A 54226-nucleotide genomic window follows, 5' to 3' on the forward strand; every position below is an offset into this window, starting at 1 on the left:
CCGCAGATCACCATCAATGGTGATCACGTCGGACCTGATTCCGGACAACAGAGCACGGGCGTGGACCAGCACGATCGGATCGTTATCGACGTACGCCACGCGCGCATCCGGGTCGATCTGCTGCGCCACCTCGTGCACGTTCGGCGAGGTCGGGACGCCGGTACCCAGATCGACGAACTGCCGGATGCCCGCCTGGGCCATGGCTTCCGTCGCACGAACCAGGAAACTTCGATTCGCCCGCGCCGTGGTCCGCGCGTTCGGAGCCACCTGCAGAACCTGCTCGGCCAGTTCCCGATCGGCCGCGAAATTGTCCCTGCCTCCCAGGAAGTAGTCGTACACCCGGGCGATGCTGGGCGTGCTCGGGTCCACCCCCGACGGGGGTGATGTGGTGCGGTCATCGGTCATCGGGGGCCTCGCGCAGCTTGTGCCGGCTTCGCAGTCGGTTGCGAACGTGTCGTCCTTCTTCTCGTCGAGACAGGCACCGAGCGTTCGGCGAACCGCGGGTAGGTCGGAACGCGGCCGTCGCTGGCCAGCAGTGCGTGGCCGTGGGAGGCGACCTGCGGCTCAAAGTCCACGTACACGACCCGGGCGTCAGGGTTGACGCTCTGGGCGATCTCGTCCACATTGCGCGTCGTGGGAAGTCCAGAACCCAGGTCGGCAAACTGCGTGATGCCGTTCTCCTCCGCCAGCTTTCGCGCAGCGCGGCCGAGGAAACTCCGGTTGGCGATGACCGCGGTACGCCCCTCCGGCAGCGTCTTCTCCACCTCATCGCCCAAGGCCCGGTCGGCGGCGAAGCTGTCCTTGCCGCTGAGGAAGTAGTTGTGCATGCGCGCAACGTTGGGGACGGTCGGATCGACACCAGCGGGCGCGATCTCCCGTTCGACGGCCACGACACTCAGAGCTGTCTTCTGCGACTGCGGTGTCACCGCAGGGGTGCCGGCGTTCATCGCTTCCCCGGCTCGAGTATGGAGCGGCGCAGCGAGCGTGCGCGTCCGCCAGCCGGCTGGACGATGGGGTCCTCGCCGAGGAGGCTGTCTGGGCGCGGGTCGGTGGCCGCAGCCGCGTCAGGGCGCAGGTGTCTCGCGTCTATGCGCCACTGCAGTCCGGGCGGCTGGCGCGGCAACCCCTTGAGCGCCAGGAGGAGGTCCAGCGTGGCCGTCTCCGTGTGCCCGGTCGGGAGAAGGAGCTCGCCACTGTAGGACCACGTCTGCCCGTGGTCGATCGACCAATGCACGCGCGCGATGGACGACTCACGCGGCGCCCGTGGCCGACGGGCAAGGCGGAACCCGCCATAGCCGCTGGTCAACGGGGCGTTGGCCTTCGAGGTTGCGGAATCGGGCGGGGCGGTCACGGTGCTGGCGCATGGCAACGTAGATGGCACCGTCGCGGAAGATGTTGCTGGTCTATTGTGCGTCATTGCCGGATCTCCGATATCCGATGGGCTGGGTCATGCCGCTGCGGTGGCGTGCCCCAGTCGTTCACGTTCCAGGGCGCCGCATGGCCGGGGCCTGGTTGCGCAGGCGGCTCCGGACGAAGAAGAGCTCGCTGCCGGCGTCGTGGATCAGCTGTGTTCGTGCGGCTGCGAGCTTCGCCGGTCCGAGATGCGTCGGCGATGGCATGATTACGCCGACGACCTCGCGGATGGCGATGATGTCCAGCAGCGCGGTGAACGCGACCGCTCTGCCGCACGTGGGCCGCACGCGTTCGGTGCACACCGCTGCCAGGAGCAGCCCGTGCCGTAGGCAGTAGTCGTCCAGCGCCAGGCGAAGACCTGCTGCCTTTCTGGCCGGCATCCCCATCAGTCGCAAGTAGCCGCATACGACGCCGCTGGGGGCGCGCTGTTCGCTGACGTGAGTCATGATGCGTCCCAAGGTGTCGTCGGCGTTTTACCTGGTGAGGGGTGCGTTCATCGATGATGTAATCCCGCCTCCCGGCTGAGGAGAGGAGCGGTGCTGCAAGTGCGTTGCAGGTTGCTGCAGCAGATCGCCGGAAGGCGGGAGATGAAGGTGCTGGTGCAGTTCCGTTGCAGGTCTCTGCTTTTCGGCTTCGCAGCGTGCTTCCATGTGGGTGTGGCGACGGTCGTGGAGTGGACAGGCGCGGAAGCCGCCGCGCTGCGCAAGGCGTTGCGGCTGAGCGTGCGCGCCTTCGCCGACTTCGTGGGCGTAGCCGTACGTACGGTGGCCTATTGGGAAGAGCTCGGGGCGCTCACGCGACCGAAGCAGGACACTCAGGCTCTCCTTGACGTGGCACTGCGTCGGGCTGACGAAGACGCGCACCGCCGACTTGAATCGCTTCTGACCGCCATGGGCCGGTCGGAGTCACTGTCCGCCCCCGGCAACGTGCGCCAGGCGGTGCCAGGCCGCGATGGTTCACCAGGCGGCAGCGCCTCCGCTCGCGGCGGGCTGGACTTTCTCACCTCGCGATCCGACACGCTCACCGCGGCCCAGACGCTGTGGGTGAACGACCTGGACCAGGCGGACTGGCTGCACGCCGACGCAGTGCCTGCGACGGTGCTGCTGGCGCCGATGGGCAGGTGGCTCGTCGCTCTGCCACCCTCGCCAGCAGGGCAGACGAATCGCACCCGTCACGTCACCGCCGGCGACGTGGAAGCAGTACGCGCCACCGTACGCCGCTTCGAGAACCTCGATCATCGCTACGGGGGCGGGCATGCCCGCAAGGCCGCGGTGCTGTTCCTGCAGGGCGAGGCCGCGTCGCTGCTGCACGGGTCGTACACCGACCGGGTCGGCCAGGATCTGTTCGCCGTGGCTGCCCAACTCACGTACAAGACCGGCGCTATGGCGTACGACCTGACCTTGCACGCGACGGCCCGGCGGTACTTTCTGCAGGCGCTCAATCTCGCGCACGCGGCGGGAGATCGGCCGCTGGGCGGCAAGGTGCTCGCTCTGGCATCTCACCAAGCTAACTTCCTCGGCGAGTACCGGGAGGCAGTCGATCTGGCCCGGGCCGCCAAGTACGGTGCCGCCAGCTGGGCGACGCCGAGCGTGCACGCGATGTACTGCGCGATGGAGGCACGCGCGCTGGCCAGCCTCGGCGACCGGCGAAACTGCTACGCCGCACTGAAAGAAGCCGAGCAGGCATTCTCCCGGCGGTGCCAGGGAGAAGACCCCGATTGGATCGCCTATTTCGACGAGGCGGAATTCCATGACGAGCTCGGCCATTGTTTCGCGGCTCTGCGGGACACACGCGAGGCCCTGGTCCACACCGGGCTCGCGTTGAGCGAGTCGAACGCCACGTACCGCCGGTCGCGGACGTTCTGCCGGCTGATTCGCGCCGGTGCTCATGTCAGCTCGCCCAAGCCCGGCAGGCGCGACGTGAAACAGGCGTGCGCGACCGCCGCCGAGGCGCTCACCATGGTCGGCGAGCTGAAGTCGCAGCGGGTGCAGACGTACGCCGATCGGTTCAACGCACAATTGGCCCCCTACGCGCGCTTGCCGATCGTCGCTGACTTCCGCGAACAGTGGCACGACGCCCTCGCTCCCGTGTCATGCCCGTGACGTTCACTGGGCGCGGGCCGCCGTCATCGTGAGGGCCCGTCAGGTTCCGGGCGTCCATGGACGGTGCGAAGAAGTAGGGACGCGCAGCGTCGCGATGCGATTGAGCGCCTCGGGGATCAGCCGCGGCTCCCGGCCGGTACGGCCGGCCAGCCACGTCGTCATCCGCAACTGCCGCACCCGCGCCAGCGTCGAGAAGCCTTCCCACTGCATGATGTCGGAGCCGTACGCCTCGACGAAAGCGGCGTAGTCCGCGTCGCCGTACCAGCCGACCAGGTGGTAGACCGCCGGTACGACCTGGTCCCACTCGATCGGCCCGAGGGCGAACCTTTCGAGGTCGAGCATGACGACGCGGCCGGCGGCGTCGCGGACGAGGTTCTTGCGATGCGGGTCACCGTGGATGGCGCGCGCCGGATGGGCGAACGGCAGATTGGCGTACTCGGCCCGCAACCCTTCCAGGAGATCCAGGAGGAAGCGCCGGTCGTGCTCGTGGAGACCGGTGGCGTCGCGGACGTGGGAGTCCTGCCGATAGAACGGGTCGAACACAGGCAGCATGCCTTCGGGCGGGGGAGGGAGCGCATGCAGGCGACGCAGCAGCGCTCCGATGTCCGCCGGCCGTCCCAGCTGTGGAGCCGGGATCTCCTCCCAGAACGTGACCACCCGGCCGTCCGACAGGACCGGCTGCTCCGCCACCGCAGCCGACGGCCGGACCGCAGGCAGATCCTGCTCAGCGAGCCACGCGGCTACGCGAAGTTCCCGCTCGACCATGGCCAGCGCCGGCATACCCCACGCCACCCTGGCGACGATGCCTTCGAGGGGCAGCCTGAAGACGCCGTTGTCGCCGACGGGGCCGAGCAGCGTGGCACCTGACCAGCTCAGTCCCCTCTGGTCACACGCGAGCTGGAGAGCACGGAGTGCGGCGGCCGCGGTGAACGACGCGGCATGGCCATCGGCGGTCATGGCCTGGGCCGGGGGATCCTGGAGGTCATCATCGCGTTCAGGATACGAGCGAGCGCTTCGCTGGCCCGAGAGTGGTCCCCGGCTGTCCTGCGGGGTAGGGGCACGCGCGCTGGAGCATGCAGCTTCGAACCGTTACGCGGCCGGTCAGGCCCTCCGGCAGGATGGCTCATTTGCCCGCAGACCCCCGGTCGTGGCGTCGTTCAGGTCGGCACGACCGCCATGGTTACGTGTTGCTTGCTAGATCAAGCTGATCTGGGGGATTGACCGCCACAGCAAGTTGATGTCTTCTCATGGAGAAACTTCCCGAAAGCTTCTCGAAGGAGCAGACGCGATGAGGGTCCAGTATCTGGGATCAGGATCCGGGGAAGGCGGTTCTCCCACGCTCTTCGCCACCGATCGAGACACCATCCTCGTCCAGGGCTACGTCGTCACCGATCCCCAGGCGCTCTCTGATATCGGTGAGGTCCCGGACGGCGAGACGGTGGTCGAGATCACGCGAGAGATCCTCCGGTTCGCGGACGAGCCGTTGACGGTCGACCCTCGGAACAACCGTCAGCGTGCCACCTCCACGGAAGGCCAGGAGGCGCTTTGACGCTGATCAGCGGGCCGGCGTTCGTGGACCTCTTCCGTACGTTCGCTCACACCGCCCGCAGGCTGGAGACCCGCGAGCGGTACGACTCGCCCAGCGAACACGAGCCGTTGCGCCGCTTCTTGGAGGGTGAGCCAGAGGACCTCGCCTGGTTCCAGAACTGGCTCGGCATCATCGGTAAGGCGACCGAGGAAGGCAAGATCTTCCAGCGGGTCCGGGTTGTCTCGTTCCCGCTCAGTGACTACAGCAGGTTCGGCCTGACTCTTTCGCGCCACAATGTGGCGGCCGGCGAGGACATCCGTTATCTGGACCGTGGTCAGGCCGCCGGTCTTCCGGAGCAGGACTTCTGGGTGTTCGACTCCTCGCGGGTCGCGCTGCTGCACTTCACCGACGACGACCAGCTCCTCGGCGCCGAACTCATCACCGATCCGGCTGCGGTCGTGGAGTGCGCTGCCGCGCTGGACGACGCTGTTCACCGTTCCGCCTCACGGGAAGAGTTCGTGGCACGACTGCCGGATGACTACAAGATCAGGTAAGAATCGGGGCGTGACCAGCGTCCATCAGGCCCGGCAAGCGCTTGGCGCCAGGCTCCGCGAGCTGCGACGGGCAGCCGGCTTGACCGGTCGTCAGCTCGCGGAGCTACTCGCGTGGCCGCACTCGAAGGTGTCGAAGCTGGAGACCGGCAGGCAGACGCCCAGCGACGCCGACATCACCTCGTGGGCCGCGGCGACGGACGCCAGCGTCGACGAACGACTCGCGCTGCTGGCGTCGCTTCATACCCTCGAATCGCGTCACGCCGAGTGGGAGCGCGTCCTTCGGGGCGGCATGAGCCACCACCAGAGCGAGTGGGGCGATGCCGAACGCCGCGCCACCCTTCTCCGTGTCTTCGAGCCGGTCTACATCCCCGGGCTGCTCCAGACCGCGCAGTACGCCCGTGCGCGGATGGCCGAAGCGATCGCCATGCACAACCTGCCGAACGACATCGACGAAGCCATGCAGGCGCGCATGGCACGCCAGCAGATCCTGTACGACCCGGGCAAACGCTTCCAATTCGTGGTCACCGAGGCCGCTCTCAGGTATCGGCTGTGCGCGCCGGAAGTGATGGTCCCGCAGCTCGACCGCCTGGTGGCCGCTTCGACGCTCCCCAACGTCCGGCTCGGCGTCATCGGGTTCGACACCGCGTACGTGACCGCACCCAAGCATGGGTTCTGGGTCTTCGACAACGACCTTGTCATGGTCGAGACGTTCACCGCTGAACTGCATCTCGCCCAGCAGCCCGAGATCGAACAGTACGCCCGGGTGTTCCGTTCCCTGGCCGGGATGGCGTCATATGGGCAAGCCGCGCGGGCTCTGATCACGAATGTCATGGAGGACCTGGCGCGGTTGTTGCCGGCAGACGACACCGGCCCGGAGGAGTAGCGCCAGATTTCTCCGCCTCGTCGATTTCCAGCGAGTTGCTGAAACTCCGAGAAACTTGCTAGGCACCTCCGGCAGCCTCGTGCCACGCTCACGGCGACACCTCAGCCCGTATCCGTGGGAGGCAGCTCATGAGCGCACGCCACGTCCCTCTGCTGTCCGCCGACGCGGTGGCGGCACTGCCTGAGCGTGCCCGTGACGTCGTCGAATACCGCAAGTCCGGCTTGTCCCTCAATCACATCCAGGGTTGCCCGCTCGACTGCGCTTACTGCATCCGGCACACCTACGGGCTCTGGGACGCGCGCCGGCCGCGGGCCTTGATGAGCGATGCCGAGGCCGTTGAGCGGCTCGTCCGCCACCGGTACTTCCGGCCTCACGCCACCCCGCTGCAGGTCTTCAACCGGGCTACCGATCCGTTCCTGCCGGACGTCCGCGAGCACCTGTTCGCCGTGTTGAGCGATCTCGACGGGCGCGAGCTCACCAATCACGTGCTCGTGATCACGCGTGCTCACTTGAACGTCAGCGATTGTGAGCGGCTGAACGCCCTGCGGCACCTGAAGATGACGCTGCTGTTCACGTACTCGGGGATCGACGACAAACGGATCGAACCGCACCCCTCGCAGGCCGTCGTGAAGTCCATGCGGCTGACCACGGCCCACGCCTCGCGCCGGTATCGGACGATCTTCTACTGGCGGCCCCTGGTACCCGGGCTGAACGACACCGCCGCTCATCTGGCGCGAGCCGCGGTGCTCTCCAGGTGGGCCGACGCCACGGTGTTCACCGGCCTGTTCTACCGGGATGAAATCGCGGACTACTACCGCGCCAGCGGCCTGCCGGAGCCGTATGAAGAGACCGCCCGCCGCAAGATCGTCCCTGAGACGTTGGAAGGACGCATCCTCGCGCGGTTCGCGCGCCGGCCGCCCGATGCGTCGCCGCTGTTCAGGAAGACCTCGTGCGCCGTGTCGTACGTCCACGGCCTGCCCGACTACAACGGTCACTACGGCATCCGCGAGCTCTGCGACATCTGCCCAGCCGCCCAGCTCGGCAGGTGCGCCCAAGCGCACCAGGTTCCCACCGTGCGTCAACTCCATGAAGCCGCCGCCGACCTGCCCGAAGCGGCCGCTATGCGCGTCACCGAGATCACAGAACGGGCGGCGCAGATCGATGGATTTCCGTCCGAGCAACCGCGCTACTTCCTCCAGCACCGGCTCGCCTTCCAGATCCATGACGCCGCGCACCCACATCGCCAACGACGGCACGGTCGGGCCGAGGTCGGATGGGAGAACGCGAATGACTGACCAGGACGCCCCGTGGACAGAGTTCCGCTACGCGGTCGCGGACGTCGAAGGTAACGGACAGCGCCCTGCCGACCTGGTCGAGCTGGCCATCGTCCTGATTGATCACGGCGTGATCGGAGACCCATTGACGTGGCTGGTCAAGCCGCCGAGGCCGATCACCCCGCTGGTTGGCCGCATCCACGGCATCTCCAACGAGCAGGTGGCCTTCGCGCCTTCGCTCGCCGACCACGCCTTGGACATCAAAGCGATCTTCGACAGCACCATTTTCGTGGCGCACAACGCGCACGTGGACCTCAGTCTGCTGACCCGAGAATTGCCCGGCTTCCGGCCTGCTGTGGTCATCGACACCCTGAAGCTGGCCCGGCGGCTTCTTCCCGGCCGCTCCTCGTACAAGCTGACCACGCTCGCCGAGGAGCTCAAGCTCGCCACCGATATGCCCGCCGGCCTGAAACCCCACCGAGCGGCCTTCGACGCCCTCGTCTGTGCCCGCCTTCTCACGCATCTCGCTGACGGCGCGGACCTGGCCGCCCTGCTGATCGACGCGAAGACGACCTCTTGCGAAGGATCGACCGATGACGCAGCTCAGACCCTTTTCTGACCACCGACGCGGCCTGTTCGTCAGCATCGACGGCCCGTCCGGAGCTGGAAAGTCGACCATCGTCGCGCACCTCTCCCAACTCCTGGTGGCCGAAGGCGAGCATGTCTACACCACCGCCGAACCGTCCAACGGGGTACTCGGCAAGATCGCCCGCGAGATGACCGAGACCGTCACCGGCGCCGCGCTCGCCTGCCTGTACAGCGCAGATCGCTACCACCACCTTGAGACCGAGATACAACCGCACCTGGACGCCGGGGAAGTGGTCCTCTGCGACAGGTACGTGCCGTCAGCCCTGGTCATGCAGCGGTTCGACGGCGTGGACCCGGTATTCCTGTGGAGCCTGAACGCCCTTGCCGACCGGCCGGACTTAGCGGTGGTCCTCGAAGGCGCACCGGAGTTGATCGCCGCCCGGCTGGCGGAGCGAGGAGCGCACAACCGGTTCCAGCTCACTCCCAGATCCAGCCACGCCGAAGCCCACTTCTACCGGCAGGCGTGCGACCGGCTCATCCAGGCCGGATACGACGTCCTGCGCATCGACGTCGGTACGGGCAACGCCCATCAGATCGCGGTCACGATCAAGAACCGGCTCATGGAGTTCTTCGCCGTGTCCAACGAGCTACCACCGAAGGCGGCCGCATGGTGACCTACGCCCGCGACGACCTCCTTAACCCGGAGGCCAGGGTGCACTTCGTCGCTGCGGTGGTCCGTTTCGGTACGTACGACGCCGTTCCTTGCGAGGAGCCAGCGTGCGTCAGAACCTGATCGTTGACCCGAAGCTGGGCCGCTGGTGGGCCAGCAGGCTGGAGGAAGAGGTCGGCCACTGGTGGGTGATCATGTGGTCGCTCCATCGCCAGCAATTCGCCGCCTTCTACCGTAGTCACTGGAAGGAAGGCGGCATCTGCCGCACCGGTGGGACGCCCCACGAGCTGTGGGCCCACATGCGCGAAATCCAGCACGAGGGACGGCGGCAGGCGATGGCCGCGCACGCCGCCGTGCCGCCCCTGCTCGTGGAGCAGCTCCCCGACGCCCTGTGGAGGGCGGCCGGGTGACCAGACGAGACGCTGACCATCTCGCCGCTGGGACCGAAGGCGGCGTCTTCTTCGTGCTGCGCCGCATCCGCGACGGTCGTTATGAGGAAACCGCCAGAGGCCGCCACCGCAAGGCCCTCGGCATCTACACCGCTCTCGCCGAGGCACACCAGGCCGAGCATCGGCGCCACAGGGAAGTGCCGGAGCCCGATTCCTTCCCCACGCGGACCCGATAACCGGCGCGGCTAGCTCGCACCACGACCACCCGACAGCCACCATCAACCAGTTGCCATCACACAAACCACGAAGAGGAACTACCCGTGACCGACGTGAGCACCGACAACGATGTTGAGGAAGCCGCCGCGCTGCGCGCCGCCATGGTCGAGCAGATCGCAGCCCGGCATCAGGCGCTGGGACTGACGTTGCCGGCCGTGGTCGAGCGGGCGCTACGGACAGTGCCCCGTCATCTGTTCACGGGCGACGCGGACCTGAACACCGCCTACCAAAATGCCGCGCACGTCACCAAGCGCAACGAGCTCGGCAAGTCGATGAGCTCGGTCTCGGCGCCCTGGCTTCAGGCGATGATGCTGGGCCAGGCCAGGCTCAAGCCCGGTGAGCGGGTTCTCGAAATAGGGTCGGGCGGTTACAACGCGGCCTTGATCCAAGAGGTCGTCGAGCCGGCGGGTTCGGTGACCACGATCGACATCGACCCGGAGATCACCGACCGCGCCCAACGGTGCCTCATGGACGCCGGGTACGACGGCGTCGAAGTGATCTGCGCGGATGCCGAGGACGTGATCGAGCCGGGCCGCACGTTCGACGCGATCATCGTGACGGTTGGCTCGTGGGACGTGCCCCCTGCCTGGCTCGCCCAGCTCGCCGAGGGTGGCCGGCTGGTCGTTCCGCTGCGCACCTGGGGGCTGACCAGGTCCTGGGTCCTGGAACGTCAGGACGGCGCCCTGACGGGCCGACATCACGAGACGTGTGGACGAGGCGATCGCCCTGGCCCGCGTGTTCGGCATCCCCCTGGAAGAGCTTCCCCTGCCGCCTGAGGCGGCCGAAGGACGGGACCTGCACGAGCTCAGCCGGACCGTCACCGACGAAGGGCGAAAGGCCAAAGCCCAGCACGCACAATTCCTGCTGGCCTGGGCTCGCCTGCGCTACCGCCTCAGTCAGGAAGAGAACCGTGCTTTGTACGAGGCATTCCTCACCCAGCGGAGAACCGGCGCGGATGAGGCGAGCAGAGCGGTCAAGGTATGGCGTGACAGATCGTCGTGGCGCGAGGTGAGCGTCGCCTACCACAAGCTCGAACGGACGTTGCAGACGCTCGGAACCGGCCTGGACCTGACGCCGCCCACGCCCGACGTCCGCCGACACAACAGCGTGGTAGCCGACCTCCTGCGCGCGCGGGAGTTGTTCGCCGAACGGATCCCGGGCAGCCCGGTGCGGGTGGTGCCGGACCTGGTCTACCACTTCGCCCAAGCGCTGGTCCGCGCCGATCTGCTGGAGGCGGCCATGCCCGTCGTCGACTCCTACGCGCGCGGCACGGCGCATCCCGTCGATGAGGTGGTGGCGGAGATCGACAGACGCCTGCAGGAGGTCATCGACCGCGAACCCAACGATCGGCTCGATCACCTCGAAAGCCTCGCGGCCCGCATCGGGCTGCGCTGGGAAGCCCACGAACCCCCCGAGCAGCAGGCGCAATCCGCTGCCGAATTGGGCGTGAGCCTGGAGGATTATCGGGACGCGAAGAACATTGGCGACATGTATCGCGAATCGGGGATGAGGTGAATTATTGATGGCGGGCAACGGGTTCAAGCGGTGTAAATGCCGCGAGGATGGACGTGAGCTCGGCGCGAAGTGTCCCAAACTGCGCCGCAAGGACGGATCCTGGAACCCCAACCACGGGACTTGGTGCGGCAAGGAAGAAGTCCCCGCCGGCCCAGACGGCAAGCGCATCTACCTGCGATGCAGCGGTTTCGTCACCGAGACGGACCTCATCGCCTGGTATCAGGCCGCCGGCCGCCTGCTCGACATCCCAGACGCCGGCCCAGAAGGACATGAAGCTCGCATGGAGATCCTCGACATGATCCGAGCGGCGCACAAGAAACAGGCTCCACTCCCGGCGCATGAGGAGCTCTACCGCAAGTACAGGGCCGGGCAGCCGCTTCAGTCGATCACGTTCGGCGAGTACTGGGACACCTGGGTGGAGCGTCGCCGCCGGCTCAAGGACATCCGGGAAAGCACGCTGATCGGCTACATCTCGCACTGGGAGAAGCATATTCGCGAGGTTCTCGCCGGGGTGCGCATGGACCGGCTGTTCGTGCCCGTGGTCGAGCAGGTCTTCACCGAGATCGATCGCAAGAACGAGGAGTTGCTCGCCGCCCGCGCGTCCGACGACCCCGAGGTCCGGATGTCGGTGCGGGGGAAGCGGCCCACGGGGCCGGTGACCAAGCAGCGGATCCGGGCGACGCTCCGTACGGTGCTGGCTTCGGCGAAACGGGAGCACGTCGTCACCTTCAATGCCGCCGAGCTGGTGAAGCTGGACGCCGGGAAGAAGGCCAAGGGCGTGGTCTGGACGAAAACGCGCGTGGAGGCTTTCGAGGTCGGCTATGGCAAGCGGCTTGCCGCCGAGCGGTCGGCTGAGATTCGGCCGAAGAAGCCGTTGGAGAGGTTCAAGGTGTGGCTGGCGACGCCGCGGCCGTCGCCGGTCATGGTGTGGACGCCGGTCCAGCTCGGGGTGTTCCTCGATCATGCGGCGGCTGACAGGCTGTACGCCCTCTACCACCTGATCGCCTTCCGAGGGCTGCGTCGGGGCGAGGCGTGCGGCGCGCGCTGGGTCGACAGCGAACTGGACGAGGGTCTGCTGGCCACGGCCAGACAGCTCAACAACGTCGGACGGGAGGTGAGGGAGGGCTCGCCGAAGACGGAGTCGTCAGACGCGGTGGTCGCGCTGGACCAGGGGACGATCGCCGTCCTTCGGGCGCACAAGGCGCGGCAGAACGAGGAGCGGCTGGCGTGCGGATCGGCGTGGATAGACAGCGGCCGGATCTTCATCAAGCAGGACGGTAGCGAGTTGACGCCCGACTGGGTCAGCGAGCATTTCGAGCGGCTGACGTTCGCCGCTGGTTTGCCGCCGATCCGGCTGCACGACCTTCGTCATGGCGCGGCCACACTGTCCCTGGCGGCCGGCAACGACATGAAGACGACGTCGGCGATGCTGCGGCACTCCAGTATTTCGATCACGGCCGATCTCTACACGACGGTGCTGCCAGAAGTAGCGCGGGCAGCGGCGGAAGCGAGTGCCGTTCTGGTGCCTCGCGCCGTCGTGGTGGGGGAGGCGTCCGAAACTGACGGTCTCCCTTCGGTCTCCCAACTAGGAGACCGCAGACCTGCGGACTCAACGGGATCAAGGGGACCGCAGGTAGAACCCGGGATAGAGGAGTAGGGCGGGTGGGACTTGAACCCACGACCCACGGATTATGAGTCCGATGCTCTGACCGGCTGAGCTACCGCCCCTGGATTGAGTTGTGTGACGTGCGCCAGGACAACGAAAGGATCATGCCGGAGCCCCGCGCAAGGCTAAGGCTAGAGCATCGGATCCGGTCGTGGTGCCCGGCCGAGCGGGAGACGAGTCTCCGCCGACATCATTCCATGCCTGCCGGTGTTGTTGGAGCCCAAGTCGATCATAATCTCCCCCGGTGTGCGGCGAGTGGGGAGGGAGGCCGCACTCGCCGCTGACCAGTTGGGGGGTTATGGGCGGTTCAGGCCCAGTGTGTACGAACCCGAGCCGCTGTACGCATGTACGCGATACCGGTAATACCCGGCCGTGCCGTTGTAGCTGATGGTTTCGTCAGGGTTGGGGCTGTCGCCGGTCGCCACCACGGCCCAGGTTGAGCCGTTCCACTTCTGAAGGTACACGTCGAAGTCCATCCCGCTGGGGCCGTCGAGGCAGGCGGCGTGGGTGCCTGAGACGGTGGCCTGGTAGTAGGAGTTGTTCGGCTGGTACGCGCTCTGGTTCGAGGTCAGCGAGCCGCTGTAGGTCTCCTCGTACGCCGAGCAGCCCGTCGGCGGTGGGTCGGTGCCGCCGGAGGTGACGAGGGTCAGGCTGCCCGCCGAGAGGATCTCGCCGATGGGCTGGAAGTACGTGGTGCCGCCCGACGTGCAGTTGCCCGAGCCGCCGGAGGTCATGCCCTGGGCCTGGTCGCCCGAGATGAACGAGCCGCCCGAGTCGCCGCCCTCCGCGCACACCGTGGTGCGGGTCAGGCCCGACACCGTGCCCTCGGGGTAGTTGACGGTGGAGTTCAGGGCGGTGACGGTGCCGCAGTGCCACTGGGTGGTGGAGCCGGAGCGGCAGACCGAGCCCTGGGGCTGGGTGACGGCCGAGCCGCGTACGGGCAGGATGCCGGCGCTGTAGCCGTTCACCACGCCGGGCGCGGTCCAGTTGGTGTTGGTGGCCACCCACGCGTAGTCGTTGCCGGGGAAGGAGGAGATCTGGAACGTCCCTTGGGCCACCCGGTTGTAGCCGGTGGTCGTGATGCCGGTGGTGCCGCAGTGGCCGGCGGTGGTGAAGCCGAGTTGGGTGCCGCGCCTGGCGGCGAAGCCGACCGAGCAGCGGAAACCGTCGGAGGTGTAGTACGCGTCCCCGCCACGGATGTCGTAGAGGAGGCGGGGGCGTTCGGCCGCCTGCTCGTAGGTGACGGCGGCGGCGTCCGTGCCGCTGGTGTCGATCCAGGCACGGGCGGCCTGCTCGTCGTTCGTCAGCACGACGACGGAGTTGTCCTTGGGGGAGACGGCCCAGCTGTGTACAGAGGCGGGCGGGGCGGACCGGTCCAGGCCCTCCTTGACCGTGGTGAGCTGGGCGATCGAGCGAGACACGATGCGGGCCTTGGCGCCGGAGCGGGTGATCGCGGCCGTGTCCGCGGGGTCGACGCTGGCTACGACCAGGGCGCTTTCTGAGCCTTCGTACCAGATTCCGGCATAGCGATCGCCGAGCCTCTTGCTCAGGCCGGGTGCGGCGGCGTTGCCGCGGGCCTCGTTCACCAGCCGGTTGAGTGCCTGCTCCTTGGTGATGCCGAGGTCGCGCTGCAGGGCGTCGACCACGCCGGAAGGCGGTTTCGCGTTGGCGACGGCGGGAGTCGCCGTCATGACTAACGCGCCGATCGCGATCAGCGCCAGGGTCCGGAGCATCCGGATCTCCTCGCTGCTGGGGGTGCCGTCACGGTAACGGCGGGCCCTGGCAGGGAGGAGTATTACTTTGCCCCTATCACCGTGTTATGGAGCGGTGCCATAACCCGGGTTTCGTACCAGCCAGTCGTAGTAGACCTGGCTTCGGCGTACGGCGTCCATGTGGGCCTGTTTGGCCTGGGCGACCACCCAGGCGGCTTCGGGTGCGGTGGGGTGGCGGCCGAGGAGTTGCCGCCAGCGCAGCGGCGCGCCGGCGAGCGGCACCATGGCCAGGCCCTGGGCGGACTGGTGGGTGGCTTGGCAGAGCACGACGGCGCGGCCGACCTGGGCTAGGTGGGTGCAGGTCGGTACGTCGGTCTCGTAGATCGTGCCGGGCGTGAACCCGGCCCGCGCGCACGCCATCGCGAAGCAGTCCGCGAAACAGCCGTCGCCCGGCGTCACCGCCCACTGTTCCCCTGCGAGGTCGGCCAGCTCCACCTCCTTCTCCCTGGCGAATGGATGGTCCTCTCCGACCAGGCAGAAGACGGGGTCGAGGCTGATGGTCTCCCAGAGCAGCGTGCCGGTGGGGGTTCCGGAGTCGCCGCAGGCGCCGGTCAGCACGTAGTCGAGGCGGCCGAGCTCGACCATGGTTGTGAGCTCGTGGGTCGACCAGGACGTGTACGTGCTGACCGTGCGCTCCGCGGCGAGCCGGTCGACCAGGCCGCCGAGTATCGGCCCGTTGGTGGAGCCGATGCGGAAGCCGGGGGTGGGGGTATGAGCGAAACGTACGGCTTCGTCCTGCAGTTCTTTTGCTGCGGGAAGAAGGACGCGTGCCCTCGCGAGCACGAGTTCACCGAGGCGGGTAGGCCTGGCGCCGTGGCGGTCACGCTCGAACAGGGCGCCTCCGAGCACCCTCTCGATACGCTTGAGCTGCGCGGTCAGGGCCGGTTGTGCCAGCCCGAGCAGGGACGCGGCCTTGCTCACACTTCCCGCGTCCGCGACCGCGCGGACGATCCTGAGGTGCCTGAGCTCGAGGTCCATAACGGGAAGGTAAGGCGGCGATCTCTTCCAAACAATGCCTATATGTCAGGAATTGTGACACATGTTGGTTGGGGGTTCCTTGGGTAGAGGAAGTCCATGACAACGATGGGAATAGATCCTGCCCAGCTCAGCGACGATGACGTGGTACGCGAGCTGCGCCAGCTGCACACCACCCGGAGCGATACCTTTTTCCACGGGTCCGACGACGCTCTGGCGCGGCACACGTCACGTACCAATGAGCTCGAAGCCGAATACCTCCGCCGCTGCCCGGATCGCGAGGTCGATCCCCTCCGGCTGAGGGAAGGGGCGAGGCAACGCTCATGACCGAGGGACACGATGTACAGGCCCTGTCGGACGTGGACATCCACGTGTACGAAGCCGTGGCCGCCCAGACCGTCGAATCCGGGAGCGCCCTGATCGAGGGGCTGGTGCGGGCGTCGGGACTGACGGAGGAGGAGGTGCGCGAGAGCCTCACCACGTTGATCGAGTACGGGTACGTGGTGCCGCACGGCGAGGGGTACGGGCTGGGACCGCACACTTTCGAGGTCGAGTACTGAGACGGTCGAGTGCTGGGACGGTCGGGTGCTGGGACGGTCGGGTGCTGGGACGGTCGGGTACTGCTACCAGGAAAGCTCACATCTCCAGCACGAGTTTGCCGACGAAGTCGCCGCTCTCGAACAGCGTGTGCGCCTTGGCGGCCTCGGCCAGCGGAAACACGCGGTCCACGTGGGCGGTCAGTTTCCCCTCCGCCACGAGTTCGGCCAGGGAGGCCAGCCCCGCGTGGTCGGGCTCCACGCTGAACTTGCCGTGCCGCAGACCGGCCTTGGCGTAGGCCTCCAGGTCGACGGCCGAGATCCCCGCGACGGCGATGAACGCGCCCCCGGGCCGGAGCAGGGGCAGCGACCTGGCCGGGTAGTCCCCGCCCACGATGTCCACCACGAGGTCCACGCCGGACACGGCCTCGGGGAAGTCCACGCTGGTGTAGTCGATAATCTCGTCCGCCCCGAGCCCTCGTACGAAGTCGTGCTTGGCGGCGCGGGTCGTGCCGATCACGTATGCCCCGCGCAGCTTGGCGAGTTGCACGGCCAGGTGTCCCACCCCACCGGCGGCGGCGTGGACCAGCACCCGCTGCCCCGGCGAGACATCGGCGATGTCGGAGAACGCCTGCCACGCCGTCAGCCCGGCCATGGGCAGCGCGGCGGCCCGCACGTGGTCGATCCCGGTGGGCTTGAACGCGAACTGCCGCGGCCTGGCCACCACGTACTCGGCGTAGGCCGCGCCGTAGAGCGGGAAATTGAGCATGCCGAAGACCTCATCGCCGGGCTTGAAGTGGCCGACGTAGTTGCCGACCTCCTCGACGACGCCGGACACGTCGAAGCCGGGGATCAGCGGCGGCTCGGTGTAGTCCGGCGGGTACGGGGTGCGCCGCAGCTTCCAGTCGGGCGGGTTGACGCCCGCCGCCTTCACCCGTACCAGCACCTCGTGCGGCCTGGGCTCAGGCCGCGGGACCTCGGCGAGCTCCAGCACCTCGGGGCCGCCGAAAGAGCGATAAACGATCGCGCGCATGTTCTCTGTCATAGGGAACATGCTGGTCGGCATGGGTATCTCTTGTGAAGTAGGCACCTGAATGGTTTCAGGTACCTCATGGGTACCTACTTTCCCGACCTCCGCGGCTACGGCGGCGCCGACGCGTTCCTGCGGGCGTGCAAGCCCCGCAGCGTGCTCGGCATGTTCTCCAACAAGTGGACGGGGCTGGCCATGGGAGCCCTGCTCGACGGGCCCAGGCGGTTCAACGAACTGCGCAGGATGCTCGACGGCATCACCCAGAAGATGCTCTCGCAGACCCTGCGCACGCTGGAGCGCGACGGCCTGGTCACCCGGACCGTCTACCCGACGATCCCGCCGCGCGTGGACTACGAGCTCACCGACCTCGGCCGCAGTGCCATCGGAGCGCTGCGCGCGATGGGCGAGTGGGCGGGGGAGCACGCCGACCAGGTGATCGCCGCCAGGAAGGTGTACGACGAACGCGCCGCCCAGCCGGTCAAGGCCGTCTGAAGCGGGCCGCTCAAGAACCAGGGCCGTTTGAAGCGGGCCGCTCAGTCTGAAGCGGGCCGCCTCAAGGGTCAGGGCCGTTTGAAGCGGGCCCACGCCAGGAAGGCGCCGCCGAACACGGCCATGGCCAGGCCCGTCCACAGATTGACGGCGCTGCCCACGACTCCCGCGACGACGAGAATCACCCCGTACAGCAGGAACAGGCCGCCGATCACCAACCGGATGTCACTCACAGGATCACCCCGTACGCCAGGATCGCCAGGACGAGCGCGCCCACGCCGAGCAGCATGGGCGAGCGGTACCATCGCGCGTCACCGGCCAGCGCGTCGTCCTCCAGGGTCACGTCGCTGAGCCCGTACACGAGCCCGCGCAGCTCCTCGACGGGTTTGCTGGTGGTGAACAGCGTGACCACCACCGAGACCACCACGTCCACGCCGAAGGCCAGGCCCGCGCCCCAGAAGCTGGCGTTCAGCTCGGTGCCGAAGTTCACCAGCCCCGCCTTGTACGACAGGTACGACGCGAAGGCGGCCACCGTACCGGACAGCAGCCCCCAGAACCCGGCCCACGGCGTCATCCGCCGCCAGAACAACCCCACGAGGAACGTCGCGAACAGCGGCGCGTTGAAGAACGAGAACAACGTCTGCAGGTAGTTCATGATGTTGGAGTAACCCGCCGCGATGAACGCCGTGCCGACCCCCAGCGCCACCCCTGCCACGGTCGCGATCCGGCCCACCAGCAGGTAGTAGCCGTCCTCGCGGTCGCGCACCACGTGCGCCTGCCAGATGTCGTTGGTGAACACCGTGTTGAACCCGCTGATGTTGGCCGCCATCCCCGCCATGAACGAGGCCAGCAGCCCGGTCACCGCGACCCCCAGCACCCCGTTCGGCAGCAGGTCGCGCATCAGCAGCGGGATCGCGTTGTTGTAGTCCTGCTCCTGCCCCCACCCGCTGAACAGCACGAGCGCGATGAGTCCCGGCAGCACCGTCACCAGCGGGATGAAGATCTTCGGGTACGCGGCGATGATCGGCGTCAGCCGGGCCGCGTTGGTGTTCCTGGCCGACAGGGCCCGCTGCACCTCGGCGAAGTTCGTGGTCCAGTAGCCGAAGGACAACACGAACCCCAGCCCGAAGATGATCCCGACCCAGTGCGCCTGCATCGGGTTGTCGCCCGTCGCCGTGTTTGCCCAGGTGTGCAGGCCGCCGTCGCCGAGCGCGCTCTGCCGTACCTTCTCGAACAGGCCGGAGATGCCGCCCACCTTCATCAGCCCGAGCACGGTGAGCGGGATCAGCCCGGCGAGGATCACGAAGAACTGCAGGACCTCGTTGTAGATGGCCGACGACAGCCCGCCGAGCGTGATGTAGGCCAGCACGATCACCGCCGACACCACCACCGAGACCACCAGCGGCCAGCCCAGCAGGGCCTCGATGACCAGGGCCAGCGCGTACAGGTTGACCCCGGCGATGAGCACCTGCGCGACCGCGAACGTGATCGCGTTCAGCAGCTGGGTGGCGCCGTTGAAGCGCCTGCGCAGGAACTCCGGCACGCTGCGCACCTTCGAGCGGTAGTAGAACGGCATCATCACGATGCCGAGGAACACCATCGCCGGAACCGCGCCGATCCAGTAGTAGTGCAGCGTCATCGCGCCGTACTCCACGCCCTGGGCCGCCATGCCGAGGATCTCGATCGCGCCCAGGTTCGCCGACACGAACGCCAGCCCCGTGATCCATGCTGGCAGCCCGCGCCCGGCGAGGAAGAAGTCCAGGCTGGAGGTGATCCGGCTGCGTGCGGCGAACCCGATGGCGAGCACGGTGGCGAAGTAGATCGCGATGAGGACGTAGTCGAGGAGGTTCACATCGAGACGCACGGCGCCACCGCTACCCGGATGGTGGACCGGCGAACGTCGCACTCCTAATGTCAGAGGAGTGGATGTCGCCGATCTGAGCCCCGCGCAGGCGCGGGAGCGCTTCCGCGCCGGCGAGCGGGTGCCCACCGCCGGCTGGTGCCGGGGCTGGGCGCAGGCCAACCTCATCGCGGTGCCCAAACGGCTGCGGTACGAGCTGCTGCTGTTCGCCCACCGCAACCCCCAGGCGTGCCCGCTGCTCGACGTGGGCGAGCCCGGGGCCTGGTCCACGAAGCTGTTCTCCGGCGATCTGCGTACCGATCTGCCCGGTTACCGCCTCTACCGCGACGGCGAGGCGGTGGCCGACCTCGGTGAGGTGACGGGGGAGTGGCGCGAGGACCTGGTGCCGTTCCTCATCGGCTGCAGCTTCACCTTCGAGAGGGCGCTGCTGGCGGCCGGGGTGCCGGTGCGGCATCTGGAGGCGAGGACGAACGTGCCGATGTACGTCACCGGCGTGCCCTGCCGCTCCACCGGCAGCCTGTCTGGGCCGCTGGTCGTGTCGATGCGGCCGGTCCCCGGCGAGCTGGTGGAGACCGCCGTCGAGGTGAGCGGCAGGTATCCGATGGTGCACGGCGCGCCCGTGCACGTGGGCGACCCTTCCGCGATCGGGATCGGGGACCTGGCGCGGCCTGACTACGGCGATCCGGTGGAGGTGCGGGCGGGGGAGGTGCCGGTGTTCTGGGCGTGCGGGGTGACGCCGCAGGCGGCGGTGCTGGCCAGCGGCGTCGAGTACGCGATCGGCCACCTGCCGGGCCACATGGCGATCATGGACGCGCGGGACGACGACTATCGGGTCGGGTGATTGTCCTCATCGGCCTGCGGGGAAGACTTCTGGCGGAGAAACCGCAGGTCGTACCCCTAAAAGTCTTCCCCGCGAGGATCCTGGAGGGTCAGCAGCCGATGCGGACTTTGGAGCTCGTCCGCCGGATCTCCGTGCCGTCGCCGCTGTTGTTCGGATGGTAGAGAACATACAGGTGTTGCTGGTAGTCGCCGGTTTTGCAGCCTCCGACGACGGTCGCGCTCACCGAGCACGCGGCAGCGGCATAGGCGGGCGTGGCCGCGATGAGTGCGGTCGCCACTGTGCTAAGTGGTCACCGCACCAGTGACTCAACGAGGAAGGGCGCTTCGCCCGGCTGCCGGCGGTATGCCCGCCGCCGTGAGCTGATCGCCGAGCGGCGCCGCGCCGGGCCGGTTGTCGATCTCCACGTGCGGTACGACGGGCGGCTCGTCCACCCGGATGTTCCTCAGGTAGTCGCCGAACGCCGCCAGCTTGCCGGCGTCCCGCGCGTATCCCCTGGCCAGCAGGCGTTCGCGCAGGGCCGGGCCGTCGGCGCGCACCCACAGCAGCCGCACCGGCGGCCCGCCCAGCTCCGCCGCCCACTCCGCCCACCGGGCCGCGTCGTGCACCTGCGTGGTGAACGGCCCGTCCAGCAGCACCGGGCAACCGTGCTCCCGGATCTGGCGGGCTATCCTCGTCAGCCCGCCGTACTCGTGCCGTTTGACATGCTCGTCGTACCAGGGGCCCTCGCGCTCGCCGTCCGGCCGGCCGTGGGCGCGCAGCACCTCCGCCACGAGGCCGCCGTACACGGTGTCCTTGTCGAGCAGGGCGGGGACGGGGGACAGGCGGGCGAGCAGCTCGGCCGCGACGGTGGACTTGCCCGCTCCCGGCGGCCCGCTGACGACCCAGACAGTGCTCATGGGATCAAGGTAGTACGCGGATTTGCGTACCCCGGTGCCTCGCCTCAGCGGACGACCCCGCGCCCCGCGCCGCGCAGACTTCATGTCCATGCTGACCGTTTTGACCAGGGCGTTCCGGGTGCCGGAGCTGCGGGGGAAGTTGTTGTTCACGCTCGGGCTCATCGGGCTGTTCCGGCTGGGGCAGCTCATGCCCGCGCCGGGGGTGGACGTGGTGGCCGTGCGGGAGTGCGTGGGCTCGGCCAAGGGCGGGGTGTTCGACATGGTGCAGATGCTCAGCGGGGGCGCCATGCTGCAGCTGTCGGTGTTCGCGCTCGGCGTGATGCCGTACATCACTGCCAGCATCGTCATGCAGCTCTTCGCCGTGCTGGTGCCCCGCCTGGACGCGCTCAGGAAGGAGGGCAAACAGAACAAGATCACGCAGTACACCCGGTACCTGACCGTCGGCCTCGCCATCATGAACGCGGGCACTATCGTCGCCCTGGCCCGCGCCGGGCAACTACTGCCCGGCTGCAGCCGTCCGCTGCTGCGCGACACCGGGCTGCTCAGCGTGACCGTGATCGTGCTGACCATGGTGGCGGGGGCGTGCGCGGTCATGTGGTTCGGCGAGCTGATCACCGATCGGGGGATCGGGAACGGGATGTCGCTGCTGATGTTCACGCAGGTCGTGGCCGTGTTTCCGGCGTACATGTCGAAGATCTTCGTGCTGAGCCCGTTCAGCTTCTTCGTGATGATCGTGGCCGGGCTCTTCCTGGTGGCGGCCGTGGTGTTCGTGGAGCAGGCGCAGCGGCGGGTGCCGGTGCAGTACGCCAAGCGGATGGTGGGGCGGCGGATGTACGGGGGCAGCAGCACGTACATCCCGCTCAAGGTGAACCAGGCGGGGATCGTCCCGGTCATCTTCACCACGTCCCTGCTGTACCTGCCCACGATGGCCGCCCCTCTCCTGGGGGCCGAGGCGCGGGCCTGGGTGGAGCTCAACCTGACCTCGGGGACGCATCCGCTCTACATGACGGCGTACGTGCTGCTCATCGCCGGGTTCGCCTACTTCTACGTGTCGATCACGTTCAACCCGGTGGAGGTGGCGGACAACATGCGGCGCTTCGGGGGCTTCGTCCCCGGCATCCGGCCCGGGCGGCCTACGGCCGACTACCTCGCGTACGTGTTGTCCAGGCTGACCGCCTCCGGCGCGGTCTACCTGGGGGTGCTGGCGCTGCTGCCGCTGGTGGCGTTCGCGATCCTCCGGGATCCGGGGACGCAGCAGAACTTCCCGTTCGGCGGGACCAGCCTGCTGATCATGGTCGGGGTCGGCCTGGACACCGTGAAGCAGATCGAGGCCCAGCTCCAGCAGCGCAACTACGAGGGCTTCCTCAGGTGACCAGCGCCTGACTCAGGCGGGGAGCGCCCGCGACGGTCTAGCGCCCGCGACGGTCTAGCGCCCGCGCCGGGCTCAGGCGGGGAGCGTGCCCAGCTCCGCGCTGGGTTCAGGTGGGGAGCATGCCTGGCGTCCGCGCCGGGTTCAGGTGGGGAGTGCCAGGCCGGCCCTCATGGCGAACACCACCAGCTGGGCCCGGTCCCGGGCGTGCAGTTTCACCATGGCGCGGCTGACGTGGGTGCGCACGGTGTCGGGACTGATCGTCAGCTCCCTGGCGATCTCCTCGTTCGACCGCCCGGTGGCCACCCAAGCCACCAGCTCCCGCTCCCGGGGCGTCAACGTCTCCAGCCCCTCGACCGGCTCGGCGCCGTGCCGCCCGAACAGGCCGATCACCTTCCTGGTGATGGCCGGTGACAGCAGCGCCTCCCCGGCCGCGACCACGCGCACGGCGTTGACCAGCTCGTCGGGGGCGCTGTCCTTCAACACGAACCCGCTGGCCCCTGCCTGGAGGGCGGCGAAGACGTACTCGTCCACGGCGAACGTCGTCACCACCACGATCCGGGTCCCCCGCAACTCGGGATCCGCCGCGATCGCCCGCAGGGCGTCCAGCCCGTCCATGCCCGGCATCCGAATGTCGAGCAGCAGGACGTCGGGCCGCGTCCGCCGGATCAGCGCCAGCGCGGCCTGCCCGTCGCCCGCCTCCCCGGCGCACTCCATGCCGGGCTCCCGCTCCAGCAACGCCCGCAACCCCATCCGCACGACCGCCTGATCGTCGGCGATGGCGACCCTGATCACCTGCCCAGGCACCACTGTCCGGGGGATCGCCCCCTCCGGCACCCCACCCCCCGCCCCCACGGCCTCACCACTCACCACTCACCACTGCCCGCCATTCGCCCCGGCCCCAGCCCCGCCACCCGCCCCGGCGCCGCCCGCCGTGCCGTCACCCGTGACGGTGTCGGAGCTGGTCACGTTGACGCCTGGGGGAACCTGGCCACCACCTGGAAGCCGCCGCCTTCGCGCGGCCCGGCCGTGAACTGGCCGCCGGTGCCGGTCACCCTGGCACGCATCCCGGTCAGTCCGCGCCCTTCGCCCGAGCCCGTCCATCCGGTGCCCCGGTCGGACACCTCCAGCACGAACTCCCGCCGATCCCCGGCCGCGCGCACGACCGCCCTGGTCGGGCCCGCGTGCCGCAGCACGTTGGTGAGCGACTCCCGCACCACCCGGTAGACGGTGTCCTGAAGGTGGGCGGGCACGGCGGGGTGCGGGGGTTCGACGTCCACGGACAGTCCCGCCGCCCGTACACCGTCGATGAGCCCGGCCAGGTCCCTCCCCGGCGGGTCGATGCCGTCGAGCGCGGCCCGCAGCTGGGCGAGCGCCGTTGTGCTGGTCTCCCTGATCGCCCGCAACGAGGCCCGCGCCTGCTCGGGGTCGTCGTCGAGCGTGACGAGCGCGAGCCCGGCCTGCATGGCGATGGCGGCCAGCCCATGCCCGGCCGCGTCATGCACCTCCCCGGCGATCCTGGCCCGCTCCAACGCCACCACATCCGCCCCGGCCACCAGCGAATCGCCGCCCGGCACCGAGACCACACCCAACCCGGCGCGACCCGGCGAAAAGGCATGCCATCCTGCGCCGTCCGCCCCATACAAGGCCGCCTCGGCCGCAGGCGGTTCTCCGAGCGAGGCCACCTCGGCTGCGGGCAGTTCTGCGGGCGGGGTCGCTTCGGCTGTGGGCGGTTGTCCGGGCGGGGTCGCCCCGGCTGTGGGGGGTTGTCCGGGCGGGGTTGCCCCGGTTGCAGGCGGGGTCGCCTCGGCTGTGGGCGGTTCTGTGGGCGAGGCGTCATCGCGCGTGGGGGGCCGGAGCGTCGTGAACGGGACGCTGCGTGTTGCCGGGATGCCGTAGGCCGCCGCCCGCATGGAGTCCGCCGTGTGCTGCCGCACCGGCTCCGGCGCGACACCATCGCGCGGAGGGGCGGCGAGCAGCGGGCGGAGTGACGGCTCGTGGGTGCCGGCGGACCGGAGGTGGAGCGGTTGGCGGGTAGCGGCGGAGCGGACCTGCGGCAGTTCTTGGGTGGTGGCAGGGGAGCGGACGTGCGGCCGTTCTTGGGTGGCGATGGTGGAGTGGAGGTGGGGCGGTTCTTGGGTGGTGGCAGGGGAGTGGAGGCGCGGCGGTTCTTGGGTGGCGGCGGGGGAGTGCAGGTGGGGTGGTTCGGCCTCTGCGGCGGCAGCGGCGGCGGCGCGGGCCTGGGCGAGGCCGCTGAACGACCACGGCACGGCCAGCCACCCGGCCCACGCCAGCATCACCACGACCGGTATGTCGCCGGCCCGGCGAAGGCGAGACAGCGCCCCTAACGGCCTGCGCAGACGCCCGAGCGGCCCACCCCGTCGGCCAGGCGGCCCTCCCCGGCGAACATCCTGGCCGCCCTGCGGCTCATCGGGGACCGAGCCAGGGCCATCGGAGAGCGGGCCCTGGCCGTCCAGGAATTGACCGGGGCCGCCACGGTCGTGACCGTCCGGGGACTGGTTCGGGCCATGGCCGTGACCGTCCGGAGACTGGTCCTGGCTGTCATGGTCGTGACTGTCCGGGGACTGGCTCGGGCTGCCGTGGTCGTGACCGTCCGGGCGCTGGCTCGTGCCGGCATGATCGTGGCCATCGGAGAGTTGGGCCGGGCGGCCATGGTCGTGGGGACGCTGGTCGTCGGCGTCAGAGGGGTGGTCGCGGAGGAGCGGGTCGTGGTCGCTGGGGAGTGGGGCGCGGTCGTAGTGCGGCAGCCGCCCGTCCCGTCGCGTGTCCTCGGTCGCCATCCCCCACCCGCTCAGGCTCGTGTAACCACGATCCTAGCGAGCTTTCACACCGACCGGCTCTTCCTCGTCCCCTCCACACCCCACGAGACGATCTTGGTTGGCGTGATCCGGATGATCTCCCGGGAGAAGTACGGCAGAGGCGGATCCACGTCCGTCAGCGCCACCGCCGTGCCGCGGATCTCGATGCCCCGCGCCACCCACGGATCCACCGTGACGAGGTCGTCGACGACGAGCGAGACCGTGCTGCCCTTCTGTACGTTCCTGAACTTCTTGGACGCGCCCAGAGCATGCCCCCCGATGACGATGGTGCCGCTCGCGGCGTCCACGAAGAACCCCACCGGGTTGTTCTGCGGCTGCCCGTCCGGGGCGACCGTGGCCAGGCGGCCGAGCCGCTGGCCGGAGAGATATTCGAGTTCCGCTGGTGTGAGGGTCATGCCCATCAGTCTGCAACCTTGACATAGGTGGAGGTCAAGGTGAACCTGGGTCAGATCAGGCCCGAGGTCAGCCAGCGCAGCGGGTTGCCGTGTGTGATCAGGCGGATCACGTCCTCACCCGTGCCCGCCTCCCGCAGCCGCGGCAGCAGCGCGTGGAACAGGTGGGCGTACCCGGGGCCGTCGTAACGGCGTACCTGCGCCACCCTGCTCAGGCCCGTGCTGAGCAGCAGGCGGTCGGCGTGGCCGTCCTCGATGAGGCCGAGCGCGATCCTGGCGGCCTGGTCGGCGCCGAGGCCGAGGGCGCCGAGGCTGACGTACGCGCCCGCCTCCGCGATCTTCCTGGCCGCCCCCAGGTCGGCGCCCGCGTAGCCGACGGCCACGCGCGAGCCGGGCAGGTTCTGGCCGAGCAGGATCTCCAGCAGCGCGGGGCCGTTCCTGCCGTGCGTGGCGACGGGCAGCCGCGTACGCAGGGAGGCGTGGGCGGCGGCGACCAGGCAGCGCTCCTCGCGCGCCGTCGGCTCGGCGCCCCAGCAGCCGACCTCGCCGATCACGCCGGGGAAGACCCCGGTCCCGTCCACGCCGCTGAGGATCTCCTCCATCAGCCGGGCGGTGAGCGTGTCGACGTCCTCGTCCCCGACGTTCGTGAACGGCTCGGCGTACAGGCCGGTCGAGGCGATCACCGGTACGCGGCTCCCGGCCGCGATCCTGGCCAGGGCGGAGGCGTCGCGGCCCATGCCCATGCAGGTGAGATCGACCACGAGGCCGAGATGGTCGGACTGGCGCAGCTCCCGGAGCTCGGCGGTGACCGTGGTCTCCTCGTCGAGCCAGCGGTGCGGGTCGGAATCGATGCCGACCGCCCAGCGCATGTCGGTACGCAGGTGTTCGTGGGGGAGTACGGCACCGTCGACGGCGGCCGCACGTACAGGGCCGGTGACGGTACGGAGTAGAACCTCGTTCATAGCAGACATTAACCGATATTTGCCGTAACTAGCCTGGTCAAGCGGGAAATTTTACCCAATAAGGCGTTTGGTGCTTTGCTAGTCGTCTGCAACCGGACGCGGGGGGCCGCGCCGTATCCTGGGGAGCACACCAACTGCCGGGGGGAATTGTGCAGGTTCAGAACTCCGACACCGGCGACGCCGACGTGATCAAGGACGGGGCCGCCGAGCGTTCCGGCATGCCCGAGCGCCGCTCCGGCATCAAGGGCTGGCTGGACGGCATCAGGTCCACCCGCACGGGCGCGCTCACTCTGAAGATCGTGATCGGCGTCATCGGGACCGTCATGGTCGCGGGCGGGCTGATCATGGTGCCGTTCCCCGGGCCCGGGTGGCTGGTCGTGTTCGCCGGGCTGGCGGTGCTGGCCACGGAGTTCCACTGGGCGCACAAGGTGCTGGAGTTCGGCAAGCAGACGCTGCACGCCTGGACCGAGTGGTACAAGCGGCAGGGCTGGACCCTGCGCATCATCGTGCTCGTCGTCACGGTCGCCGCCGCCGCGGTGATCGTCTACTTCGGCCTGCTCACGCTCGGCATCGACGTCATCGAGATCGCCCAGCGCTTCATTTAGCTCCAGGGCGCGGGCTCGCATCCAGACCCGGTCGTTATCCCCGCCGGGAATCTCGCGGGTCCGTGCCTATCCTGCGTGCGTGATCGCTCATCTCGCCGTCGCGCTGATGCTCGCCGCCGCACCCCTGCCCGCCCGGGCGGACCTGCCGCTTCCGGGCACCAATGGCATGAAATATCGGGAAAAAGCGGGCGATCCGGTACGCCTCAGCGCGTACGGACTCGGCACCAAACGCGTCTACCTCAGAACCGGCGCCACCTTCGCCCCGCAGAAGAACCTGTCCGAGGTGTCCGTCGCCCCCGGCGGCCGCCTGACCGCCGGCGTGCCCGCCGCCTACCGCTCCGGCCACGACACCCTCGTCCTCACCGACCGCACCACCGGCGCGACCGCGGCCATTCGCACGGTCAGGAAACCACTGACCGCCTCCCACGTCTCGTGGACCCGCGACTCCAGGCGCGTCGCGCTCACCGTCGAGCGCAAGGTGAGCGGCAGATGGCGGGTGCTCGGCTTCACGGTCGTGGACGTGGCCGCAAAGACCGCCCGCACGGTCAGGATCTCAGGCCTGAGCGCGGAGGCGGCCTTCTGGTGGAGCCCCGACGGGAATCTGGTCTCCAGGCACGGCACCGGCCTGCGCGTCTATCGCCCCACCGACGGAGCCGTGCTGCGCACCTACGCGGGCACGGGCCTGCCGACCGGCCCGGAGGAGTCCTTCTCCCCGTCGGGCAGACGGCTGGCCACCTGGTGTCCGCCGCGCGTCAAGCAGCACCTCTGCCTGGTCGACCCCGCCACCGGCAAGATCGTCCGGCGGGTCGCCGTGCGGCCGCAGGCGTTGTTCGGCTGGTGGGACGAGAGCCACGTGATCGCCGTCATGGCCCACCGGGGTGCCTACCGCGTGTCGGTGCTCGACCTGAACGGCAAGGTCACCCGTGTGCTCACGGCCCTGCCCGCCCGCACGCGGGCCGCGGGGTTGTGGCTCTCGTTCTCAAAGGTATAGGCCGGTGCCGTGGTCGGTCTCCGTCGTGGCCACCGCGTGCAGGTCGCGCTCACGCATCACCAGATAGACACGCGCGTGCACCTCCACCTCGAACTGCTCCTCCGGGTTGAACAGCACCTTGTCGCCCACCCTGACCGAGCGCACGTTCGTGCCGACACCGCAGACCTCGCCCCAGGCCAGCCGGTTGGCCATCTTGACCGTCGCGGGAATGACGATCCCGGAGCCGCTGCGCCGCTCCGCGGCCTCCTGCTCCAACCTGATCATCACACGGTCGTGCAGCATCTGAATCTCGAACTTGGGCTCTACCACAGGCCCAAGTTTACGAGCAGCCGGAGCCGCCGCACTCCAGGACGCCGGGATCGACGAGCACGTCCCGGGGAGCGGCGGCGAGATCACGCGGGCACCGGCACCACTCGCGGCGCGCCGCCCCCGCCGCGCAGCACCCTGATCAGCGCGGCGGGGCTCATGAGCGCTGGCGGCGCGTCGTAGAGGTTCGTCACCCGCAGGAACCGCCGCGTCAGGTCCGGATCGTGTACGGCGGCCGCGTGGAACCGGTCGAGATAGGCGTGCACCATCCGCATCTTCGGCGTCAGGCCACCCTCCACGCCGGGCATCCGCAGGTCACCGCCGACCGTGATCTCCCACGGCGTGTCCACGATGCCGGCGACGCGCCGGAAGTAGGCGAGCGGGTTCAGGTCCGGGTCCAGGAGTTCCTTGGCCTCCATGGCGGCGACCGTCATGCCCTGGCCGTACAGGGGGTTGAAGGCGCAGACCGCGTCACCGGTGACCAGCAGGCCCTCGGGGAAGCGGGCCAGCCGCTCGTAGCGGCGCCTGATGGCGGCCGGGTTGTGGTAGGCGCGCGGCTCCCCGATCGGCTCGGCCGTCGTGACCAGCTCGTGCACGTCCGGGGACGGCAGAGTGGCGGCGAAGGCGGCGAATCCGGCCAGGTCGGGCGGCGGCGCCTCGCCGTACCCGGCCAGGGTGACGATCCAGCGCTCGTCCTCCAGCGCCAGCGCCACCCCTCCCCGGGGCGCGCCGGGCGTGGGGGCCACGACGACGATCAGGTCCCCGTCGAGATCGTCGCGGCGGCGGCGGAACTCGCGCGTCCCGTACCGTACGTCGATCGTCACCCGCTCCTCCCTGGGCGGCTCGTACCCCAGCTCGCCCAGCCAGGACGGCGTGCGCGAGCCGCGCCCGGCGGCGTCCACGACGAGGTCGGCCGGAATCGGCGCCCCGTCCGCCAGCCGCACGCCCGAGACCCGGCCCTCGCGGGACAGCAGACCGGTGACGGTCCGGCCGGACAACACCCGCACCCCCTGCAGCGCGCCGACCCTGCGTCGTACCTGGCCTTCGAGCAGCGGCCGGCTGACGAGCAGCCCGGTCAGGCCGCTCTCGCCGCGGGCCAGGCGCCGGCCCGCGTGCACGTGGCGGGCCCGCTCCTGCAGGTCGCCCCGCATCGCCCCCTGCGCGACGAGCTCGGCCGTGATGCCGGGCAGTAACTCGTCCATGATCTCGCGGCCCCTGGCGAGCAGGCCGTGCGCGTGCCGGCTCTGGCCGACGCCCCTGCGATGGGCGTCCTCGGCCGGCAGCGTGTCGCGGTCGAGCACGGTGACCTGGGCGTACAGCCGGTGCAGGGCCGCCGCTGCCAGCAGTCCCGACATGCTGGCGCCGATGACGACAGCGTGATCCATTTCGATTCCCCCCGGAAGAGATGTTCTGAGCATTCGGCAGAGGGTCTCTCGCGGGATGCCGTCCCTTCCACGTCTTTTGGCGCGTTCCACTGGACTAGAGTCCGGATGGTGCGGGAAACGTCACTGGAACTGCTCATGAGCCGCCCCGTCCAGGAACGCGCCGACGCGGCGCGCAACAGGGAGAAGGTGCTGGCCGCGGCCGCCCGGCTGTTCGCGGAGAAGGGGGTGGACGCGGTCTCGATGGACGCCGTCGCGACGGAGGCCGGGGTCGGGAAGGGCACGCTGTTCCGCCGCTTCGGCGACAAATCCGGCCTGGCCGTGGCGCTGCTCGACGACCGTGAGCGCGACCTCCAGCAACGCATCCTGTCCGGCCCGCCGCCTCTGGGGCCCGGAGCGCCGGCCGGGGAGCGGCTGACCGCGTTCGTGACGGCTTACCTGGACTACCTCTTCGCCCACCTGGACCTGGTGCGCATGTCGGAAACGGCCAGCCCGGGGGCGCGTTACCGGATCGGGGCGTACTGGTTCTGGCACCGCCACACGGCGATCCTGCTGGCCGAGGCCCGCCCGGGCCGCGACACCGACGTCCTGGCCCACACCCTGCTCGCCGCGATGGGCGCGGAGGCCGGGGCGCTGCTCACCTCCGAATACGGCCAGGACCGCGCGACCGGCGCCGTCGTCGCCCTGGCCGCGGCGCTGAGCGGCTAAGCGCCCTGGCCACTGCGCTGAGCGGCTAAGCGTCTTGGCTACGGCGCTGAGCGGCTAAGCGGGGGCGGAGGCCCGTCGGCGGGCCTCGGGGACGATGAGCGGAGTGCCCGACTGCGGGTCCTGGATGATCTCGCACCGCAGGTCGAACACCTGGTGCACCAGCTCGGGCGTGACGATCTCCGTCGGATCCCCCTCGGCCACGATCGTGCCCTCCCGCATCACGATGAGGTGGGTGGCGTACCGGCACGCCTGGTTCAGGTCGTGCAGCACGGCCACCATGGTCCGCCCCTCCTCGTGCAGTTCGGCGCAGAGGTCCAGCACCTCGATCTGGTGGGAGATGTCCAGGAACGTGGTCGGCTCGTCGAGCAGCAGGATCGGCGTCTCCTGCGCCAGCGCCATGGCCAGCCACACCCGCTGCCGCTGCCCGCCCGACAACTCGTCCACGATCCGGTCCGCCAGCTCCGTCACGTCGGTGGCGCGCATGGCATCGGCCACGGCGCTCTCGTCGGCCTTCGACCACTGCCGCATGAGCCGCTGGTGCGGGTAGCGGCCCCGGGCCACCAGGTCGGTCACGGTGATCCCGTCGGGCACGATGGAGCTCTGCGGGAGCAGCCCGAGCCGCCGCGCCACCTCCTTCGACGGCAGCGAGGTGATCACGCTTCCGTCCAGGTGCACGGCGCCGGTCTTCGGCTTGAGCATCCGGGCCAGCGCCCGCAGCAGGGTGGACTTGCCGCAGGCGTTCGGCCCGATGATCACGGTGAAGGACTCGTCCGGGATCTCCACGCTGAGGTCGGTGGCCACGACCCGCTGGTCGTACGCGAGGGTGAGACCGGTGCCGGACAGACGAGCTGTGGCCATCAGTGGCGGTCCTTTCGCAGGAGCAGGACGAGGTACGTCCCGCCGATGGCGGCGGTGAGCACGCCGACGGGAAGCTGGGTGGGGGCCAGGATCCGCTGCGCGGCCAGGTCGGCGCCGGTCAGCAGGACGGCGCCCATGAGCGCGGAGGCCCCCATGGTGACGCCGGGGGAGCGGGTGAGGCGCCGGGCGAGCTGCGGCGCGGCCAGCGCGACGAAGACGACGGGCCCGGCGGCGGCCGTGGCCACCCCGGACAGGAGCACGCCCGCCGTGATCGCCACCGCGCGCACGGCCTCGACCCTGATGCCCATGGCCTTGGCCGCGTCGTCACCCATCTCGATCATGCGCATCGGCCGGGAGATGGACGCGCACAGCGGCAGCAGCACGACCAGCGCCAGCGCGACGGGCCCCGCGTGGTCCCACCCGCGCCCGCTGAGGCTCCCGGTGAGCCACGCCCCCGCGGTGGCGGCGTCGTTGATGTTGGCCCTGGTCAGCAGGTACGAGTTGAGCGCCAGCAGCAACGCGTTGGCCCCGATGCCCACCAGGACCAGCCGATACCCCTGCACACCGCCCCGGTAGGCCAGCGCGTACACCAGCACCGCCGTCACCACGCACCCGGCCAGCGCCCCACCGGCGATCATCATCACGGAGCCGCCGGTGATCACGGCGATGATGCCGCCGGTGGACGCCCCGGCGGTGAATCCGATGAAGTCGGGACTGCCGAGAGGGTTCCTGGTGAGGCTCTGGAAGATGGCCCCGCTCACCCCGAACGCCGCCCCCACCAGCAGCCCCGTCACCACGCGTGGCGCGCGGAGCTTGCCGACGATCAGTTCGGCGACCGGCGAGCCCTGGCCGAAGAGCGCGCTGATGATGTCGGGCACCGGCACGGTGAACTCGCCCGTGGACAGTGCCGCCACGGTCACCCCGAACCCGACCAGGACGAGGACGACGGTGACGAGCAGGGCGCGGGGCGCGAGCCGTACGGACCAGGATCCGACGCGGACGTTCACAGCGCCGCCACCCGCTTCCGCCTGGCCAGCATGATGAAGATCGGCGCGCCGATCACCGCCCACACGATCCCCACCTGCACCTCTCCGGGCCGCGCGATGAGCCGCCCCACCACGTCGGCCCCCAGCAGCAGCACCGGCGCGGCCAGCGCCGAGTACGGGAGCACCCACCGCTGGTCGGGCCCCACCACGGCGCGCACGGCGTGCGGCACGATCAGCCCGACGAACCACAGCGGCCCGGCGGCGGCGGTGGCCGCGCCGCACAACAGCGTAACGGCCACCCCGGTGAGGATCCTGGTACGGTTCACCGCCACGCCCAGCGCCTTGCCCGCGTCGTCGCCGAGCGCCAGCATGTTGAGCGGCCTGGCCAGCGACAACCCCAGCACCAGCCCCGCGATCATGAACGGCGCCAGCCGCACCAGCGTGTCGGCCGTCTGCCCGGCCAGCGAGCCGGTCAGCCAGAACCGCATGCGGTCGAAGGTCTGCGTGTCCATGCGCAGGATGGCCGAGGCGATGGCCGTGCACACCATGCCGAAGGCGACCCCGGCCAGCGCCAGGCGTACCGGGCTGGAGCCGGAGCGGCCCGCGGAGGCCAGCGCGTACACGGCGGCGGAGGCGAGGGCGGCCCCGCCGAAGGCGAACCACACGTAGATCGCGGGGTCGCTGAGCCCGAACACGCCGAGTGCCAGCGTGACGCCCAGCGCGGCGCCCTCGTTGATGCCCAGCAGTCCAGGGTCGGCCAGCGGGTTGCGGGTCAGGCTCTGCATGAGAGCGCCGGCGAGCCCCAGCGTGGCGCCCACGCCGATGCCGAGCAGCGTGCGCGGGACGCGGAGTTCGCGGATGACGGTGTGGTCGCTGGAGCCGTTCGGGGCCAGGAAGGCGTCGATCACCGTGCCGAACGACACCGACCGCGCGCCCAGCGCCACGCTGGCCATCGCGACGAGCGCCAGCACGGCGACCGTGACGACGAGCCCGGCGACCAGCACCGAGGGCCGCCCTCCTGCCTCCCCCGCGGGAGCGGTCCGCACCGCCGTTTCCTCAGCCGGACGCACCCGGCCCCCTCTCGTAGCGAGTCAAACTTAGGCAAGGCTAATCTAATGGTCACACCAGAAGGCAAGCCACACCCAAGGAGATGTACATGCCGGGACCGGTACTGGCTCGCAGGGGATTCCTGTCGGGCGCGGTGGGACTCGCGGCGGCCCTGACGCTGGCGGCCTGCGGTGACGACGACACCGCAGCCCTCCCCACTCCCACGACTGGACAGGCCGCCCAGAGCTGGACGTTCACCGACGACCGCGGCAAGAAGCTCGCCCAGCCCAAGATCCCCACCAAGATCGTCGCCCAGGTCGGCGCCGCGGCCGCCCTCTGGGACTTCGGCGTGCGCCCGATCGCGGTCTTCGGCCCGCACAAGCTGGCGGACGGCAGCAAGGACCCGCAGGCCGGCAACGTCGACATCACCAAGGTCACGGGCCTGGGCAACGTGTGGGACGAGTTCAACGTCGAGCAGTACATCGCGCTGCAGCCCGACCTGCTGGTCAGCAGCATGTACCTCAAGGGCACCCTCTGGTACGTGCCCGAGAAGTCCAAGGACACCATCGAGCAGGTCGCCCCCGCGGCCGGCATCATGCTCACCGGCAAGACCGCCACGCAGGTGATCAGCAGGTACGAGGAGCTGGCCAGGACCCTCGGCGCCGACATGGCGGGCGTGCCCGAGGCCAAGGCCCGCATGGAGGCGGCCACCAAGGAGCTCGCCCGGTTCAAGGACCTCAAGGTCCTCATGGTGTCGGGCGGCGCGGACGCGTTCTGGATCGTCAACCCGCCGGAGTACCCGGACGCCGTGCACCTCAAGGACGCCGGCCTCGACATCGTCACGCCGTCCAAGGTGGACGAGGGTGGCTTCTTCCAGACGCTGAGCTGGGAGAACGCCGACGAGTACGATGCCGACGTGATCCTCTACGACACCCGCACCCAGGCACTCAAGCCCGAGGAGATGATGAAGAAGCCCACCTTCGCCAAGCTCCCCGCGGTCGAGGCCGGGCAGCTCTACCCGTGGAACGCCGAGGCCCCCTACAGCTACCAGGGCTACGCGACCTTCCTGGAGGGCCTGCTCGCCAACCTGAAGAAGGCCAAGCCGCTCAAGTAGGCCCTTCTAGTAGGCGCCGCGCACCTCGACGATCTCGGCGAGGGGGAACTCCAGGTAGTCGCCTGCTTCCTCGCACCACGCGTCGAGGGCGCCGCCCTTGAGCTCGCCGTGGCTGATCGTGGCGGTCAGCCCGTCGGTCAGCGTGATGCCGGCCCGCACGCCCCGGTCGACGACGAACCCGAGCAACGACTGCTGAGCCGTGGGCAGCCGGGTCGCCATCCTGCCGATGATCGCCCAGGTGCGCCCGCTCTTGTCGTCGTCGGGCCGGTTGTCGGCGATGAGGCGGCGGGCGTGCTCGTAGGGATCGGGCGCCGGTTCGGCGAACATGTAGGGCGCCGCCTCCAGCTCCTCGATGCCGGGAAACTCCGACAGCTCGGCCACCTGCCCGCCGGGCAGCAGGATGAGCTTGCCGTTGACGGGCTCCTCGGTCTTGACCCGGTGGATGGTGATCTCGCCGGTGTCGGAGACGGGCACGGGGGAGTAGCCGGCCTCGCGCAGCGTCGACAGCGTGCGCTCGGCCGGGGCGGCGCTCACCAGCACCGTGGGCGCCAGCAGCCGCAGGCCCAGCTTGCCCAGGCGCCGGTGCGCGGCGATCTCGGCCAGCAGCGCGGTGTCGGTGGCCTGCACGACGCACCCGACGCTGGTGACCGTGACCTCGCCGTGCCGGCGGGCGGTGTCGCGGACGAGGTATTCGAGCGGCTGCGGGATGGTGCCCACCGCGGCCAGCTCGTCGAGCAGCTCAGCGGCCTCGTGGCCCTGGTCGAGCGCCCGCCGCACGCTCTCGGTGGTGAAGCGCCACACCGAGGCCGCGCCGCGCGACTCGCGCTCGGCGGTCCGGTCGAGCAGCGCCGCCAGCTCCGTCGACGGCGGCCCGGTGACGACCGCGGTCAGGTCGGGCCCGAACAACGCGCTCCTGCGCACGCTGGCCAGCGCCCGGGTGGCCGCCTCGGCCAGGATCGGGTCGTACTCGACCATGGGGACGGAGTCGTCGTTCTCGTCACCGGCCTTGCCGCCCAGCCCGGCCAGCGCCCGGCCGAGGTCGGTGAGCGCGTTGTTGGCCAGCAGCCCGAGCAGCCTGGCCTCGTCGAGCACCGCGGGCGCGCACTCGCGCAGCAGCGGCACGTCGATCAGCGGGGCGTGCCAGTGCACACTGCTCATGAGGCTGTCGCGGTCGGCGTAGGCCGTGCTCGCGGGCAGGTGGGCGAGCACCGCTAGCACAGCCCTGCGCACCTGGGCCACCGTGCCGCCGGAGGGGTCGTCGCCGAGCACGGTGCCGTATTTGCCGTCGATCTTGCGCAGCGAGGACCGCTCCATCCGCCACCACGCCGCCAGCAGCACGCGCAGCCGGGCCGAGCCCTCGTCGAGCCGCCACCGGTCGAAGCGCTCGGTGGGGATCATGCCGCCGGACGGCTCGTCCCAGGCCAGCAGCCTGGCCACCGCGCACACCTCAAGCAGCAGGCGCGTCTCGTCCTCGTCGCAGCCGGTCTCCTTGGCCACCCTGCGCACCTCGCGCACGCCCACGCCGCCGGTCTTGAGCAGCGGCAGCGGCGTCTTGGAGGTGTTGTCGAGCAGGGCCGCGCACCGCTCGACCACGTGCGGCGCGGCCAGCGTCATCAGGTGGTCGACCTCTTCCGGGTCGACCGGGATGGTGGCCACCTCGGGCGCCACGGGCCGGTAGGACGGGTGGTAGCCGGGGCCGCGCAGACTGATCGCCACCTCGCGGGGGATCTCCGCCAGGTGCCAGCTCGGCCGGAACAGCAGGCCGTGGTCGGCGCACCACTTCTCCGGCGTGCCCTGCGTGACGAACCTGCCGCCGTCGACGTCGAGCGTGGGGCCGTCCCAGGCGAAGCGGTCGAGCAGCGGCACGGTGCCGCCGGGGGCGTTGCGCATCAGCGCCTTGAGCCGCTCGGCGTCACTGAGCGTCTCGATGACGCGGGCGATCGTGCGGCGCTTGTTGCCCGGCGCGGGCAGCCCGACCGCGCGGGCGAGGGCGTGCAGCGCGTCGTTGCTGATCGACCAGGAGTTGAGATAGTGCTCCAGCGGCTCGCCCAGGCTCAGCGGCGCCGACCACCAGCGCGTGACGCCCTCGGCGAGGTGGATGGTCCCGTCGTCGTCCGGCCAGGCCAGCGCGTGGTCGTAGAGGTGCTCCAGCCAGGGGGTCACGTCCTCGGCGCGCCTGTTGAGAAAGCCCGCCAGCGTGTCGGCGGTGGGACGGGTCATGGCCAGGGCGGCCTCGGCGAGTTGCAGGCAGGGCAGGGGCAGGGCGCGCAGCGTCTCCATCACCGCGAAGCCGTTGCCCAGCCGCTGGGCCAGGGTGTCGAGCCGCCTGGGCCAGGGCGCGGCGATGGCGTCCGGCCTGTTGGCCAGGATGCGGCCGAGCCGATCCTCATCTAGTGTTCGCAGCCAGCCGAGCAGGTGATCTTCCATCTGTCAGCACTCTCATGGGGTCGCACGCGGGACTCACCGTGAGCCATGACCATCCACGGTAATGCAGATCACCCCCGGTCAGGAGAGGACTGCCCAGACGATCTTCCCGTGAGGCGCGAGCGCTGACCAACCCCAGCGGAGACTGAGCGATTCGACGATGTGGAGTCCGAGGCCACCGGTGTCAAGGGGCCCAGGGTATCGCAGCACCGGCACCGAGGAGCCTGGATCGGTGAAGGCGCTGGTGACAAGTGGTCCGCGGCGGACGAGGGACATGTGGACCGTGCGTTCGCGGCGCGGGTCGTCGAGGCAGAGGCCGTGGCGCAGCGCGTTGGTGGCCAGCTCGGAGACCACCAGCTCCATGTTCTCGGCCAGCTCGTCGAGCCCCCAGCCGGACAAGGCGCCGAGGCTGAAACTGCGGGCGGAATGGACCGAGGACGCGGTGGGCGGCAGCACGAACGTGGCGCTCGCGGACGGGCCGGGCACCAGCAGATCGCCGGCCGCCTCTGGCCACCAGCCGACCGGAGGCCACCAGTCGAACGTCGTCCACTGGCCGTGTGCCGTGGTGGATTGCACGTAGATCATTCTGCGTCAAACTCTCGTGCAGGTGCAAGAGCGAATGCACGTGCAGACAACTCGTGCAGGCGCTACGGTTGCCCCAAAAGGTCAATATGGGGGAAAGGGGATCTTGTCCGCGGCCCATGATCTTTCGGCCGTGAAGTGACAGACTGTCTCACAAGGAAACGACCAAGGAGCAGCACGTGTCCATTGATCCGCCCGGTTCCGGTTCGACCGTTCGGCGCATCATGCTGGGGGCCAGTCTCAGGCGCCTCCGCGAGGCCAGCGGGCTCGACCGGGCACAGGCCGGATTTCACATCCGGGCGTCCGAGTCCAAGATCAGCCGCATGGAGCTCGGCCGCGTCGGCTTCAAGACACGTGACGTGGAAGACCTGCTCACCCTGTACGGCGTCGTCGACGATGCCGAGCGCCGTGCTCTGCTGGAAATGGTTCGCGAGGCCAACACCCCTGGGTGGTGGCACAAGTACTCGGCCGAGTTGCCGTCGTGGTTCACCACGTACATCGGCCTGGAGGAGGCTGCGAGCGTGATCCGCACCTATGAGGTGCAGTTCGTGCCCGGCCTGCTGCAGACGGCCTCGTATGCGCGTTCGGTCTTCCAGCTTGGCAACCCCGATGCCAGTCCGGACAGAATCGACAGGCGCGTGCATATGCGCATGCAGCGCCAGGAGCGCTTCACCCAGAAAGACGGACCCCGACTGTGGGCCGTCATCGACGAGGCGGCGCTCAAGCGGACGATCGGCGGGCGGGAGGTCATGTCCGAGCAGCTCCAGCATCTGCTGGAAGTCGCTGCCCTTCCCAACATCACCATCCAGGTGATGCCCTTCAGGTTCGGCAAGCACGCCGCTGAAGGGGGCGCGTTCAGCATCTTGCGGTTTCCCGAGTCCGACTTGTCGGACGTTGTCTACGTCGAGCAGCTATGGGGTGCCCTGTACCTGGATAAGCGTGAGGACATCGATCCGTATCTCACGGCCATGGAGCAGTTGTGCGTGGAGAGCACCACGCCAGGGGGCACCGTCGAGCTCATCGGCGGTCTTCTCAGAAAGATGTAGATGAACCAGACCTACAACGGCATGCCCGCGGCGGACCTGACGCAGGTCGCCTGGCGCAAGAGCCACTACAGCAACTCGCAGGGCAACTGCGTGGAACTCGCGGAGCTTCCCGACGGGGGCATCGCGGTGCGAAACTCGCGCTTCCCCGACGGCCCTGCCCTCATCTATACCCGCGACGAGATCCGGGCCCTGGTGCTCGGGGTTAAGGACGGAGAGTTCGACGGCCTGCTCGTTTAACAGCGTGTTTACCTCCGGCGCGCTCGCTTAACGGGGGCGCGCCGGAGGCGTAACCGCCCGGCCTCCTTCCGCCGTCATGATCAGGTCATGCTCGACCAGATGACCCTGTATCCGATCGCCGACGACGTGCTGTTCGCGCCGGGCGGCAAGGTCGTGATCCGCACATACGGCGTGGCTCCTGCCACCATGGGGGCCTCCGTCTCCTACCGGACCTGGGTTACCGGCATTCGCGACCAGCCGCGCTACTGGCACTGGGGTCACTTCGAGGACGCCACCTCCGGGCACCGCCGGGTGCTGGAGTGGCTCACGGGGCGGGGGCCGCAACCTTCCCAGGCGCTCGCCTGATCGCTATCCTCGATGCCAAGCAACCGCTTGGTAGAGGAGGCGTGGTGCGGCGCGCGATCCACCTGATCGAGGAGGTCGACTTCCGGCCGATGAACTCCAGGCGCCCCCTGGAGTACCTGACCTGGCTGACCCGCTACAAGCGCGAGGACGAGACCCGTACCGCGGCCTCGCTCACCTCGGGGATGTCCATCAGGTCCCGCGAGATCGACCTCGTGGGCGCCTTCTACGCGGTCGGCATCACCGGCCACCAGCAGTTCAAGGCCGTCACGCTCTGGGACTGCCACGGCGGCTGGGACGGCGGCTGGCGGCAGATGATGGAGATCTACCAGGGCGTGGACGAGCGCCTGTTCCTGTCCGACATCGACGACCTGCGCTTCTCCGCCTTCTCCCGGCCCCTCGGGGCCGCGCCGGGCTGCCCGCCGCTGTCCGAGGCGCCCGCCGCCGAGCTCTACCTCTTCGAGAGCGCCCGCGTACGCCCGGGAGCCGCCCTCGACTACCTGCACGCCGTACGCACCGAGCGCGCCCCCGTCCTGGCCGAGCACGGCCACACCCTCGTCGGCCTGTACGAGGTGCTGTTCTGCGACACCGAGGCGGTCACCATCTGGGCCGTCTCCCTCGACGACCATCTGGCCACCCAGCGCGCCCGCGACGCGGCCCTGGGCCTCGACGACGAGGTGGCGCCCGATTCCCGGCTGCTCGACTGGGGAAAACGGGCCCGCGACTACCTAGAAGGCCGCTGGCGTGAGACGCTTCTGGCACCGTTCCCCGGTTGCCGCCTGGCATCAGGGGGCCCGCCGGGTTAGCGACGGCCGCGGAGGTGGCTATGACGGACTCATACCTCTACAACGGGCAGAGACCGGACGATCACGTCGTCTCGTGTCCCGACTGCAGCGCGGCCATCGCGCTGCTCGACGAGCCGGAAGCCTCGCTCCAGCCACCGCCCAGCCTGCGCGAGTCCGTGTTGTCCATGGCCCGCCGCCGCCGCAGCCCGGCCGTGATCGGCGTGGCGTCCGTCGCGGTCCCCTACGCCGAGCAGGTCGCGCTCATGGACGACCTGCTGGCGGAGCTGAGCGTGCCGCAGTGGGAGACGCCGATCGCCAAGCACGGCTCGGTCAGGGGGCTCGTCGAGCACCTGACGGCCAACGACGCGACCGTCGCCGGCTTCATGGGGCTGCCGGGCGCACCCGCCGCCGCGCCTGCGCACCGGCGCTGGCGCGAGCAGGCCGGATCCCTGCTGGAGCGGGTCTCCTCCAGCAGCGAGGTGCTGCTGGGCGTGGAGGTCTCGCTCGCGGGCGTGCGCCCGGCCCGCGCGCCGCTGCGCCAGGCGATGATCCAGCGCACGTTCGAGACGTGGACGCACGCCGACGACATCAGGGCCGCCACCGACAGGGCCAGGGCCGAGCCGCGCCCCGAGCACGTGCACATGATCGCCGAGTTCGGCCTCGCGCTGCTGCCCCGGGCGATGAAGGGCCCGCGCCGCGACGTGTCGGCCACCGTGGTGCTGACCGGCCCCGGCGGCGGCACCTGGACGATCCCGCTCTCGCCCGCCTCCGACCACGTCGCCGTGCTCATCTCGGCCGACGCGGTGGGCTTCTGCCGCCTGCTGGGCAACCGGCTGCCGCCCGCCTCGTTCCCGTACGCCGCCGAGGGCGATCCCATCCTCGCCCGTGACATGATCCGCGCCGCCGCCACGCTGGGATGCGACTGATGAGCGACATGGACCTGTGCGCACGGCTGACCGCCGGAGACCTCGACGCGCTGGCCGACGCCTACGACCAGCACGGCCCGTACGTGTTCGGGGTCGCGGTCAAAGTCACGGGCAGCCAGGCGTACGCCGAGGAGATCACCCAGAACGTGTTCGTCGCGCTCTGGGAGCGACCTCTCTCCTATGACCCGGGCCTCGGGTCACTGCGGGGCTGGCTGGTGAGCAGGGCCCTGCACGAGTCGGCCCTGCGTTCCAAGGTCGGTTAGCAGACGGGCGCGTTCCAGGTGGTGAGGACCGGCGCCTCGTGCTCGAAGCCGAGCCTCGAATAGGTGCCCGTGTCCAGCTTCAGCAATCTGCCCTCCTCGGGCGCCAGGCCCAGCCAGCGGGCGGCCAGCACGCGCAGGAAGTGCCCGTGCGCCACCAGCGCCACCCGGCCCTCGGCGCGGCGGGCCCGCTGGATCACCCGGTCGGCGCGCACGGCCACCTCTGAGGCGCTCTCGCCCGGATGCTCGGCGTCGCCGGGGATCACGCCGTCACGCCACAGGTACCAGCCCGGCCGGCTCTCGCGGATCTTCGGCGTGGTGATCCCCTCATAGCCGCCGTAGTCCCATTCCCACAGGTCGTCGTCCACCTCGTACTCGCTCAGTCCCGCCAGCTCCGCCGTGCGCCGGGCGCGCTGGGCAGGGGAGACCAGCACCAGCCCGAACGGCTCCTTGACCAGCGGCGCGAGCGCCCTGGCCTGCTCCTCGCCGTGCTCCGTCAAAGGCAGGTCGGTACGGCCGGTGTGCCGGCCCGCCTTGCTCCATTCGGTCTCACCGTGCCGGAGCAGCAGCATCTCGTTCATGTGTCCCATCATCCGGCACGGCCGGCCCCGGCCCGCCGTCAGGTCGCCAGGTCCTCGACGACGGGCTCGAAAGCGGCCAGGTCGCGCTCGTGGTGCACGACGAAGTAGGAGACGTCATGCTCGTCGCGCCAGTGGCGGATCTGGTCGGCGATGTCGTGCTGGGTGCCCAGGAGCACCTGCGGCGTCCCGTCCAGCGCGGAGCTGTCGGTGGCGCTCCACGCCTCCTCGGTCTTCCGCTCGCCCACCTGCACGACGCTGGCGCCCACCTCCGGCCGCCGCTCCCCGGCGGACTCGCGGACGAGCGCGAGCTTGTCCAGGAACGCCTGCCGCCCGCCGTCCCCGGGGTCGGGGCCGCTCCCGTCCGGCTTCACCCGCATGCCGATGTTCACGACGTCCGCCTCCTCGGCCGCCAGCCGCAACATCCTGGCCCCGCCCGCCCCGACCACCAGGGGTGGCCGCCGCGCCGGCTTGGGCCGCTGGTCGAGCCCGGAGATCCGGTAGTGCCTGCCCTCGAAGCTGAACGCCCCCTCGCCCCAGAGCCCCTTGAGCACGGCGATCGCCTCACGCAGCCGCTCGACCCGCACGTTCGGGGGCTCCAGCGTCAGTCCGGCGGCGGCGTAGTCGCCGGCCAGCCATCCGGTGCCGATCCCCACCTCCAGCCGCCCATCGGACAGCAGGTCGAGCGTGGCCGCCTCCTTGGCCAGCACGGCCGGGTGCCGGAAGTCGTTGGCGAACACCAGCGTGCCGACCCGCAGCCTGGTGGTGGCGCAGGCGGCGGCCGTCAGGGCGGCGATGGGCGCGAACCTGGGCCCGACGAGATGATCGGGCACCAGCAGCACATCGAACCCGGCCCCCTCCAGCCGCCTGGCCTTCTCCGCCCACGCCTTCCCCGACCCGGCCTCCCGCACCACCGCCCCGAACCTCAACCGCCGCACGGACCCTCCCCATGTCTTGAGCAAGCGCTTGGTGAGACTGTACGCCGGGTTCACGCCTTTTCGCGGGCTATGGGGAGGGCGAGGGCGAGGCCGCCCATGCCGGCGGTGAGGATGAGCCAGGCGGCGCCCGCCACCATGTTGGACAGCTGGGCCAGCCAGGCCACCGGGATGAGGAACGGGGCCACGATCATGGCGACGGCCGCCCACTTCGGGGTCGCGCTGCTCAGGGCCGCGACGCCCATGAGGACGAGGCCGATCAGCCCCAGGAAGAAGGTGAACCCGAGTATCGCCGTCGGCAGGCCCTCGTTCAGCTCCGTGACCAGCTTGTTCGTCGTGGGGGCGTCGAGGACGATCCGGGAGGCGGCGTAGATGACCTCGTCGGTGTCGATGACGGGCAGGGGCAGGATGAACGCGAGGATCATGCCGGCCAGGCCCAGCACGGGCCGGCCCGATCTGGCCACCTGGCCGACCGCCAGGAGGGCGGGGATGAGGGCGGCGGAGCTCACCACGCCGACCCAGCTCCACAGGGGATAGCTGCCGAGGTGGGCGGTGAAGGCGCGGACGTACGGTTCACCGTCCAAGGTGCTCTGGAACGGCGCGAACAGCAGTGACAGGGCGACGAGGAGAGGCGAGAGCACCGCGCAGGCGATCATCGCGACACGGGTGAACCCCGCCGTCGTGGCGGATGTTTCGACTGTGGTCATGCTCCCGAGGGTCGGCCCGCGCGCGGGGGCGCGCATGAGTAGGCCCCTACTCAGGTCGGGTCTTACCAAGCGCTTGCTTTAGGTGCGAGACTGGGGCGCATGGAGATCCCCGTGCGTCAGACGACCGACGACGAGGCGGCCTTCTTCGCCGAGCACGGCTGGGTGCGGCTCGGCCGGCTGATCGCCCCGGACACCGCCGCCGAGTTGCGCGATCGGGCCACCGGCTTCCTGCGGGAGCGCTCGAAGAGCCACGAGACGCTGGTCGACCAGGCGTTCGGGCAGTCCAGGGACATCGCGGCGAGCGACGAGTTGTTCGGCGCGCTGGCCCTGAGCCCGGGGATGGGCCGCAACGCCGTACGGCTGCTGCGCGGCGTCCGCGCCGTCCGCGTGCAGGTCACCAACCTGCTCGTCAAGGAGGCCGGCGAGCACGGCGCCACCGAGTTCCACCAGGACTTCCCCTGGATGCCGATGGACCGCTCGGCCATGTTGACCGTCTGGCTGGCCCTGGCCGACGTGCCCGCCGACATGGGGTCGCTGCGCTTCTACGACGGCTCCCACCGCCACGGACTGCTCGGCCGCAGTTTCACCCGCCCCGGCGACGACCAGCTCAGCCAGCACGCGTGGCTCAAGGAGCTGGAGCTGTCGCCGCCGCTGGACCTCAGGGCCGGGGACGCGACCGTGCACCATGCCCTGACCGTGCACGGCGCCCCTGCCAACCGCCGCGACAGCCCGCGCCTGTCCTTCACCGTCACCTACTTCGACGCCGACGCCCTCTACACCGGCCTGCCGTACGGGCAGACCGACGGGCTCGGGCTCCGGGTGAACCGGCCGTTCGAGCACGAGAGGTTCCCGTGCCTGAGACCGTGAACGGGCCGGTGGCCGACCTCGGGGCGACGCTCATGCACGAGCACGTCTTCGGGCTGAGCCCCGAGATCCTGTGGAACTGGCCGGACATCCCGGAGGGGTGGGAGCTGGAGACGCGGGCGCGTGAGGCGGCGGCCAAGCTCGACGCGGTCAAGGCCGCGGGCATCGACACGATCGTGGACCTCACCGTGGTGGGCCTGGGCCGCTACGTGCCCGCCGTACGCCGGGTGGCCGAGCTGACCACGGTGAACATCGTGGCCGCCACCGGGCTCTACACCTACGACGCGCTGCCGCCGTACTTCGGCAACCGGGGTCCCGGGTCGTTGTTCGGAGGGCAGGACCGGCTGGCCGAGTTCTTCGTACGAGACCTCACCGAGGGCATCGGGCGCACCGGCGTCAAGGCGGCCATGCTGAAGTGCGCCTCCGACCACCTGGGGATGACCAAGGGCTGCGAACGGGTGTTCAGGGCGGTGGCCGAGGCCCACCTGGAGACCGGGGCGCCGATCACCACCCATTCCCACAGCGCCTCCAGAGGCGGTCTCGACCAGCAGAAACTGCTCGCCTCGCTGGGCGTGGACCTGGGCCGGACGGTCATCGGGCACGCCGGCGACTCGACCGACCTGGCCTATCTGGAGGAGCTGGTCGCGAACGGCTCGTACCTGGGCATGGACCGCTTCGGGATCGAGACGATCAGCCCGTTCGAGGACCGCGTGGCGGTGGTGGCGGCGATGTGCGAGCGCGGTCACGCCGGGCGAATGGTGCTGAGTCACGACTCGTACTGCTTCAACGATCGGTTCGACGCCGACGTCGTACGCCGGCGGCATCCGAACTACCACCTGCTCCACGTCCCCCGCGACGTCCTGCCCGAACTGCGCGGGCGCGGAGTCACCGAGGACCAGATCCACCAGATGCTCGTCGGCAACCCACGGAGGATCTTCGCATGATCGAGGACTTCGACGTCGGCTCGGACTGGCACGTCGCCGCCCCGTACGACTTCCTGCGGCGGTTGCGCGCGCGGACACCGGTGTTCAGGAGCGAGCACCTCGGCGCGTACGTGCTGACTCGCCACGCCGACGTGCGCGCCGCGTACGGCGACCCCAGACGCTTCTCCTCCAAGGGCTCGCTGACGATCTCCCGCAGCCTCACCCGCGAGACGAGGGAGAAACTGGGGGAGCACGGCTCGTTCCTGTCCAGCTTCGTGGCCAACGTGGACCCGCCCGACCACACCCGCCTGCGCAGGTCGGTCTCCAAGGCGTTCACGCCGCGCGCGGTGGCCGCCATGGAGCAGGAGTTCCTGCGGCTCAACGAGGACCTCCTCGACCGGCTGGCCCCGCGCGGCCGCGCCGACTTCGTCACCGAGATCGGCCACGAGCCGTCGGTCAAGCTGACCGCCCGCTTCATCGGCGTGCCCGAGCAGGACGAGGCGTTCGTGCAGTCGCACGTCAAGGACTGGTTCCAGCTCTTCCTGTCGCCGCAGCCGCCGCGGCGGCAGCTCGAACTGGCCGCCAGTTTCCTGGCCTACCTGGACTACGTGGACCGCCTGGTGGCCGCCCGCGCCAAGGACCCCCAGGACGACTTCACCTCCCTGATGACCTCCCTCATCGGCGACGAGCTGACCCATCGGGAGGTGGTGGAGCTGATCTCCACGATCCTGCTCGGGGGCAACGACACCGTCCCGAACCAGCTCGGCAACACGGTCCTGCGGCTGCTGCGGGAGGACGCCTGGCCGGTGCCGCCCGAGCTGCTCGCGAACGCCTCCGAGGAGTGCATGCGCATCGACGGGGCGTCGCTGGGCTCCTTCCGGTACGCGGTCACGGACATCTCCCTGCACGGCGTCACGATCCCGGCGGGGGCGCTCGTCCTGCTGTCCACCGACTCCGCCGCCCACGACGAGAGCGTCTTCCCCGACCCCGACCGGTTCCAGATCGACCGGCCGAACGCCGCCGAGCACCTGGTCTTCGGCTACGGCATCCACTTCTGCGTCGGGGCCGCGCTGGGGCGGCTGCAACTGCGTGCCGCGCTGGAGGTGCTCGGCCGCCGCCTGCCCCGCCTGAGACTCCTGCCGGGGCCGATCTCCCACCGCAGGTCGATCGTGGGCCGCGGCCTGACGTCCCTGCCGGTGGAATGGTGAGCGGCCGGTTCGACGGGCGCGTCGCGCTCGTGACCGGCGCCGGGTCCGGCATCGGCGCGGCCTGCGCGGCCCGCCTGGCCGCCGAGGGCGCCTTCGTCGGCGCGCTCGACCTGCGTGCGGCCGGCGCGCGGGCCACCGCCGCCGCCATCCGCGGCCACGGCGGCACCGGGATGGCGCTGACCTGCGACGTCTCCGACGGCAAGCAGGTGGAGGAGGCGGTGGCGACGCTGGTGGCGTCGTTCGGGCGGGTGGACGTGCTGCACTCCAACGCCGCCGTGTTCGACCAGGACGTGTACGGTCGCGACCGCGAACTGGAAACCCTCGACACGGCCGTCTGGGACCGCACCATGGAGGTCAACCTGCGCGGGGCCATGCTCATGGTCAAGCACACGGTCCCCGTCATGCCCGACGGCGGCGCCATCGTCCTCACCTCGTCGGTGTCCGCGCTGGTCGGCGACACCGTGCACGCGGCGTACGGCACCTCGAAGGCGGCCCTGATCGGCTTCACCCGATACGTGGCCACGATGTACGGCTCCCGCGGCATCCGGTGCAACGCCGTCGCCCCCGCCCTGGTCCTCACCGCCGCCGCGCGGCGCGCCCTGACGCCTGCCCAGCTCGCCGACAAGGCCGCCGAACGCCTGCTGCCGTGGCCCTGCACGGTCGAGGACGTGGCCAACCTGGTCGCCTTCCTGGCCTGTGACGAATCCCGCTGCGTCACCGGCCAGACCCTCGTCCTCGACTCCGGCACCCTCGCCCACCGCCCCCAGCACGCCGTCCAGCAGTCGCGCGATCTGCCCTAAAGTGGTGAATCGGACAGATCTGGAGGGCGCATGGAGCCATTGGCGGTCGGGCTGATCGGGGCGGGCCCCTGGGCGCGGATGGCGCACGTGCCGATGCTGGCCCGCGGGCCGCACACGAGGCTGGCCGGAGTCTGGGCCAGGCGTCCCGAGAGCGCCGCCGAGCTGGGCGCGCCGGTGTTCACCAAGATCGAGGAGCTGTTCGACCACTGCGAGGCCGTGGCGTTCTGCGTCCCGCCCGCCGTCCAGGCCGAGTACGCCGTCCTCGCCGCCCGCGCGGGCAAGGCGCTGCTGCTGGAGAAGCCGCTGGCCGACTCCCTCGACAACGCCCGGCGCCTGGCCGACGCCGTCGGCGAGGCGGGCGTGGCCTCCCAGATGGTGCTCACCCTCCGGTACGCCCCCCAGACCCATGCCTTCCTGGCCCGCTGCGCCGAGATCGAGCCCTTCGGCGGCCACGCCGCGAACATCTCCGGCGCGCTCCTCGGCGACCACCCCTTCCGCACCCCCTGGCGGGTCGAGCGCGGCGCCCTGCTCGACGTCGGCCCGCACGTGATCGACCTGCTGGACGCCGCCCTCGGCCGGGTCACCGGCGTACGCGCGCACGGCCGCTCCCTCGGCTGGACCGGCCTGCTGCTGGAGCACGAGGGCGGCGCCGTCAGCGAGGCGTCCCTGTGCATGGCCGCCGCCGGCGACCCGTCCCCGCCCACCTTCGCCGTGTACGGCCGCACCGGCAGCGCCGTCCTGCCGCACTTCGACGACGACCCTCTGGAGACCGTCGCCGGGGAGTTCGCCAGGACCGTCCGCGACGGCGGCGGGCACCCCCTCGACGCCGCGCACGGGCTCCGCCTCCAGCGGATCATCGCCGAGGCGGAGGCCCAACTCGCCCCTTGACGAAGGGGAGATACCGGGGGATTGATAACCTTCGGTTTACTCACGCGCAGAGCGCAGCGAAGTCCGGTGCGAGTCCGGCGCTGTCCCGCAACTGTCATAGCCAGGTCGCCTGCCTCCGCGCTGACGTCATCAACCCTCGTGGAAAAGGGTGATCCGTCGCACTTCGCGGGTCTCTCGGTTCCGAACAGTGTGAAAGGACTACTCGTGAGGCCCGTACGCACGGCCTTCGCGGGCGCGCTGCTGGGAACGCTCGTTCTGGCCGGTTGCGGCCAGACCGGCAGCACAGCCGCCCCCGCGACCAGCGCCCCCACGGCCCCCGCCGCCACCGGCGCATTCCCCGTCACCATCGAGGCGGGCAACGGCAAGGTCACCATCGCCAAGAAGCCGGAGCGCATCGTCTCGCTGTCGGCCACCCACACCGAGACGCTCTTCGCCATCGGAGCCGGCTCCCAGGTCGTCGCGGTGGACGACCAGTCGAACTACCCGCCGGAGGCGCCCAAGACGAGCCTGTCCGGCTTCAAGCCGAACGTCGAGGCCATCGTCGCCCAGAAGCCCGACCTGGTCGTCATCTCCGACGACCTCGACAAGGTCGCCGCCGAGCTGGGCAAGGTGAACGTGCCCGTCCTGCTTCAGCCCGCCGCGACCAAGCTGGACCAGGCATACGAGGAGATCGCCGAACTCGGCGCCGCCACCGGCAACAAGGCCAAGGCCGACGAGGTCGTCGCCGGCATGAAGACGGCCATGGACAAACTGGCCGCGCAGGCGCCCAAGGACAGCAAACTCACGTACTACCACGAGCTCGACCAGACGCCGTACGCCGCCACCTCCCAGACCTTCATCGGCCAGATCTACGCCATGTTCGGCCTCACCAACATCGCCGACAAGGCGCCCGACGCGGCGGGCGGCTACCCCAAGTTGTCCGCCGAGTTCGTGGGCCAGGCCGACCCCGACCTGATCTTCCTGGCCGACGTCAAGTGCTGCCGGCAGAGCAAGGACACCCTGGCCGCGCGGCCGGGCTGGAAGGACCTGTCCGCGATCAAGAAGGACCGGGTGGTCCAGCTCGACGACGACCTCGCCTCCCGCTGGGGGCCGCGCGTCGTCCAGCTCGCCGAGAGCATCGGCGCCGCCGTGTCGAAGGCCGGGTCCACGGCCGGCGCGAGCTGACATGGTGAGGCAGGCGGGCCCGGCCAGGGCCAGACCCCTGTGGGTGGTGTGCGCCCTGGGCGTGCTGGTCGCCGCCATGGTCGCCGGCCTCCTCGACGGCGCCGCCGACATCTCGCCGTGGCAGGTCGTGCTCCAGATGGCGGACTGGCTGCCGTTCGTCCACGTGGACTCCGGCCTGGCCCCGGTCGAGCAGGGCCTGCTGTACGAGCTGCGCCTGCCCAGGGTGCTCGTCGCCGCCGTGGTCGGCGGGCTGCTGGCCGTGGCCGGAGCCGGGTACCAGGGCGTCTTCCGCAACCCGCTCGCCGACCCGTACCTGCTGGGCGCGGCGGCGGGCGCGGGGCTGGCGACGACCGCGGCCATCGTGCTGCTGCCCGCCTCGGCCGCCAGCATCCCGGTGGCCGCCTTCCTGGGGGCCGTCGGCGGGGTGTTCCTGGCCTACACGCTGGGCAACACCGCCGGGCGCGCCGGCGGGACGGCCACGCTGGTGCTGGCCGGGGTGGCGGTCACGTCGTTCCTCACCGCGATCCAGACGTTCATCCAGCAGTTCAAGGTCGAGGAGTTGCAGCGCGTCTACTCGTGGATCCTCGGCGACGTCGGCGGCGGGTGGGACCAGCTCTGGCTCGTCCTGCCGTACGCCGTCGTCTCCTCCGTGCTGCTCCTGCTGCACGGGCGGATGCTCGACGTGCTGTCGGTGGGCGACGAGGAGGCCAGCAGCCTCGGCGTGCGGGCCGGCAGGGTGCGCCTCATCGTGTTGCTGGCCGCCTCCCTGGCCACCGCCGCGGCCGTGGCGGTGAGCGGGCTGATCGGGTTCGTGGGCATCGTCATCCCGCATGTCGTACGGCGGCTGGCGGGCGGCTCGTACCGGGTGGTGCTGCCGCTCTCGCTGATCGGCGGAGCGGCGTTCCTGGTGCTGGCCGACCTCGTCGCCCGCACCGTGATCGCCCCGGCCGAGCTGCCGATCGGCGTGGTGACGATGTTCGTCGGAGCGCCGTTCTTCGTGGCCATCCTGCGCGTGACCAGGCGGGCGGTCACATGATCAGCGCGCACGGCCTGACCGTGCGCCTCGGCGAGCGCGACGTGCTCGACGGGGTGGACCTGGAGGTGCGGCCCGGCGAGTGGGTGGCCGTCATCGGGCCCAACGGGGCCGGCAAGTCCACCCTGCTCAAGGCCGTCATGGGGCTGGTCGCGCACCGGGGCGAGGTGGTGCTCGGGTCGCGGCCCGCGCAGTCGCTCAAACCGCGTGAGCGGGCCAGGCTGGTGGCGTACGCGCCGCAGACGCCCGCGCTGCCGCCCGACATGACGGTCTTCGACTACGCGTTGCTGGGGCGCACGCCGTACATCCCGTATCTGGGGCGGGAGAGCAGGCACGACCGTACGGTGACGGAGTCCGTACTGGATCGGCTGGACCTGACCTCGCTGGCCATGCGGCGCGTCGGGGAGTTGTCCGGCGGGGAGCGGCAGCGCGTGGTGCTCGCCAGGGCGCTCGCGCAGGAGGCCCCCGTGCTGCTGCTCGACGAGCCCACGACCGCGCTCGACCTCGGGTACCAGCAGCAGGTGCTGGAGCTGGTGGACCGGCTGCGCAGGGCCGACGGCCTGACCGTGGTCACCACCCTGCACGACCTCACCGTCGCCGGCCTCTACGCCGACGCCCTCCTGCTCCTCGCGGACGGCCGCGCCGCCGCCTCGGGCGAGCCCGACCAGGTGCTCACCGAGGAGCTCGTGGGACGGCACTTCGACGCGCACGTCAAGATCGAGCCCGGGCCCGACGGGCGGCCCGTCGTCCACCTGGTGCGCTCGTGAAGCTCACCTACAGGGTGGAGGACGGGGTCCGGCTCGGCTCGCTGCTGTGGGAGTTCGGGCCCGGCTGGCGGATGATCTCCTCGGCGATGCTCGGCGGGGGGATCGGGATCCGCTCGTGGGTGCTGAACGCGCAGGTGGTGGCCGGGTACTCGCGGATGGACCCGGTCGATCACCTGGTGTCACTCGGGCCGCGCGACGGCGACGGGGTCGGGATGATGACCGCCGCCTCCGTCGACCGTTACGTCCACGCCGCCGACGGGGGCGTCGAGGCGTACGCTACCGTCGGCCTGCGCGTGCCCACCTGGGCCGCCTCCCCCGAGGGGCACGCGGACCCTGAGCTGGCTCCCATCCGGGTGGGCACGGTCAACATCATGGCGGTCCTGCCCGTCGCCATGACCGACGCGGCGCTGGTGAACATGGTGATGACCGTCACGGAGGCGAAGTCGCAGGCGCTTGTGGAAACGGGCTTCGCCGGCACGGGGACGGCGTCGGACGCCGTGTGCGTGGCCGTACCCGCCGAGGGGCCCCAGGAGGTGTTCGGGGGGCCGCGGTCGGAGTGGGGGGCTCGCGCGGCCAGGGCCGTCCACGCGGCGGTCCGGCGAGGCGCCGAGGCGTGGCGGCCTCGTCGCTTAAAGTGAGGATTTTCGGGGAAGTAGCATGTGGGCGAGGGCGAGACTCCCGATACTGAGTGGGTGACCGCAATGGCGACGATCGAACCGATCAGGCACGCGCCGGCCGATGAGCTCAGCGAGCCGTTCAGCGTCGATGACCTGCTCGAGATCCCGGACGACGGGTTCCGTTATGAGCTCTTCCACGGGAGCGTAGTAGTGAGCCCTGCCCCCACCCCCCTGCACCAGGACGTGATCTTCGCCCTGCAGATGATCCTCCATGTGGCGAAGCCCGCACACCTGAAGGTGTTCTCGACGGTCAACGTGCGCGCGAGCGACAACGACTTCTACATCCCCGACCTCGTGGTCGTGCCGAGAGTCGCGGCGAGGTCCGTGAAGCTCATGTTCAGGCCCAGCGACGTGCTGCTGGCCGTAGAGGTCGTCAGCCCGAGCACCAAAGCCACCGACAGAAGGTTGAAGAGCGAGGCTTATGCGGTGGCCGGCATCCCCGGCTACTGGCGCATCGAGCCTGACCAGGGCCCGACGCTCTACGTCTACGAGCTCGACGGTGACGCCTACGGAGAACCCACCGCCTACAAGGCCGGGACTACAGCCACCCTGTCGGCGCCCTACCCCGTCAGTTTCGATCCCGCCGAGCTGATCGACGTCGACTAGGTGATCCCGTAGTCGTCGGCCGCGCCTCGCCTCGACACGCGTCCGGCGTCCAGGTCCGCGGCGACCGCCGCCCGGTCCCGCTCCGCGGGCGGACCCAGCCCGCCGCCGCCCGTCGTCTCCACGATGAACGCCTCCCCGGCCGCGAACCGCGCGTTGTTCACCTTCGACGCCAGCCTCTCCACCGTCCCGTCCAGCCGCCGCCGGTAGAACCCGCCCAGCCGCCCGGGCAGCCCGCCCTCCCGTCCGGGAGGCGCCAGGCGCAGCCGGTCGCCGCGGGTGGTGACGTGGCAGTCCGCCAGGAACCGGTACACCGTCCGCGACCCCAGCCCGCCCCGCTGCCTGCCCGGCCCGCCCGAGTCGGGGATCGTCTCGATGGACTCCACGATCAGCGGGCAGCGGCTCTCCACCGGCTCCACCTGCGGCACCGAGTTCCGGCCGATCCCGAAGTGCACGCCCGTCGCGTCCGGCCCGTCCAGGCCGCGGCGCGCGCCGACGCCGCCGAAGTCGTACGACAGGTGGATCCAGTACGGCGCCCCCACCGCCGCGATCGAGAACGGCTGCAGGATCCCGCTGGCCGCGATGGCCCGCTCGGGCACCGCGTCCGACAGGGCCTGGAAGACGGCCTCCATGGCGGCGTAGATGGGGACGTACCGGCCGCCACAGGGATAGGGGGAGCGGGCGTCGAGCAGGGAGCCCTCGGGCAGGTGCACCTCGATGGCCCGCAGGCAGCCGTCGTTCATGGGGATCGTGGGGTCGAGGAAGCAGCGCAGCGCGAAGACGGCCGCGGCCAGCGACTGGGAGGCCGAGGCGTTGACGGCCGCCGGGACCTGCGGGTCGGTGCCCGCGAAGTCCAGCACCGCCGTCCGCGCGTCGAGTTCTACTCTCACGCGGATGTGGTGGGGCCTGCCGGGGTTGATGCCGTCGTCGTCGATCGGGTACGCCGCCTCGAACCGGCCCCTCGGCAACTCCGCCAGCGCCGCGCGGGTCCTTTCCTCGGTGTAGTCCAGGTAGTCGTCGATGCCCTGGGCCAGGCCGCGCACGCCGTACTCGCCGATCAGCCCCTCCAGCCGGGTGCCCGCCACCGACGTGCCCGCCACCAGGGCCCGCACGTCGCCCATGACCTTGTCCGGGGTACGGCTGTTGGCCTTCAGTATCGCCTCGACGGCCGGATCGAGGCCGTCGGCGGTGGCCAGGCGTACCGGGGGAAGCTGGAGGCCCTCCAGGAAGATGTCGGTGGCCAGCGGGGCCATGCCGCCCGCGGAGAGCCCGCCCAGGTCGGAGACGTGGATCATGGTGGCGGTGAAGTAGGCCGGGGTTCCCGCCACGAAGACGGGGCGGTAGACGAGCAGGTCGTTGGTGTGGACGCCGCCCCGGTAGGCGTCGTTGAGCGCGTACACCTCGCCAGGGCGCATGGTGTCAGGGGGAAAGTCCTTGAGCAGCTCGGGGAGGGCGACCTTGAGCGCCATGCTGTTCATCAGCGTGGTGGCCGTGGAGTGGGCGATCAGCCGGCCCCTGACGTCCAGCACGGCCGCCGAGGCGTCGGAGCCCTCGACGATGAACGTCGAGTACGCCGACCGCACCACCACGATGCTCGCCTCCTCCGCCGCCACGACCAGCGCGTTCCTGAGCACTTCCGCGGTCAGGGGGTCGGTCATG

At 70.1% G+C, this 54226-nt stretch carries 65 protein-coding genes and 1 tRNA gene (2 of these 66 only partly in view); 37 read left to right on the forward strand and 29 right to left on the reverse strand.

The features are described 5' to 3' along the window. The 3 genes from ACFPZ3_RS55805 to ACFPZ3_RS55815 form a co-directional block, all read right to left on the reverse strand. On the reverse strand, positions 1-339 hold the 5' end (the start) of the coding sequence (locus ACFPZ3_RS55805; protein ID WP_379522603.1) for an SAM-dependent methyltransferase. 411 nt of this gene lie to the left of the window's left edge; 339 of the gene's 750 nt are visible here — the first part of the coding sequence; its start codon is at positions 337-339; the stop codon falls past the left edge of the window. A 62-nt stretch (positions 340-401) separates the two neighbouring features. Further along, positions 402-947 carry an SAM-dependent methyltransferase gene (locus ACFPZ3_RS55810; protein ID WP_379522604.1) on the reverse strand — a complete coding sequence of 182 codons (546 nt, stop codon included), beginning with the start codon at positions 945-947 and terminating at the stop codon, positions 402-404. A 531-nt stretch (positions 948-1478) separates the two neighbouring features. Then, positions 1479-1859, reverse strand: coding sequence for a hypothetical protein (locus tag ACFPZ3_RS55815; RefSeq protein ID WP_379522605.1), 381 nt, complete (start codon positions 1857-1859; stop codon positions 1479-1481). Between the two features lie 90 nt (positions 1860-1949). Here ACFPZ3_RS55815 and ACFPZ3_RS55820 point away from each other — a divergent pair, with 90 nt between their 5' ends. Beyond that, a complete protein-coding gene (locus ACFPZ3_RS55820; protein ID WP_379522606.1) occupies positions 1950-3515 on the forward strand; it encodes a helix-turn-helix domain-containing protein in 1566 nt (521 codons plus the stop codon). A gap of 39 nt (positions 3516-3554) precedes the next feature. Here the strand turns inward: ACFPZ3_RS55820 and ACFPZ3_RS55825 are convergent, their stop codons facing one another. Beyond that, positions 3555-4472 carry a phosphotransferase enzyme family protein gene (locus tag ACFPZ3_RS55825; RefSeq protein WP_379522607.1) on the reverse strand — a complete coding sequence of 306 codons (918 nt, stop codon included), beginning with the start codon at positions 4470-4472 and terminating at the stop codon, positions 3555-3557. A 331-nt stretch (positions 4473-4803) separates the two neighbouring features. On the opposite strand from ACFPZ3_RS55825, the gene ACFPZ3_RS55830 reads away from it, so the two are divergent. From ACFPZ3_RS55830 to ACFPZ3_RS55880, 11 genes are all read left to right on the forward strand, one after another. Further along, positions 4804-5064, forward strand: a complete 261-nt coding sequence (locus ACFPZ3_RS55830) for a hypothetical protein (protein WP_379522608.1) — start codon at positions 4804-4806, stop codon at positions 5062-5064. Then, positions 5061-5597: a DUF6879 family protein gene (locus tag ACFPZ3_RS55835; protein ID WP_379522609.1), complete on the forward strand. Its 537-nt coding sequence runs from the start codon at positions 5061-5063 to the stop codon at positions 5595-5597. Before ACFPZ3_RS55830 ends, ACFPZ3_RS55835 begins: the two co-directional genes overlap by 4 nt. A 10-nt stretch (positions 5598-5607) precedes the next feature. Further along, positions 5608-6480 carry a helix-turn-helix domain-containing protein gene (locus ACFPZ3_RS55840; RefSeq protein ID WP_379522610.1) on the forward strand — a complete coding sequence of 291 codons (873 nt, stop codon included), beginning with the start codon at positions 5608-5610 and terminating at the stop codon, positions 6478-6480. Between the two features lie 128 nt (positions 6481-6608). Further along, positions 6609-7775 carry a radical SAM family protein gene (locus ACFPZ3_RS55845; protein ID WP_379522611.1) on the forward strand — a complete coding sequence of 389 codons (1167 nt, stop codon included), beginning with the start codon at positions 6609-6611 and terminating at the stop codon, positions 7773-7775. After that, the gene (locus ACFPZ3_RS55850) at positions 7768-8373 is read left to right on the forward strand and encodes a 3'-5' exonuclease (protein WP_379522612.1); all 606 of its coding nucleotides are present in this window, start codon (positions 7768-7770) and stop codon (positions 8371-8373) included. Before ACFPZ3_RS55845 ends, ACFPZ3_RS55850 begins: the two co-directional genes overlap by 8 nt. Next, positions 8348-9016 carry a dTMP kinase gene (gene tmk / locus ACFPZ3_RS55855; RefSeq protein ID WP_379522613.1) on the forward strand — a complete coding sequence of 223 codons (669 nt, stop codon included), beginning with the start codon at positions 8348-8350 and terminating at the stop codon, positions 9014-9016. The genes ACFPZ3_RS55850 and tmk overlap by 26 nt, the downstream gene beginning before the upstream one ends. 103 nt (positions 9017-9119) lie before the next feature. Further along, positions 9120-9422, forward strand: a complete 303-nt coding sequence (locus tag ACFPZ3_RS55860) for a hypothetical protein (RefSeq protein ID WP_379522614.1) — start codon at positions 9120-9122, stop codon at positions 9420-9422. After that, positions 9419-9637, forward strand: coding sequence for a hypothetical protein (locus tag ACFPZ3_RS55865; protein ID WP_379522615.1), 219 nt, complete (start codon positions 9419-9421; stop codon positions 9635-9637). The genes ACFPZ3_RS55860 and ACFPZ3_RS55865 overlap by 4 nt, the downstream gene beginning before the upstream one ends. Before the next feature lie 84 nt (positions 9638-9721). Next, on the forward strand, positions 9722-10453 hold the full coding sequence (locus ACFPZ3_RS55870; RefSeq protein ID WP_379522616.1) for a methyltransferase domain-containing protein: 732 nt from the start codon (positions 9722-9724) through the stop codon (positions 10451-10453). Further along, on the forward strand, positions 10386-11192 hold the full coding sequence (locus tag ACFPZ3_RS55875) for a hypothetical protein (protein ID WP_379522617.1): 807 nt from the start codon (positions 10386-10388) through the stop codon (positions 11190-11192). Before ACFPZ3_RS55870 ends, ACFPZ3_RS55875 begins: the two co-directional genes overlap by 68 nt. 7 nt (positions 11193-11199) lie before the next feature. After that, positions 11200-12849 (forward strand): tyrosine-type recombinase/integrase, encoded by a 1650-nt coding sequence (locus ACFPZ3_RS55880; protein WP_379522618.1) that lies wholly within the window; start codon positions 11200-11202, stop codon positions 12847-12849. Here ACFPZ3_RS55880 and ACFPZ3_RS55885 read toward each other — a convergent pair. The 3 genes from ACFPZ3_RS55885 to ACFPZ3_RS55895 form a co-directional block, all read right to left on the reverse strand. Next, positions 12847-12920 (reverse strand) — tRNA-Ile (locus ACFPZ3_RS55885). The two genes, ACFPZ3_RS55880 and ACFPZ3_RS55885, sit on opposite strands and share 3 nt — an antisense overlap. A gap of 234 nt (positions 12921-13154) precedes the next feature. Next, positions 13155-14591: a S1 family peptidase gene (locus ACFPZ3_RS55890; protein WP_379522619.1), complete on the reverse strand. Its 1437-nt coding sequence runs from the start codon at positions 14589-14591 to the stop codon at positions 13155-13157. A gap of 84 nt (positions 14592-14675) precedes the next feature. Beyond that, positions 14676-15608 carry a LysR family transcriptional regulator gene (locus ACFPZ3_RS55895; protein ID WP_379522620.1) on the reverse strand — a complete coding sequence of 311 codons (933 nt, stop codon included), beginning with the start codon at positions 15606-15608 and terminating at the stop codon, positions 14676-14678. 105 nt (positions 15609-15713) lie between these two features. On the opposite strand from ACFPZ3_RS55895, the gene ACFPZ3_RS55900 reads away from it, so the two are divergent. Beyond that, positions 15714-15932 (forward strand): DUF6158 family protein, encoded by a 219-nt coding sequence (locus ACFPZ3_RS55900; RefSeq protein WP_379522681.1) that lies wholly within the window; start codon positions 15714-15716, stop codon positions 15930-15932. Next, positions 15929-16165, forward strand: a complete 237-nt coding sequence (locus tag ACFPZ3_RS55905; protein ID WP_379522621.1) for a hypothetical protein — start codon at positions 15929-15931, stop codon at positions 16163-16165. Before ACFPZ3_RS55900 ends, ACFPZ3_RS55905 begins: the two co-directional genes overlap by 4 nt. Positions 16166-16241: 76 nt before the next feature. Here the strand turns inward: ACFPZ3_RS55905 and ACFPZ3_RS55910 are convergent, their stop codons facing one another. After that, positions 16242-17186: an NADP-dependent oxidoreductase gene (locus tag ACFPZ3_RS55910; protein WP_379522622.1), complete on the reverse strand. Its 945-nt coding sequence runs from the start codon at positions 17184-17186 to the stop codon at positions 16242-16244. Between the two features lie 66 nt (positions 17187-17252). Here ACFPZ3_RS55910 and ACFPZ3_RS55915 point away from each other — a divergent pair, with 66 nt between their 5' ends. Continuing rightward, positions 17253-17663, forward strand: a complete 411-nt coding sequence (locus tag ACFPZ3_RS55915) for a winged helix-turn-helix transcriptional regulator (protein ID WP_379522623.1) — start codon at positions 17253-17255, stop codon at positions 17661-17663. Positions 17664-17731: 68 nt separating this feature from the next. Here the strand turns inward: ACFPZ3_RS55915 and ACFPZ3_RS55920 are convergent, their stop codons facing one another. Further along, positions 17732-17893, reverse strand: coding sequence for a hypothetical protein (locus tag ACFPZ3_RS55920; RefSeq protein ID WP_379522624.1), 162 nt, complete (start codon positions 17891-17893; stop codon positions 17732-17734). Beyond that, entirely contained in the window at positions 17890-19524 is a 1635-nt protein-coding gene (locus ACFPZ3_RS55925; protein WP_379522625.1) for a sodium:solute symporter family protein, read from the reverse strand. Before ACFPZ3_RS55925 ends, ACFPZ3_RS55920 begins: the two co-directional genes overlap by 4 nt. Positions 19525-19582: 58 nt before the next feature. Here ACFPZ3_RS55925 and ACFPZ3_RS55930 point away from each other — a divergent pair, with 58 nt between their 5' ends. After that, on the forward strand, positions 19583-20362 hold the full coding sequence (locus tag ACFPZ3_RS55930) for a putative hydro-lyase (RefSeq protein ID WP_379522626.1): 780 nt from the start codon (positions 19583-19585) through the stop codon (positions 20360-20362). An 88-nt stretch (positions 20363-20450) separates the two neighbouring features. On the opposite strand, the gene ACFPZ3_RS55935 is transcribed toward ACFPZ3_RS55930, so the two are convergent. Next, positions 20451-20639, reverse strand: a complete 189-nt coding sequence (locus ACFPZ3_RS55935) for a hypothetical protein (RefSeq protein ID WP_379522627.1) — start codon at positions 20637-20639, stop codon at positions 20451-20453. Positions 20640-20667: 28 nt separating this feature from the next. Continuing rightward, positions 20668-21258 carry a P-loop nucleotide/nucleoside kinase family protein gene (locus ACFPZ3_RS55940; RefSeq protein WP_379522628.1) on the reverse strand — a complete coding sequence of 197 codons (591 nt, stop codon included), beginning with the start codon at positions 21256-21258 and terminating at the stop codon, positions 20668-20670. Positions 21259-21346: 88 nt separating this feature from the next. On the opposite strand from ACFPZ3_RS55940, the gene secY reads away from it, so the two are divergent. Beyond that, positions 21347-22630, forward strand: coding sequence for a preprotein translocase subunit SecY (secY, locus tag ACFPZ3_RS55945; protein ID WP_379522629.1), 1284 nt, complete (start codon positions 21347-21349; stop codon positions 22628-22630). Between the two features lie 141 nt (positions 22631-22771). Here secY and ACFPZ3_RS55950 read toward each other — a convergent pair whose 3' ends face one another. From ACFPZ3_RS55950 to ACFPZ3_RS55970, 5 genes are all read right to left on the reverse strand, one after another. Then, positions 22772-23422: a response regulator gene (locus tag ACFPZ3_RS55950; protein ID WP_379522682.1), complete on the reverse strand. Its 651-nt coding sequence runs from the start codon at positions 23420-23422 to the stop codon at positions 22772-22774. 170 nt (positions 23423-23592) lie between these two features. Next, on the reverse strand, positions 23593-24924 hold the full coding sequence (locus ACFPZ3_RS55955) for a histidine kinase (protein WP_379522683.1): 1332 nt from the start codon (positions 24922-24924) through the stop codon (positions 23593-23595). A gap of 47 nt (positions 24925-24971) precedes the next feature. Continuing rightward, complete coding sequence (locus ACFPZ3_RS55960; protein ID WP_379522630.1) at positions 24972-25157, reverse strand: hypothetical protein; 186 nt, start codon at positions 25155-25157, stop codon at positions 24972-24974. A 315-nt stretch (positions 25158-25472) separates the two neighbouring features. Further along, complete coding sequence (locus ACFPZ3_RS55965; RefSeq protein ID WP_379522631.1) at positions 25473-25862, reverse strand: PPOX class F420-dependent oxidoreductase; 390 nt, start codon at positions 25860-25862, stop codon at positions 25473-25475. Positions 25863-25912: 50 nt separating this feature from the next. Then, positions 25913-26821, reverse strand: a complete 909-nt coding sequence (locus ACFPZ3_RS55970) for a phosphotriesterase family protein (RefSeq protein ID WP_379522632.1) — start codon at positions 26819-26821, stop codon at positions 25913-25915. Between the two features lie 149 nt (positions 26822-26970). Between ACFPZ3_RS55970 and ACFPZ3_RS55975 the strand changes: the two genes are divergently transcribed. Continuing rightward, positions 26971-27426 carry a TIGR02611 family protein gene (locus ACFPZ3_RS55975; RefSeq protein WP_379522633.1) on the forward strand — a complete coding sequence of 152 codons (456 nt, stop codon included), beginning with the start codon at positions 26971-26973 and terminating at the stop codon, positions 27424-27426. 79 nt (positions 27427-27505) lie between these two features. Beyond that, positions 27506-28417, forward strand: a complete 912-nt coding sequence (locus tag ACFPZ3_RS55980) for a TolB-like translocation protein (RefSeq protein WP_379522634.1) — start codon at positions 27506-27508, stop codon at positions 28415-28417. Here ACFPZ3_RS55980 and ACFPZ3_RS55985 read toward each other — a convergent pair. Both ACFPZ3_RS55985 and ACFPZ3_RS55990 read right to left on the reverse strand, forming a co-directional pair. Further along, on the reverse strand, positions 28406-28726 hold the full coding sequence (locus tag ACFPZ3_RS55985; RefSeq protein ID WP_379522635.1) for a GroES family chaperonin: 321 nt from the start codon (positions 28724-28726) through the stop codon (positions 28406-28408). The two genes, ACFPZ3_RS55980 and ACFPZ3_RS55985, sit on opposite strands and share 12 nt — an antisense overlap. An 83-nt stretch (positions 28727-28809) precedes the next feature. Next, positions 28810-30108 (reverse strand): FAD-dependent oxidoreductase, encoded by a 1299-nt coding sequence (locus ACFPZ3_RS55990; protein ID WP_379522636.1) that lies wholly within the window; start codon positions 30106-30108, stop codon positions 28810-28812. 108 nt (positions 30109-30216) lie between these two features. Between ACFPZ3_RS55990 and ACFPZ3_RS55995 the strand changes: the two genes are divergently transcribed. Further along, the gene (locus ACFPZ3_RS55995; RefSeq protein WP_379522637.1) at positions 30217-30813 is read left to right on the forward strand and encodes a TetR/AcrR family transcriptional regulator; all 597 of its coding nucleotides are present in this window, start codon (positions 30217-30219) and stop codon (positions 30811-30813) included. 54 nt (positions 30814-30867) lie between these two features. Here ACFPZ3_RS55995 and ACFPZ3_RS56000 read toward each other — a convergent pair whose 3' ends face one another. Genes ACFPZ3_RS56000 through ACFPZ3_RS56010 form a run of 3 tightly spaced genes read right to left on the reverse strand, consistent with a single transcriptional unit; the run spans position 30868 to position 33703 of the window. Beyond that, positions 30868-31671 (reverse strand): ABC transporter ATP-binding protein, encoded by an 804-nt coding sequence (locus ACFPZ3_RS56000; RefSeq protein WP_379522638.1) that lies wholly within the window; start codon positions 31669-31671, stop codon positions 30868-30870. Next, positions 31671-32678 (reverse strand): FecCD family ABC transporter permease, encoded by a 1008-nt coding sequence (locus ACFPZ3_RS56005; RefSeq protein WP_379522639.1) that lies wholly within the window; start codon positions 32676-32678, stop codon positions 31671-31673. Before ACFPZ3_RS56005 ends, ACFPZ3_RS56000 begins: the two co-directional genes overlap by 1 nt. After that, complete coding sequence (locus ACFPZ3_RS56010; protein WP_379522640.1) at positions 32675-33703, reverse strand: FecCD family ABC transporter permease; 1029 nt, start codon at positions 33701-33703, stop codon at positions 32675-32677. Before ACFPZ3_RS56010 ends, ACFPZ3_RS56005 begins: the two co-directional genes overlap by 4 nt. A gap of 110 nt (positions 33704-33813) precedes the next feature. Here ACFPZ3_RS56010 and ACFPZ3_RS56015 point away from each other — a divergent pair, with 110 nt between their 5' ends. After that, entirely contained in the window at positions 33814-34818 is a 1005-nt protein-coding gene (locus tag ACFPZ3_RS56015; RefSeq protein ID WP_379522641.1) for an ABC transporter substrate-binding protein, read from the forward strand. Between the two features lie 6 nt (positions 34819-34824). On the opposite strand, the gene ACFPZ3_RS56020 is transcribed toward ACFPZ3_RS56015, so the two are convergent. Both ACFPZ3_RS56020 and ACFPZ3_RS56025 read right to left on the reverse strand, forming a co-directional pair. After that, on the reverse strand, positions 34825-37245 hold the full coding sequence (locus tag ACFPZ3_RS56020; protein WP_379522642.1) for a helicase-associated domain-containing protein: 2421 nt from the start codon (positions 37243-37245) through the stop codon (positions 34825-34827). A gap of 78 nt (positions 37246-37323) precedes the next feature. Continuing rightward, a complete protein-coding gene (locus ACFPZ3_RS56025) occupies positions 37324-37827 on the reverse strand; it encodes an ATP-binding protein (RefSeq protein ID WP_379522643.1) in 504 nt (167 codons plus the stop codon). 221 nt (positions 37828-38048) lie between these two features. Here ACFPZ3_RS56025 and ACFPZ3_RS56030 point away from each other — a divergent pair, with 221 nt between their 5' ends. The 6 genes from ACFPZ3_RS56030 (at position 38049) to ACFPZ3_RS56055 (ending at position 41423) form a co-directional block, all read left to right on the forward strand. Continuing rightward, positions 38049-38870 (forward strand): helix-turn-helix domain-containing protein, encoded by an 822-nt coding sequence (locus ACFPZ3_RS56030; protein WP_379522684.1) that lies wholly within the window; start codon positions 38049-38051, stop codon positions 38868-38870. Continuing rightward, complete coding sequence (locus tag ACFPZ3_RS56035) at positions 38871-39107, forward strand: DUF397 domain-containing protein (protein ID WP_347776197.1); 237 nt, start codon at positions 38871-38873, stop codon at positions 39105-39107. It begins immediately after the preceding gene. A gap of 87 nt (positions 39108-39194) precedes the next feature. After that, positions 39195-39452, forward strand: a complete 258-nt coding sequence (locus ACFPZ3_RS56040) for a 3'-5' exonuclease family protein (protein WP_379522644.1) — start codon at positions 39195-39197, stop codon at positions 39450-39452. Positions 39453-39496: 44 nt separating this feature from the next. After that, complete coding sequence (locus ACFPZ3_RS56045; RefSeq protein ID WP_379522645.1) at positions 39497-40255, forward strand: hypothetical protein; 759 nt, start codon at positions 39497-39499, stop codon at positions 40253-40255. Positions 40256-40275: 20 nt separating this feature from the next. Then, the gene (locus tag ACFPZ3_RS56050; protein WP_379522646.1) at positions 40276-41160 is read left to right on the forward strand and encodes a maleylpyruvate isomerase mycothiol-dependent enzyme family protein; all 885 of its coding nucleotides are present in this window, start codon (positions 40276-40278) and stop codon (positions 41158-41160) included. Beyond that, positions 41160-41423 (forward strand): sigma factor, encoded by a 264-nt coding sequence (locus tag ACFPZ3_RS56055; protein ID WP_379522647.1) that lies wholly within the window; start codon positions 41160-41162, stop codon positions 41421-41423. The genes ACFPZ3_RS56050 and ACFPZ3_RS56055 overlap by 1 nt, the downstream gene beginning before the upstream one ends. Here ACFPZ3_RS56055 and ACFPZ3_RS56060 read toward each other — a convergent pair. The 3 genes from ACFPZ3_RS56060 to ACFPZ3_RS56070 are packed head-to-tail and all read right to left on the reverse strand — an operon-like array spanning position 41420 to position 43640. Next, positions 41420-42001, reverse strand: a complete 582-nt coding sequence (locus ACFPZ3_RS56060) for a histidine phosphatase family protein (protein WP_379522648.1) — start codon at positions 41999-42001, stop codon at positions 41420-41422. The genes ACFPZ3_RS56055 and ACFPZ3_RS56060 overlap by 4 nt on opposite strands. Positions 42002-42039: 38 nt before the next feature. After that, complete coding sequence (locus ACFPZ3_RS56065) at positions 42040-42936, reverse strand: TIGR03621 family F420-dependent LLM class oxidoreductase (protein ID WP_379522649.1); 897 nt, start codon at positions 42934-42936, stop codon at positions 42040-42042. A 50-nt stretch (positions 42937-42986) separates the two neighbouring features. Continuing rightward, entirely contained in the window at positions 42987-43640 is a 654-nt protein-coding gene (locus ACFPZ3_RS56070; RefSeq protein ID WP_379522650.1) for a hypothetical protein, read from the reverse strand. A 111-nt stretch (positions 43641-43751) separates the two neighbouring features. Here ACFPZ3_RS56070 and ACFPZ3_RS56075 point away from each other — a divergent pair, with 111 nt between their 5' ends. The 10 genes from ACFPZ3_RS56075 (at position 43752) to ACFPZ3_RS56120 (ending at position 52570) form a co-directional block, all read left to right on the forward strand. After that, complete coding sequence (locus ACFPZ3_RS56075; protein WP_379522651.1) at positions 43752-44507, forward strand: phytanoyl-CoA dioxygenase family protein; 756 nt, start codon at positions 43752-43754, stop codon at positions 44505-44507. Continuing rightward, on the forward strand, positions 44492-45448 hold the full coding sequence (locus ACFPZ3_RS56080) for a phosphotriesterase family protein (RefSeq protein WP_379522652.1): 957 nt from the start codon (positions 44492-44494) through the stop codon (positions 45446-45448). The genes ACFPZ3_RS56075 and ACFPZ3_RS56080 overlap by 16 nt, the downstream gene beginning before the upstream one ends. Further along, a complete protein-coding gene (locus ACFPZ3_RS56085; RefSeq protein WP_379522653.1) occupies positions 45445-46635 on the forward strand; it encodes a cytochrome P450 in 1191 nt (396 codons plus the stop codon). The genes ACFPZ3_RS56080 and ACFPZ3_RS56085 overlap by 4 nt, the downstream gene beginning before the upstream one ends. Beyond that, complete coding sequence (locus ACFPZ3_RS56090; RefSeq protein ID WP_379522654.1) at positions 46632-47435, forward strand: SDR family NAD(P)-dependent oxidoreductase; 804 nt, start codon at positions 46632-46634, stop codon at positions 47433-47435. The genes ACFPZ3_RS56085 and ACFPZ3_RS56090 overlap by 4 nt, the downstream gene beginning before the upstream one ends. A gap of 30 nt (positions 47436-47465) precedes the next feature. Then, positions 47466-48323, forward strand: coding sequence for a Gfo/Idh/MocA family protein (locus tag ACFPZ3_RS56095; RefSeq protein WP_379522655.1), 858 nt, complete (start codon positions 47466-47468; stop codon positions 48321-48323). Positions 48324-48527: 204 nt separating this feature from the next. After that, complete coding sequence (locus tag ACFPZ3_RS56100) at positions 48528-49487, forward strand: ABC transporter substrate-binding protein (protein WP_379522656.1); 960 nt, start codon at positions 48528-48530, stop codon at positions 49485-49487. Between the two features lies 1 nt (position 49488). Next, positions 49489-50523 (forward strand): FecCD family ABC transporter permease, encoded by a 1035-nt coding sequence (locus tag ACFPZ3_RS56105; RefSeq protein WP_379522657.1) that lies wholly within the window; start codon positions 49489-49491, stop codon positions 50521-50523. Continuing rightward, the gene (locus ACFPZ3_RS56110) at positions 50520-51287 is read left to right on the forward strand and encodes an ABC transporter ATP-binding protein (RefSeq protein WP_379522658.1); all 768 of its coding nucleotides are present in this window, start codon (positions 50520-50522) and stop codon (positions 51285-51287) included. The genes ACFPZ3_RS56105 and ACFPZ3_RS56110 overlap by 4 nt, the downstream gene beginning before the upstream one ends. Next, positions 51284-51925 carry an adenosylcobinamide amidohydrolase gene (locus tag ACFPZ3_RS56115; RefSeq protein WP_379522659.1) on the forward strand — a complete coding sequence of 214 codons (642 nt, stop codon included), beginning with the start codon at positions 51284-51286 and terminating at the stop codon, positions 51923-51925. Before ACFPZ3_RS56110 ends, ACFPZ3_RS56115 begins: the two co-directional genes overlap by 4 nt. Positions 51926-51988: 63 nt before the next feature. Further along, a complete protein-coding gene (locus ACFPZ3_RS56120) occupies positions 51989-52570 on the forward strand; it encodes a Uma2 family endonuclease (protein WP_379522660.1) in 582 nt (193 codons plus the stop codon). Here the strand turns inward: ACFPZ3_RS56120 and ACFPZ3_RS56125 are convergent. Both ACFPZ3_RS56125 and ACFPZ3_RS56130 read right to left on the reverse strand, forming a co-directional pair. Further along, positions 52567-54225 carry a hydantoinase B/oxoprolinase family protein gene (locus ACFPZ3_RS56125; protein WP_379522661.1) on the reverse strand — a complete coding sequence of 553 codons (1659 nt, stop codon included), beginning with the start codon at positions 54223-54225 and terminating at the stop codon, positions 52567-52569. The two genes, ACFPZ3_RS56120 and ACFPZ3_RS56125, sit on opposite strands and share 4 nt — an antisense overlap. Next, on the reverse strand, positions 54222-54226 hold the end of the coding sequence (locus ACFPZ3_RS56130) for a hydantoinase/oxoprolinase family protein (protein WP_379522662.1). Its footprint extends 2014 nt past the window's final position; only the last 5 of its 2019 coding nucleotides appear in the window; its start codon lies off the right edge, out of view — the gene reads right to left on this strand; the stop codon is at positions 54222-54224. The genes ACFPZ3_RS56125 and ACFPZ3_RS56130 overlap by 4 nt, the downstream gene beginning before the upstream one ends.

The organism is Nonomuraea insulae (genome assembly GCF_042656245.1).

Excerpts from the sequence above, each read along its gene's own strand:
- ACFPZ3_RS55810 (WP_379522604.1), bottom strand. The coding sequence starts at position 947 with ATGAACGCCGGCACCCCTGCGGTGACACCGCAGTCGCAGAAGACAGCT.
- ACFPZ3_RS55815 (WP_379522605.1), bottom strand. The coding sequence starts at position 1,859 with ATGACTCACGTCAGCGAACAGCGCGCCCCCAGCGGCGTCGTATGCGGC.
- ACFPZ3_RS55825 (WP_379522607.1), bottom strand. The coding sequence starts at position 4,472 with ATGACCGCCGATGGCCATGCCGCGTCGTTCACCGCGGCCGCCGCACTC.
- ACFPZ3_RS55830 (WP_379522608.1), top strand. The coding sequence starts at position 4,804 with ATGAGGGTCCAGTATCTGGGATCAGGATCCGGGGAAGGCGGTTCTCCC.
- ACFPZ3_RS55845 (WP_379522611.1), top strand. The coding sequence starts at position 6,609 with ATGAGCGCACGCCACGTCCCTCTGCTGTCCGCCGACGCGGTGGCGGCA.
- ACFPZ3_RS55850 (WP_379522612.1), top strand. The coding sequence starts at position 7,768 with ATGACTGACCAGGACGCCCCGTGGACAGAGTTCCGCTACGCGGTCGCG.
- tmk (WP_379522613.1), top strand. The coding sequence starts at position 8,348 with ATGACGCAGCTCAGACCCTTTTCTGACCACCGACGCGGCCTGTTCGTC.
- ACFPZ3_RS55880 (WP_379522618.1), top strand. The coding sequence starts at position 11,200 with ATGGCGGGCAACGGGTTCAAGCGGTGTAAATGCCGCGAGGATGGACGT.
- ACFPZ3_RS55890 (WP_379522619.1), bottom strand. The coding sequence starts at position 14,591 with ATGCTCCGGACCCTGGCGCTGATCGCGATCGGCGCGTTAGTCATGACG.
- ACFPZ3_RS55895 (WP_379522620.1), bottom strand. The coding sequence starts at position 15,608 with ATGGACCTCGAGCTCAGGCACCTCAGGATCGTCCGCGCGGTCGCGGAC.
- ACFPZ3_RS55900 (WP_379522681.1), top strand. The coding sequence starts at position 15,714 with ATGGGAATAGATCCTGCCCAGCTCAGCGACGATGACGTGGTACGCGAG.
- ACFPZ3_RS55905 (WP_379522621.1), top strand. The coding sequence starts at position 15,929 with ATGACCGAGGGACACGATGTACAGGCCCTGTCGGACGTGGACATCCAC.
- ACFPZ3_RS55910 (WP_379522622.1), bottom strand. The coding sequence starts at position 17,186 with ATGACAGAGAACATGCGCGCGATCGTTTATCGCTCTTTCGGCGGCCCC.
- ACFPZ3_RS55915 (WP_379522623.1), top strand. The coding sequence starts at position 17,253 with ATGGGTACCTACTTTCCCGACCTCCGCGGCTACGGCGGCGCCGACGCG.
- ACFPZ3_RS55940 (WP_379522628.1), bottom strand. The coding sequence starts at position 21,258 with ATGAGCACTGTCTGGGTCGTCAGCGGGCCGCCGGGAGCGGGCAAGTCC.
- secY (WP_379522629.1), top strand. The coding sequence starts at position 21,347 with ATGCTGACCGTTTTGACCAGGGCGTTCCGGGTGCCGGAGCTGCGGGGG.
- ACFPZ3_RS55955 (WP_379522683.1), bottom strand. The coding sequence starts at position 24,924 with ATGCTGGCGTGGGCCGGGTGGCTGGCCGTGCCGTGGTCGTTCAGCGGC.
- ACFPZ3_RS55960 (WP_379522630.1), bottom strand. The coding sequence starts at position 25,157 with ATGGCCCGAACCAGTCCCCGGACGGTCACGACCGTGGCGGCCCCGGTC.
- ACFPZ3_RS55965 (WP_379522631.1), bottom strand. The coding sequence starts at position 25,862 with ATGACCCTCACACCAGCGGAACTCGAATATCTCTCCGGCCAGCGGCTC.
- ACFPZ3_RS55970 (WP_379522632.1), bottom strand. The coding sequence starts at position 26,821 with ATGAACGAGGTTCTACTCCGTACCGTCACCGGCCCTGTACGTGCGGCC.
- ACFPZ3_RS55990 (WP_379522636.1), bottom strand. The coding sequence starts at position 30,108 with ATGGATCACGCTGTCGTCATCGGCGCCAGCATGTCGGGACTGCTGGCA.
- ACFPZ3_RS56000 (WP_379522638.1), bottom strand. The coding sequence starts at position 31,671 with ATGGCCACAGCTCGTCTGTCCGGCACCGGTCTCACCCTCGCGTACGAC.
- ACFPZ3_RS56015 (WP_379522641.1), top strand. The coding sequence starts at position 33,814 with ATGCCGGGACCGGTACTGGCTCGCAGGGGATTCCTGTCGGGCGCGGTG.
- ACFPZ3_RS56020 (WP_379522642.1), bottom strand. The coding sequence starts at position 37,245 with ATGGAAGATCACCTGCTCGGCTGGCTGCGAACACTAGATGAGGATCGG.
- ACFPZ3_RS56025 (WP_379522643.1), bottom strand. The coding sequence starts at position 37,827 with ATGATCTACGTGCAATCCACCACGGCACACGGCCAGTGGACGACGTTC.
- ACFPZ3_RS56030 (WP_379522684.1), top strand. The coding sequence starts at position 38,049 with ATGCTGGGGGCCAGTCTCAGGCGCCTCCGCGAGGCCAGCGGGCTCGAC.
- ACFPZ3_RS56035 (WP_347776197.1), top strand. The coding sequence starts at position 38,871 with ATGAACCAGACCTACAACGGCATGCCCGCGGCGGACCTGACGCAGGTC.
- ACFPZ3_RS56040 (WP_379522644.1), top strand. The coding sequence starts at position 39,195 with ATGCTCGACCAGATGACCCTGTATCCGATCGCCGACGACGTGCTGTTC.
- ACFPZ3_RS56050 (WP_379522646.1), top strand. The coding sequence starts at position 40,276 with ATGACGGACTCATACCTCTACAACGGGCAGAGACCGGACGATCACGTC.
- ACFPZ3_RS56055 (WP_379522647.1), top strand. The coding sequence starts at position 41,160 with ATGAGCGACATGGACCTGTGCGCACGGCTGACCGCCGGAGACCTCGAC.
- ACFPZ3_RS56060 (WP_379522648.1), bottom strand. The coding sequence starts at position 42,001 with ATGAACGAGATGCTGCTGCTCCGGCACGGTGAGACCGAATGGAGCAAG.
- ACFPZ3_RS56070 (WP_379522650.1), bottom strand. The coding sequence starts at position 43,640 with ATGACCACAGTCGAAACATCCGCCACGACGGCGGGGTTCACCCGTGTC.
- ACFPZ3_RS56085 (WP_379522653.1), top strand. The coding sequence starts at position 45,445 with ATGATCGAGGACTTCGACGTCGGCTCGGACTGGCACGTCGCCGCCCCG.
- ACFPZ3_RS56095 (WP_379522655.1), top strand. The coding sequence starts at position 47,466 with ATGGAGCCATTGGCGGTCGGGCTGATCGGGGCGGGCCCCTGGGCGCGG.
- ACFPZ3_RS56105 (WP_379522657.1), top strand. The coding sequence starts at position 49,489 with ATGGTGAGGCAGGCGGGCCCGGCCAGGGCCAGACCCCTGTGGGTGGTG.
- ACFPZ3_RS56110 (WP_379522658.1), top strand. The coding sequence starts at position 50,520 with ATGATCAGCGCGCACGGCCTGACCGTGCGCCTCGGCGAGCGCGACGTG.
- ACFPZ3_RS56120 (WP_379522660.1), top strand. The coding sequence starts at position 51,989 with ATGGCGACGATCGAACCGATCAGGCACGCGCCGGCCGATGAGCTCAGC.
- ACFPZ3_RS56125 (WP_379522661.1), bottom strand. The coding sequence starts at position 54,225 with ATGACCGACCCCCTGACCGCGGAAGTGCTCAGGAACGCGCTGGTCGTG.